This is a genomic window from Streptomyces sp. NPDC058001, assembly GCF_042886315.1.
GTDB lineage: Bacteria > Actinomycetota > Actinomycetes > Streptomycetales > Streptomycetaceae > Streptomyces.
This window is the reverse complement of the sequence record NZ_JBHVQT010000022.1, coordinates 55,992-111,791: the sequence shown is the minus strand read 5'-3', so window position 1 is coordinate 111,791 and position 55,800 is coordinate 55,992. Positions and strand designations below refer to the sequence as shown.

Genomic DNA, 55,800 nt, shown 5'->3' with positions numbered 1-55,800 from the left:
CGTCGGTGCCCATGGAGGGGCTGTCCTTCACCAGGGACCGGTCGTAGTTGACCTTGACGTAGCCGGGTCCGACGGTCGCCGCGTTCAGCGGTACGAAGACCAGGCGGTAGCGGGTCGGAAGCCCGGTACGGACGGTGGCCATGGCCGGTTCGTCGGTACGGGTGTCCACGTACACCCCTTCGAGGGTGCCGATCTTGTGTCCGTCGCGGTCGTCGACGGCGTAACCGCGCCACTCTCGGATGTCGCTCACCTCGATCATCGCGGATCCCTTCGCGAGGCCCCTACCGGTTTTCTCAGTGTGCCTCCGCCCGCCCCGCCGAGCTACCGGACATCCACCGCGTCCGCCGCTCGGTCAGCCAGTACAGGAAGGCGAGGACCGGCAGGGCGGCGCCCAGGAGGGTGACGGCGGTCCAGCCGGCCGCGTGGTACGCCATCGAGCCGAATTCGGAGCCGAGGGCGCCGCCGATGAAGAAGGTGGCGATGAAGGCGCTGTTCAGCCGGGCGCGGGCGCCGGCGTCGAGTTCGTAGATGGTGTGCTGGCCCAGGATCAGCGTGGTCTGCACGGCCATGTCGAGGAGGATCGCGGCGAGCCCGATCAGCACGATGTTGTGCTGCCCGAAGCCCGCGAGCGCGAACGCCACCGCCGCGACCACGAAGGCGACACCCGTCACGGGACGCACCAGGCCGCGGTCGGCCCAGCGGCCCGCGAACGGCGCGATGGCCGCGCCCCCCGCGCCGACCAGCGCGAAGAGGCCGACGCCGATGGCGGAGTAGTGGAATCCGGGACCCGTGAGGACGTACGAGATCGTCGTCCAGAAGGCGCTGAACGCGCCGAACATGGCCGCCTGGTACAGCCCACGGCGCAGCAGCACGGGGTGAGTGCGGGCGAGGCGGACCGTGGAGCGCAGCACCTGGGCGTACGGCACGTCGGTCGTCGGCTCCTGCCGGGGCAGGGCAAGGCGCAGCGCCACGGCGAGGAGCGCCATCAGGACCGCCGAGCCGAGGAACACCACACGCCAGCCGGCCACGTCGGAGACCAGGCTGCTGACCGTGCGGGAGAGCAGGATGCCGGTGAGCAGGCCGCTCATCACCCGGCCGACGATGCGGCCCCGGATCTCGTCGGGGGCGAGGCTCGCGGCGAAGGGCACCAGGATCTGGGCGACGACGGAGGTGGCTCCGGCGACGAGCGCGGCGATCAGCAGCATCGGGAAGCTGGTCGCGACACCGGCCACGGCGAGGGCGACGGTGGTGATCACCAGCAGCACGGTGACCAGGTGCCGTTTCTCGAAGCGGTCGCCGAGCGGGACCAGGAAGAGCATGCCGACCACGTAGCCGACCTGGGTGAGCGTGATCAGTCCGCCGGCCGCCGTCGTACTGAGGTGGAAGACGTCGCGCAGCTCGGACAGCAGGGGCTGGGCGTAGTAGAGGTTCGCGACGGTCATGCCGCAGGCGACGGCGAGCAGGGCGACCAGCCACCCGGGTATGCCACCGGTGGGCGCATCGGCGGGAGTCTCCGTGGGGGTCTCGGCACGGGTCTCGGCACGGGTCTCGCCGCGGGTGGGGACGTGGGGTGAGGGTTGCTGATCCATGTTCCGTTCAGCGCCTGTACGACTCCCTCGCTTCCCCTGTCGGCGCGATAGTTCGAGATAGTGGTTATCTCAGACTGAGATGGCCGCCCTCCTGAGATGACCGCCTGCCTGGTGCCCTCAGCTCATATGGCCGAGCAGCGCCGCCACCGCGGGCGGCGGGTCCCCGTGCGGCCGGACCACCATGACCGTCCAGCGCGGCGCGTGCCGTTCGAAGCGGTACGTCCGCAGGTCGGGGAAGCGGGCGGCGACGGAGACGGGCATGACGCAGCCGCCGAGGTCGTTCCGGACGAGTTCGGACGCGGCGACGATGTCGTTGACCTCGAACGTGGTCTCGCGCTCGACGGACGCGGCGCGGAACGCCTGGTCGGCGGCGAGCCGGATGGCCCAGCCGGGCGTGAAGTCGACCAGGGGCAGCCGGGCGGCTTCGGCGAGCGTGACCTTGCCGCCGGTGAGCCGGACGGCACGCTCGGGCGCCGTCACCAGGACCATCTCCTCGCGGGCCAGCAGCCGCGTCACCAGACCGCGCTGCTGCCGTCGGTCCAGGGCGACCACGGCCAGGTCCACGGTGCCGTCGCGCAGCGCCTGCCGGATGTCGGTCACCGCGGCCTGCCGCAGCCGGACCACGACGCCGGGGTGCTCGGCGCGCAGGGCGGCGAGCGGGCGGTGCAGATCGGCCCAGACGCCCTGCATGGTGCCGACCGTCACCCGTCCCCGTAGCTGCCCCCGGACGGTGTCGACGGCGGCCCGCGCCTGTTCCGCGGCGCGCAGCGCGTTGCGGGCGGCCGGTACGAAGACCTCGCCGGCCGGGGTGAGCGAGACGCGGTGTGTGGTGCGGTCGAAGAGGGGGGTGCCCAACTCCCGTTCCAGGGTGCGTACGGTGCTCGACACGGCGGACTGGACGACGCCCAGCCGCTGCGCCGCCGCGGTGAAGCCACCCTCCTCGGCCACCGCGACGACGACCTCCATCTGCCGCAGATCCATCCACGCTCCCGATTCCGACCACCACCGCGATCCCACGGCGTGTACGGCAACGGTCCCGCATGAGGTGGCCCGGTTACGCCCAGCGCGCCGCGGCGACGCCCGCCGAATGGCGTAAGCGTGCCGTCAGGGATTGGCGTACGCGTGCCGTCAAGCAGCCGACCGCGACCACCGCACCCCCACCCACGCCTGCCGCAACTGCCGTCCCCACGCGCAGCGTTCCGTGTCCGAGCGGCAGCCGACGCACACGTCGTAGTGGGCCATCAGACAACGGAACGCCTCGCCTGCCGACTCGTCCGCCACATGAGCGGCGGCCTGCGCGAGGGCGTTGTGGAGTCTGACCGGGTCGGTGAGCGCGCAGCCCCGGGTGGGCGGCACCCGCCAGTGCGGGCCCGACGTGCGCTGCGGCCCGGGGACCGCGACATGCGCGGCATCGCCGAGTACGACGATCCGGGCCCCGTCCGGCATCCGCCACTGGGCCGCCTGCCCGGGGGGCACGAGCCAGTACAGAATCCCGCCGTCCGGATCATCGATGACGGCACCCGTGTCCCCGCCGAGGCGACCGAGCGCTTCCAGTCCGGTGGCGCGCGGCACCCGCACCGCGTCCCACCATTTGCCGGCCGGGCGCAGCGACACGGTGCGGCCGGCGGGCATCCATTCCATCGTGGGGGTCTTCACCATGCGGTCAGCCAAGCGTGACGGGCGGTGAACAAGCGATCCCCCGCCGGTAATCTCACCGTGGGATTACTTCCCATCTCGTTTGTGGAAACCGGGAGTTGCGCCATGGCGGTGGTCGGAGCGATCGAGCTGCCCGACTGGGCGTGGGAGCGGGCCGAAGTCCGCCAGGCCCTGCGCGGACGCGACATCGGCGCGGTCTTCCGGCACGTACAGCAGTACTCGGGCGTCAGTCAGGGCCGTATCGCGTCGGCGGTCGGCATGGCGCAGGGCCGGGTGAACGAGATCATCAACGGCCGTCGCGAGGTGTCCCGCCTCGATGTGTACGAGCGGATCGCGGATGGGCTGCGCATGCCCGACGACGCCCGGCACCTCCTCGGCCTCGCGGCAGGGCGCGAGAAACGCTCCACCGGCGCGGCGTTCGATCTCACCGCGTTCCCCGAGGTGGTACGCGTGTACGCGGCGCAGAACTCCGCCGCCGACGAGATCCAGCAGCAGGCCCGCGCGGCACAGGAGTTGGACGTGCTCGCGGTGCGTGGACTCGGGCTGATCGGACTGAACGACTCACTCCTACGCGCCTGCCTGCCCCGCGAGTTGGGCGGTACGGGGCTCCGGGTCCGGATCCTTCTCCTCGACCCGGAAAGTGACGCGCTGGCCCAACGCGCCGCCGAGATAGGAGAGTCGGCCGAGTCGCTGGCCGGCGGGGTACGGCTGGCCGAGGCACGGCTACGCGCGCTGGCGGACACCTGCGACATCCAGGTGTACCGGTACGGCACCCTGCCCACCTGGCGGCTCATCCGTACGGACTCCACGATGTTCGTCGGCGCCTTCGACACCGGATGGGAGGGGCACGAGTCGGCGACGTACAAGGTGATATCGACGCCGCACGGGCCGCTGTTCCGGGGGTTCCGCCGGATGTTCGAGGCGGTTGTCGACGGCGCGATCCGCACGGTGTGACCAGGAGGATTCGTACGTGATCGAGGCTGAGCTGAAGGCACGGGTCCGCTCACCCGAGACGGTCGAACGGCATCTCGCCGCACGGGCCGAGGCCCGCGTCGAGGTGTACGAGGACACGTACTACGACCGTCCCGACACCGCCCTTGAGCGGGCAGACCAGGAGCTGCGCCTGCGTACCGTGCACGGCCCCGACGGCACCCGGCGCACCCTCCTGACCTTCAAGGGCGCCTCGGTCGACGCGGAGTCCGGCTCCAAACCCGAGTACGAGACCCCGGTCGCGGACGCACCGGCCGCGCACGCCATCCTGCGCGGCCTCGGGTACGTCGAGTTGATCGCCTTCGAGAAGCGGTGCCGCAGTTACGCCTTCGAGGCACACGGCCGCCGGATGCTCGCGACGCTGGTCCGTGTCCCCGAGCTTGACGGCACCTTCCTGGAACTCGAAACCCTCGTCCCGGAAGCGGAAGCGGAAGCGGAAGCGGAAGCGGAAGCGGAAACGGAGGCGGAGGCGGAGGCGGACCTGACCGCCGCGCTCGCCGACATCCGTACGGTGCTGGGCGAGTTGGGCATCGCACCGGAGGACCTGACCCGCGACACGTACACGGACGCCGTACGCGCCCGGCGTGCGGCCGGCACCCGTGAGGCCGGTCAGTGGACGCAGAGGTGAGGGGCCGCGGCGCCCTCGGCCGAGGGCTGGCTCGCGGCGGCTGCGCGTGCCACGTCGGCCAGCAGGCGCAGGCGTTCCGCGCGGTCGAGATAGCGCCCCGCGACCAGGACGGAGTCGATGCGTTGCGTGTGACGGATGTCGGTGCGCGGGTCCGCGTCCAGGACCAGGAGGTCGGCGCGGTCGGCGGGCAGGCCGAGCATGCGGGCGGGCTCGGTGGTCGCGGCGCGCAGGACGTCCCGGGTGGGCAGTCCGGCCTCGGCGAGCAGTTCCAGTTCGTGGTGGAGGGAGAATCCGGGGACCGCGTAGCCCGTGCCGGTGTCGGTGCCCGCGAGCAACGGCACCCCGGCCCGGTGGAGTTCGCCGACGAGACGCAGCCGGTGCTCGTAGATCTGGCGGATCCGGGCCGTGTCCCGCGCGGTACGCCCTGCGGTCAGGCCGGACCAGATGGTGGGCCAGTACTCGGTCATCCACGCGGGCAGGTACTTGAACTCCGGTGAATCAGTGGGGAGTTGGTCGGTGCGCTCCAGGGAGTGGTGGACCGTGAGGGTCGGTACGACACGGGTGCCGTTGGCGGCGAGCCGGTCGAAGAGGGCGCGGGTGCGGCCGACGTCGTACGTCCGTACCGCCTCCCACTCCACGGCGTGCACCTGCCGGAACCAGCTCGCGTAGCGCTCGAAGCTGGAGCCGAGGGCCGGGTCGATACGGACCTTCGCCAGGGCCCGCCTGATCTCGGACTCGCGGCCCGAGGTGGCGAGGAGCAGGGCGTGCAGGTGCTCGATCGACTGCTGCCCGGCGTCGCTCGCGCGGGCTATGGGCAGGGTGTCGGGGCAGTGGCCCGCATGGCGCAGGCCCTGGCGGCGTGACTCGTCGGCGATCGCCTCGTACGCCTCGGGTGTGAGCCGTGAGTACACCTTGACGAAGTCGGCGCCGCCCGCCTTCGCCTCGCGCACGGCGCGGCGGGCGGACCGGGCGTCGGCGACCTCGATGACGCGCTGGCCGGTGTCGTTGGCCCAAATGGAGGGGCGCCCATCAAGGATGGAACTGGCGATCACCCAGCGGGGACCGAGGAGTTGACCCGTACGAACCCTGTCGCGCCACTCGTGGTGGAGGGGTGCGCCCCACATCTCGCGGACCGTGGTCACACCGTTGAGCGGGTAGAGGGGCGGCACCACATCCTCGGGCCCGTCGTTGTGCACATGGGACTCGACAAGGCCGCCCTGAACGATGAACTTGCCGGTCAGGTCGTATGTGGTCGCTCCGCGGGGGATGGGGACCTGGGCGGAGGGGCCGGTGCGGGTGATGTGGCCGTCGGTGATGAGGACGGTGTGGTCGGAGCCGGTGCCGGTGCCTTTGGCTGTGCCTGTGCCTCCGGCGAGGAGGGTGGCGTGGGTGAGGGCAATGGTGCGGTCCGGGGCGGCCTTGCGGGGTACGGCCGCGGTGGCGGGTGCGGCGGACAGGAGGGCGCCGCCGGTCACGGCGGCCGAGGCGGCGAGGGCTTCACGTCGAGTGGGCATGGCACCACTGTGGTCGGGGCCCGGGGCTCGATCACTGGCTCCAGACGGTGAGTTGGGGGTGGTGATGACACCACCACGGGGAAAGCACCCACGGAAGTCGCACCGGCACGGAAGGGGCATCTCACCAGCACGGAAGGGGCATCTCGCGGCCCGGACCAATCCTTGGACCGTTCGGGATCGGATTACGTCCGAGATGTCCCGACCGCGGAGGACGTAGTGAAAGAAGCGGTGGCGGCATGCGATCCGCCGGTCTGCTGGACCCTGACCGCGGCGACCAGGCCGTTCTGATGCGGGGCGCATTGGGCGGGGCCTCGGGTACGGGAGTCACGGTCGAACCCGCGGGGGGCTCGCGGGAGCCCACGTCCGCTCCGGTCGCGTTGATGAAGTTCCCTGTCTGACTCGCGCCGGCCGTCGATTTCGCTTGTGTACGGGGGCTTGTGTACGGGGGCTTGTGTACGGGGCGTTTGCGTGGGGGCACTTGTGTACGGAGCCCTTATATCCGGAGCCGAATGGGGTGCGGATTGGTCGGTGAGAGAACTTCATCCGATCGGGCGATCGACCAATCCGCCGGGCTTTCGGGGTCGAATTCCCCACGTGACCGACGACGAGAAGGAAACGCGACAGCACCTCGGTTGGACGCGCCTGACGCTGGGCGCGTTCAGCGGTGTGCTGGCCGGCTTCGCCTCACTCGCCGTAGCTGAACTGGTGTCGGCGGCGGTGCGTCCGCAGGCGAGTCCGGTCGTGGCGGTGGGGGGCGCGGCGATCGACCGCACACCGGCCGCCGTGAAGGACTGGGCGATCCGGAATTTCGGCACCCAGGACAAGCTGGTTCTTCAGCTCGGAATTCTCGCGGTACTGGTGCTTTTCGCGCTGGTACTCGGAATTGCCGCACTGCGATTCAGGCGTACCGGTGCGACGGGTGTTCTCCTGTTCGGAGCCGTTGGGGCGGCGGCGGCCGTCACGCGGCCGGATTCGACCGGCCTTTCGGACGCGTTGCCTTCGGTGGTGGGCGCGATGGCGGGAGCCGTGGCGCTCTACGTCCTCGTGGGCCGCCTCGCACCCCAGGATCCGGCTGCCGAACCGCCCGTCGAACCGCCCGTCGAACCGGCGGAAGTCCCGCCGTCCGGCGGCGGTTGGGACCGTCGTGGCTTCGTGATCGCGGCGAGTGCGGCTGCCGTCTCGTCCGCCGGGCTCGGCGTGCTGGGCCGGACACTGAACAGTTCGAGCGGCCGGAACGCGGTGGCCTCACGGAACCGCCTCGTCCTTCCCCGGCCGGACTCCACCGCCCCCGGTATTCCCAAGGGCGCGCGGCTGCGAATCCCCGGGATCAGCCCGTTCACCACCCCGAACGACGAGTTCTACCGGGTCGACACCGCCCTCGTCGTCCCCAAGGTGGACGCGACGACCTGGCGTCTACGGATCCACGGCGAGGGCGTACGCCGACCGGTCACTCTCTCCTTCGACGATCTGCTGCGGCGCGAGTTGATCGAGCGGAACATCACGCTCACCTGTGTGTCGAACGAGGTCGGCGGCCCGTACGTCGGCAACGCCCGCTGGGTCGGCGTACGCCTGGCCGACCTGCTGGCCGAGTGCGGGGTGAGGCCGCCCTCCGAGGGCGGCCCGGCGGACCAGTTGGTGGCCCGCTCGGTGGACGGCATGACCATCGGCAGCCCGGTCGAGGACGTCATGGACGGCCGGGACACCCTGCTCGCCGTCGGCATGAACGGCGAACCGCTGCCCTTCGCCCACGGCTTCCCCGTCCGCATGGTCGTTCCCGGTCTGTACGGGTTCGTGTCCGCCTCCAAGTGGATCGAGGACATCGAACTCACCACGTTCGACGCGTACGACCCCTACTGGGTCAAGCGCGGCTGGGCCCGCGAAGCGCCCGTCAAGACCGCGTCGCGCATCGACACACCCAAGCCGTTCGCCCGCCCCGAGGCCGGCACGGTCATGGTCGGCGGGGTCGCCTGGGCCCAGCACCGCGGCATCGACAAGGTCGAGGTGCGCGTGGACAACGGCCCTTGGCGGGAGGCCCGGTTGGCGGCCGAGGACACCCGTGACACCTGGCGCCAGTGGTCCTTCGCGTGGCAGGCCGCGAAGGGCGGTCACACCCTCACCGTCCGCGCCACCGACCGCACCGGCGAAACGCAGACCGAGAAACGAACCCGCACCGTCCCCGACGGCGCCAGCGGATGGCACGCGGTGGTCGTGACGGTCGACTGACACCCGTAGCCCCTATCCACGCAACCGCAGCCGAGGCTGCACCACCAACCCACAGGAGAATCACCATGAACACCCGTGTGCGTCGTATCGCCGTGACCGTGGCTGCCGCGGCCGTCCTGCCGTTGGCCCTGAGTGCCTGCTCCGACAAGGGCGGCGACTCCGCCAAGTCCGACTCCCCGTCGAAGAAGTCGGCGCCGACGCCGACCGACGACGGTATGGCCGGCTCCGCCTCGACGGACCAGCCGTTCGGTTCCGCCTGTGCGTCGGTGCCCAAGAGCGGCGCCGGGTCCTTCGACGGTATGGCCCAGGACCCCGTGGCGACCGCGGCCTCCAACAACCCGGCCCTGTCCACGCTGGTGTCCGCGGTAAAGAAGGCTGGCCTGGTCGACACCCTCAACAACTCCCAGAACATCACCGTGTTCGCGCCGACCGACGACGCCTTCGCGAAGATCCCGAAGGCCACCCTGGACAAGGTCCTGGCCGACAAGGCCCAGCTGACCAAGATCCTCACGTACCACGTGGTGGGTCAGCAACTGACTCCCAAGGACCTGGAGAACGGCACCTTCGACACCCTGGAGAAGTCAAAGGTCACGACCTCCGGCTCGGCCGAGTCGTACACGGTGAACGACTCCGCGAAGGTGGTCTGCGGCAACGTCAAAACCGCCAACGCCAACGTGTACATCATCGACACCTTGCTGATGCCCAGCAGTTGACGGTGCCGGGGGCCGGCCGGCGAATCGGCGCCGAGGGTCCCTAGGCCGAACTGTGCCGGGCGGTTCCGCACGATGACCCACTGTCCGGAATCGCCTGAGCACGGCACTCTGTTCTGACGCGAGATCAGCGCGGGAACGTACCGGGCTACCCACTGCGCTCACCCGAACTGCCGCTCGGAACGGCGCGCTTGACGGGGCGGCCCTCCAAATGGGGCCTGGCCGACTGGCGGGCGCGCGATCCGGCAGCCCCCGACTGCGGGGAACGATTCCACCCGCACCGATGCGGTATCCCCGTGACGGGGACTTCACAGCATGCCTCTGACACGATGGAGACGTGCGCACGAGCTTGGGTCAACCAATGGCAAAGCCCCTCTAACACCGCAGCTCAGTAAGGGTGTTCCCCGCGCAAGCGGCGGGTGTTCCCGTAGGGGCGCGGGGATTTCTCCTCGGTCTGCTCCTGGGGCAGCGCCTCCGCCACGTCGCACTCCCCTGCCGATGAGGCCAGCACCTCGGCCCAGATCCGGCCTGCCACGGCTCCATCGCGACAGCTACCGAACCCAACTCCCGGCGGGCACAGGCAGACCCGGTCTCCAGCGCGACGCCCGCCGCATGCGGGACCAGATCCACCGTGCGCTCCGGTTCTCGCAAGGCGGGCGTGGCGACAGCGCGCCGGCCCGATCCGCCGTCGGACATCTCCCACGCCGCGAACGGCGCGGCTTCGGAGTCGGCGGAAGCCAGGCGTACCGTGAGGTGTACAGCCTTCTGGCGGGGGTGACTTGTGAGTGCTTTCGAGTCCGGTATGGGTGAGCGCATCGCGGAGTTGCGTCTGCGCAGAGGGATGACGCAGGAGGGGCTGGCAGAGTGGGCCGGGCTGTCCGTGGACACCGTGCGGAAGTTGGAACAGGGGCGGAGGACGACGGCCAGGCTGGCCACGCTCAATGCCCTCGCCAAAGCCCTTGACACCGAGCCCAGTTATCTCGTCGGCCAACCGAGTACCTTCGAGGCGCCGGCCGCGCCGGACGACGGTCTCCCCTCGGTACTGGCGCTGCGAGAGGCCGTGTCCCCCGTGGCCGACCTGCTGGGCGGTGACGCCGAACCGGAGGACCCTCCCACCATCGCGGCTCTGCGGGCTTCCCTTCGCTCGACGGAGATCATCCGCCGCGAGGGACGCCTGGGCGAAATCGGCGCGCTCCTGCCCCAGCTCATCAGGGACGCCCGCGCCACCGCCCACGCCGCTACCGGTGCCGAGGCCGCCGCCGCGCACTCGGTCCTCGCCGTGGCCTACGAGGTCGCCGCGACCACACTCACCGCCCTCGGCAAGGAAGACGCCGCGTACACAGCGATGGAGCGCTCCCTCGCCTCGATCCAGCGATGCGACGACCCCCACCTCGAAACCCTCGCCGTCTCCACCCTGTCCTGGGTGTTCACGAAGCAGGGTCGTCTCGCGGACGCGGAGCGGATCGCCGTCGCCCGTGCCGAGAACATCGAGCCGGGGTTCCGGTCCCCGCCGCGCGACCTCGCCCTGTGGGGCATCCTGCTGCTCCGCGCCGCCACCGCCGCCGTACGCCAGGAGAAGAACGACACCGTGACGGATCTGCTGCGGCGGGCCCAGGGCGCCGCCGAGACCATGGGCGAGGACATCTCCGTGTACGCCACCCCGTTCGGGCCCACCAACGCGGGCGTCGCACGGGTCAACTTCCTGGTGGAGATGGAACAACCCGACAGCGCGGTCCTCGCGTTCCGCTCGATCCCGGATCTCGGTTCGCTGCCGCCGACCTGGCGGGCCAGGGTGCAGGTCGACCGGGCCCAGGCAACACCGACCTCGGCAAGGACGACGCCGCCGCGCAAGCCCTGCTGCGCGCCGAGGCGGACGCCCCCGAGTGGATGCGGTATCACTCCACATCCCGGCGCCTCGTCAACGCGTTGCGCGAGCGAGCACCCCGCCGTGACGCCCCGGTGGTGGGCCTGTCCGACCGGCTCGGCATGTTGGGGTAGGGCACTGTGCCCTACCTGATCCGCAAACTGGGACAGCCCGCCCCTGGGCTGTAACCGGACGCCTCCGTAGCGTGCCCGCATCAGGACGGAACCGACCCCCAACTCCCCTGGTCAGAGGGGGCCGGTGCCGCACCCAGCGGACCCCGGAGCAGCCGTACATGACCCCCGCCGATGGCACCGCCACACCGACCGACAACAGCGAGGCCGCCGCCCCACTGCTGAGTGACCTCCTCACGCAGTGGGCACATGACCGCGACCCCGGAGAGCGGGCCGCCGTCACCGCGCTCATCGAGGAAGACGACTTGCTCGCCCGCGAGGGCGTCCGCCACCTCCTGGTCACCGAACACGACGGCACGATGTCCTGCGATTGGCTGGCGTTCGAGGCTCGGTACGCACGGGCACCTGGGCTGACTCCGGAGGACAAGGCATTCCTTGCCCTGGTCGTCGCGGTCCGCTTTCCCCGCACTGTCACGCTGTGGAAGCTGGAACTCCTGGACGACCGGCGCCTGTGCATCGTGCTGCGTGCCATGGCGAAGCTGGCCGGGTCCGACACGGTCGCCGTGGGGACGCGGGTATGACCGGGCCTCAGCTCACCTACGTCACCGATGACGGCCGCGTCGAGTTCTTCCCGGAGACCGCCATCGCGTATGAGGCCCTGATCGAGCACACCGTGACGTGTGCGCAATGCAACGCCGACCAGTCGAAGTGCGTACCCGGTACGGCTCTCCGTCGTGCACTGAGGGCGGCGCGCCGGTGAGCGCCGCCGAGGACCAGGTCCTCACCGAACTCTCGCTGTTCGAGATCCCGGGCATGCGCCAGCTCACCGCCCAGCAGAACACCGGTACCGCCTGCGTGTGGTGCGCCGATCCCCTCGTACAAGGCACGCGTGTCGACCTCCGTGCGGGCATCGGCTGGGAGCCGCACTCCTGCCGGACCTGCTATCCGATCCGGGTCGCCGTCGTCACCACGTACCGGAACCTCTACACCCACTGGACCACATGCGAGCAGTGCGAGACCGCCGCCCTCGTCGGGGACCGACTCTGCGCCGACGCCACCACACAACAGACCGCCCTACTCCGGGCCCGCACGGCGGCCGGCAAGGGCCGACCCATCTGCGTCTCCTGCCACGAACTCATCACCGAACAGGAACTGAACGACGGCACCTTCGCCCCCCTCGTCTGGATGGGATACAGCGCACCCCACCGAGGCTTCATCCACACCGGCGCCTGCCTATGGCACGGCAGCACACTGTGATGACGGGCACGCACGTTGGGGTGACCGGGTTGGTCAAGCGCCCAGAGGGCGGGGTGGCCGCTCGTAGACTGTCGGCGCCCCTACGAGAGGACCACCAATGCGACCCGACGTCTTCCGGGACTACCTCATCGACGTGGCGAAGAACGCGCCCGGTGTGCAGCGCGTGCAGCCGCTCCAGGAGGTGGGCGAGGAGCGGTATCCCTACGGGGTGGCCGTCACGGCGGCCGGCCGCGAGACCAGGTGGCAGATCACCGGACAGCTCGCGGACGGCGAGAAGTCCGAGAACCCCGCGACAGACGTCGAAGGGCAGCCCGCCGCGTACACGGCGGGAGAGTCCGGAACGTCGGACGCGTGGCTGGCCGGAGTCATCGGGGCCGCCGAGTCCCCCCAGATCGCCAAGCTCGACGTCTGGTCGCAACGCGAGGGGAACCGCACCGACCACATCGGCTGCACCGTCTTCTTCCACAACACCGCGCGGGCCTTCGTCCGGAAGATCTGAGACCTCCCCGCGGGCCCCCGGCCGCGCGGTGGAGCGCACCACACCAAATCAGCACCACCCACCCCAAGGGAGAGTGATGATCATGTGTGTCAACCATCGCGGCGAGCGGTTCGACCCCGGCGTTTGCCGTGGAGCCTGCCCGGCCTGCGGAGCCTGGACCGGTGCCAATCCCGGCGAGCCGACCACCGCCCACCAGGCCCCGGGCAGCCGCGACATGTGCCCTGGTAGCGGCCAGCCCGCCGCCTGACGACATGTCGTGCGAACTTTCGCTGTCCGAGATCCCGGGCATGCGCCGCCACGATCAGCTCGCCCGCAGCTCCGGGCACTACACCCGTTCAACAACGTAAGGAGAAGACAGTGACGACCCTTCTGGAACCCCCCACCACACTGCGGTTCCTGGCTTTGGAGATCACCGCGCGGTGTCAGCTCACCTGCCCCTCCCGTGTCGCGGCACTTGCCGTGTCCCACGCAGGTCGTGTCGCTTTACGGGCGGGCTGAGCCTCGACTCCGTGTTGCGTTGGTGCGAGCCATCGCGTCCCTTTCTCGACTGCCGAATTCTGATCATCCAGGCGGCGCCGGGATTCGGCTGGTCAGCGCGAGGCTGGGTGGGGTGGAGCGCGGTGTACTGGAAGATCCCGAGGCTGCGGCAGTCTTCGCACAGGGACTGCATACGCATCGGCGCCGGAGCCACAATCGGACTGGGCACCAGAGCGGTGCCACAGAGAAGAGCCGACGGGTGGCGCCGCCGGAGCAGAGGAGTCCTCGAATGACGAAGTACCTGATCTCGTTCCCCGGTGAGGCCATGGTGTTCCCCAAGGAGGACTTCGAGGCGGTGGTCGAAGCCTCGCATGCCGTCATCGAAGAGGCCAAGGCGGCGGGCGTGTACGTCTTCGGCGGCGGGATCGATGAGGAGGTGGACCCGGTGCTCGTGGCCGGTGACGGCACCGTCACCGAGGGCACGTACCCAGGCCACAAGGTGCCCAACGGCGGCTACACCGTTCTAGAACTGCCCTCGCGGGAGGCGGCACTCAAGTGGGCCGCGAAGATCGCCGTAGCCTGCCGCTGCTCGCAAGAGGTCCGGCAGTTCCAGTACGACCCGGCCAGCTGACGAGGGCAACCTCAGCCAGAGTCGGTCGTGCGTCGCGCGCCCACGACGAAAGGCATGCAGCAGCGCATAGGGCGGGTGACCTCAACCGACGGCACCTCGCCGGCCAACTCCCCGTGTACGGAGCGAAGGTTCTCCAGGGCGTGATCGTCTGCATCTCGGTCGAGCGTTGGCTGAGCTAACGATCTTCAAGGCCCTGAAACTGCTTCGGCCCCAGGTCGCATAGCTTCTGACCTGGGGCCGGGCGGTAGGCCGTGTGGGACTCGAACCCACAACCAATGGATTTTTAGAAGTCCCGGTTGAGCCGTGCCAGTCGGTTCCGCACGATCGTCCGCTGTCCAGAACCGCCTGATCACACCACTTCAGCTGACGCGCGACCAAGCAGACGCCCGCTTCAGCGCCGACAGCGGGGGAGCACCATTCTCCCCGCACCGATGCGTTCTCCCGTGACGGGGACTTCACCGCATGCCTCTGACACCATGGAGATGTGCGCACGAGCTTCGGTCAACCAATGGCAAAGCTCTTCTAACGCCGCAGCTCAGAAAGGGTGGTCCCCGCGCAGGCGGGGGTGGTCCGCCCCCTCCGGCGGCGTAGTTTCTCGAATCGCAGCGCTCGCAGGAGGGATGCACCGTGCACTCGATCACCAAGTACGGCAACATGATCGCCGTCGTAGGCGGTGGGATCGTCTTGGCCGCCGCGCAGCCCGCGTTGGTCGTTTCACACGTTGCCGAACGACCTCGTCCGCCTTCGCAGTGCCCGTGATGGCCGGCGAGGTGCGCAGGCCCATGGCGGCGGGGTGGATCGCACTCCCACCGCGGGCCGGGCGAGTGTCGGCCTCCGTGCCAGGTGGCGGCGACCGGGCTAGGGTTTGACCAGGGGCGAATCGCCATACCGGGAATGTCATGTACCGACACCGCAAAGCGTCGAACAGCACCCAGGAACTCCTTCTTACCCTTGGGCGCCTTGTCGATCAGGCACTGGAGAACATCAGACTCCAGCAGGCCCGGGCGGAGCTCGGCATGGCGCTGCAGCGGCACATGCTCCCTTCCGAACTGCCCCATTTTCCCGGCCTCCGAATGGCAGCCCGGTACTCGCCCTCGCAGGACGATCTGGCTGTAGGTGGTGACTTCTACGACGCCTTCCCGATGAGAGACGGGGTGGCGGGGATCGCCATCGGTGATGTGCAGGGCCACGGAGTCGAGGCCGCCGCCTTCATGGGAGAAGCTCGTGCCAGCCTTCGGGCCCTCGCCAGTGTCACAGGTGACCCCGGGCAGGTGTTGGCCAGTGCCAATGACTTGCTGATCTCGCTCGGCTGGAACCTCTTCACTACCTGCTGCCTGCTGAGCTTCGTACCGCGAAGCGGCGATCTCGGTATCGCCCGGGCCGGCCACGTCCCGATGGTGTGGGGCACCGACACGGGCGAATCGGCTGTGTGCCTGGACCCTGGCGGGGTTCCTCTGGGGATTCTGCCCGGCCAGAGCTACCCAGTGGTTCATCGACGCCTGACGCAGCCCGGTTACCTCGTCCTGCTGACGGACGGCGTAGTGGAAGGACCGGCCTACCCGATCGAGGAGGGCCTGGCGGAGGTGGCCAGACTGGTGGGCGCCGGACGTGGCATCGCCCCCGACATTCTGGCGTCGCAAGTGATCCGGGTCGCGGACCGCACCGGAAGCAATGACGATGCCGCCGTTCTCGTCGTCCGCCACGACGGTCGGCCGTACGCGCAGTAGCGAAGGCGTTACAGCTGCCGGCAGTACCGTGCTGTCGGCGCGTCCGTCCGGCCCGAACCATGCGATGTGTTGTCTGATGCTTATGTGGTGGACAGCTCACAACTCGGGCGGCACAAAGCCACTGCCTTGACGATTCTGGCGGTCGCAGCCCTCTACTACGCGACCGCCCGCCTGGGGCTGCTCCAGGAGCTGGTGCGCGGCCAGGTCACGCCCCTGTGGCCTCCGACCGGTATCTCGGTCGCCGCCCTGCTCCTGTTCGGAGCACGGGTCTGGCCCGGCATCGCCATCGGCGCCCTCGCGGTCAACATCCCAATCGGTCCCACGCTCCCCTCCGTGCTGGCGATCGTCGTCGGCAACACCCTCGCCCCGATCTGCTCCTACCTGCTGCTGAGCCGTGCCGGTTTCCACAACGACCTCGACCGCCTGAAAGACGCACTGGCCCTGGTCTTCCTCGGCGCCCTGGGTCCCATGCTGATCAGTGCGACCATCGGCAGCAGCGCGCTCGTCCTGTCAGGGGCACTGCCGGCCAGCGGCTTCTGGCCGACATGGTCCGTGTGGTGGACAGGCGACGCCATGGGCGTGCTGATCGTCACCCCCTTCCTGCTCGTGGTCCGATGGGCACGGTGGCCACCCGCCGTCGGTCTCCTGATCTGGGTCGAGGCGGCAGCACTGGCGACGTGCACCGTGACCGTGACCGTCCTGGCGACCAGCACCGGCAGCTCTTCCCTGCTCTTCCTCGTTTTCCCTTTCCTGATCTGGGCCTCGTTCCGCTTCGAACGTGCGGGTGCCGCACCATGTGCCCTGGGCGTCTCCACGATCGCGATCCTCGCCGCCGGCCGGATGACCGGCCCCTTCGCCCACCACGGTCTCCTCACCAACATGGTCACCCTCCAGGCGTTCAACGGCACCGTCTCCCTCACCGCCCTGCTCCTCACGGCGGTCGTCACCGAACGGAACCGCACCCACGAAGAGATCGGGCGCTTGTGCGCGCAGCTCTCCGACGCGGTCACGCACCTGGACACGGGATCTCACCGTGCTCCCCCCGATGCCTGAGGGGGCCCCTCGTGCCAGACATAAGGGCTCACCGAACATCCGGAGCCGTCTCCCGCATCGCCTTCAGCAGAAAGGCCCCGCCACCTGCGGTGACGGAGCCTCGATCGTTCGACTTCCAGCTACAGGTCCTCAAGGCACAGGGCTGTCGGCCGCGGCCTCCGGCTTCCGCGCCCGCGGCACGGCCACCGCCGCCCGCTCCGTCAACCCGTCCTCGTGCTCCTCGAACAGTTCCACCGCCGCCTTGACCGGTGTCGCGGCGCTGGGCCTGACCGTGTACGAGATCGCCGGACGCTGAACTCAGCCCCGTCGCCATCGGGCGGAGTCAACCTCCGTGCAATCATCGGCTGGGCACCGCACTCCTGCCCGTCCTGCTACCTGATCCGAGTCACGGTCGGCGGGCGCGGATCCCGCTGTCGGAGGTGCGCTGTACGGTCCGCTCCATGGCTGAGAGACCGACGACGAGTTGGCGTAGCGACTACATCGACCAGGCCCTCACCGAGCACGGCATCGACGTCGTAGCGCTGACCGACCGGCACGGTCTCGGCCGGTATCAGGTCACGGACAAGTGGCGGAAGTGGTAAGCCAAGCATCACCTCGTGGGGTCTGTCAGCACAAGAACGACTGAGTGCAGGATCTCCGCCTTGGTGGGACTGTGGATCCGTTGGGTGATACGCCGAGCGCGGTCCGGGTCGGTCACGGCGACTGACCTGGCGACAGCGGCGCGTACCCTCACCACGGAATACTCGTCGGTGAGAGTGTTCGCGATGCGTTCGGCTCGGTCGGGGTCAGTGGCGGCCACCGCCTTCCCCAAGGCCATCAGCACAGTCCCTTTGACGGACTTGTCGGAAATCGCGTAGGCGATGCGTTCGGCTTGGTCGGGAGAAAAGGCGTCCGCCGCGGTGACCACCGCGATCAGCGCCTCCGTCCGGCTGGGAAGCCTGACCCTGGTCGCGGTCCGTTCCGCCTGGTCGATCAGACTGCCGGCACGTTCTGGATCTCCGGTGGCCACCACTGAGGCCAAGGCGGTCAGCACCGTCGCTTGTACGTACTTGTCGATGAGGATGTTGGCGATGCGTTCGGCCCGGTCGGGATCAGCGGCGCCCACCGCCTTTGCCACCGTGGCCAGTACGCCTTCGCGCGAGGGCTTGTGCGTGAGGGTGTTGGCAATGCGTTCGGCCCGGTCGGGATCAGCGGCGGCCACCGCCTTTGCCACCGTGGCCAGTACGTCATCGCGCGAGGGCTTGTGGGGTATCGCGTGCGCGAGGCGTTCGGCCCGGTCGGGCTCCTCAGCAGCCAGCGCGGCCACCACCGTGCTGAGCACCGTGGCCAGGTCCGAGGCCGCCAGCGTCTCCACGGAGAGGAACGCCGACCACCTGTTATAGCTGCGGATCATGTCGTTGGCGATGCGCTCGGCCCGGTCGGGGTCCGTGGCGGCCGTCGTCGCGGCCACGGCGCTCAGCGCCAACCATCTGTAGTGCTTGTCCGTGATCGTGTTGGCGATGTGCTCGGCCTGATCGGGGTCAGTGGCGGCCGTCACCGTGGCCACCGTACTGAGCGCTTTCAGCCTGGAGTGCTTCCGGGTGATGTCGTTGGCGACGCGTTCGGCTCGGTCGGGATTGGCGGGGGCCATCGCCGCAGCTACGGCGCTGAGCGCCGGCGACCTGTAGTCCTCGTCTGTGATGGTGTTCGCGAGGCGTTCGGCTCGGTCGGGGTCGGTGGCGGCCGTCGCCGCGGCCACGGCGCTCAGCGCCAGCCATCTTTGGCGCTGGTCGGGGATGGTGCTCGCGATGTGCTCGGCTCGGCCGGGATCAGTGGCGACCACCGCTGTGACCAAAGCGGCCAGGACGTAGCTCTTGGTGGCCGTGTCGGCCGCCGTGTTGGCGATGCGTTCGGCTCGGTCGGGATCGAAAGTGGCCGCAGCCGTGGCCACGGCGGTCAGCGCCTTCGCCGGAGTCTGACCGACCGTGCTCGCGGCCTGCTCCGCCTGGTCGATCAGGCGTCCCGTGCGCTCGGGATCGAAGGTATCGGCTCCCGCGAGCGCCACCCGTGCCAGCGCCCGCGCTCTCCACAGTCCATCGCTGATGGTGTTGGCGATGCCTTCGGCGTGCGTAAGACGCTCGGCCATGTTTGTGCCACGGGCGGACGCGCCTTCAGGCCCCGTGGTGTCGGCCGCCGCTGGTGCGTCGCCTGACACAGGTACGGAGTGAACGTTGCCTACCAGGTCGACGTCGCGTACCAAGTGGACGTTGCGCACCAACCCGAGCAGGTCGGCGTTGTTCACGCCGCGTCGTTGCGGCACCGGCAGGCCCTCGGCGCGCAGTTGGGTGTGCAGAAGCCGGTAGATGTCTCCGAGGCTGATCATCGCCCCGGCCGCTGGACTGCCGCCGCTCAGCAGGGCCAGCAGTCGCTCGGTGAACGCGGTGTGCCGCTCTCCGGGTAAGACCAACGCGGTTCGATTCGCCGGTGACGACGTCAGTGTGTAAGTCCCGGAGACCTCGATCTCGCCGAGCACCGCCTCGTCGAATGACGCAAGCGTCTCGATCGCTCGCCCGCTGAAGCAACTGTCGAGGATCACCACCCGATTCGTGGCCTTACTGTCCAGACAGGCATCGCGTACCGCCTCGAACGGCAGCGCGGTGAATCCCAGCTGGTCGGACCGGGTCGCCGCGAGACTCAGATACAGCTCCCGGCGCCTCGGGCCCAGCAGCCCGTGTCCGCTGTAGTAGAACAGCAGCAGGTCCTCGGCCTCGTCGGCCGCACGCACCAGCACGTCGCCCACCTGTGCCACGCCGGCCGCTGGAGGAACCGGGAGGCAGTGGAAGGGACTGAAGCCGCCGAGCCTGTCGTCGGTGAGTACCTGGGTCAGATCGCTGATGTTGTTGGCGATCACCGGTACGTCCAGCAGACGAGGGTCGTCGTAGTAGGCGGGCCCGACCAACACGATCCTTGAGCGGGCGGGATCTACCGCTCGCTCACTCATTCGTCCTGCCCGAGTGCCTCTCGCAGCAGCGCCTCGACATCACGCACGCGCTTGGCGTCGATTTCCACCGTCCGCCCGTCCGGTCTGCCGTCGACCTTGATCCGCACGTCTGAGCGGCGTGGCAGAGCGAGGAACACCTTGAGCGACGCGGCCAGCACGCTCAACGCTCCGCCGCTGCCCACCGCGACCACCAGAGCGTTGGCCAGCGCTCCGAGTTCGCCCGGCTCCGGCGTGCTGTTCCCACTGACCAGACCTGCCAGCTCAGGCTCCTGAGCGAGCCAGTCGGACAGCTCCGCAAGCCCTTCGACCGGGTCGTCGGACTCGACCACCAACCACATGGCAGGCATCGTCCCTCCCCCCACATTGACGTGTGATCAGTATGGCGTCGCCGTTGGCCTTTTATCCGGGCTCCGTCGAAGAGGGTGACGACGACGGAAACGCGACGCTCTCGCCGGTGGGACGATCGCCGACGATCGCGGATGGACCCCTTGGCATCCTCGCGACGACTGATCGCTCCCGCACGGGGCCGAGAAGACCGAAGCGCCCCGGCCCGCGAATCGGGGCCGAGGCGCAAAGTGGCTGGTCAGATGGGGTTTCCCCGTCCTTGAACCAGTAGGCCGTGTGGGACTCGAACCCACAACCAATGGATTAAAAGTCCACTGCTCTGCCAATTGAGCTAACGGCCCGCATCCCGCAGCATAGCGGGGCCGCGGTGGCGGTCGTGGACCCGTCCCCGGCGAGGAGCAGGGCATACACCCGGAAGCACCCCGAAGGCACCCAGAGGTACCCACCCGGTACCCCGACGGCACGTCCCCGTGGCCATCGTCGCACCCCCGCCCCACTCCCCGCCCCTGAGTTTCCCCCGGCTACGACTCCCGGTCCGGGTTCAGGAACCAGCGTCGCGCTGACGCGAACCACCACGTCGCCGCGAAGCCCAGGACGACCAGGACCGCTATCGGGGCGTAATTGAAGGTCTCCCAGGTGACCGGTGAGACCTGCGGGAGCATGAACAGGACCGTGATCACGCCGACCCAGGCGACGGCCACCACGCCGATGGGGCGGGACCAGCGGCCGAGGTGCCAGGGGCCCCGTTCGAAGTCGTCGCCCTTGCGGAGCCGCAGCAGTGTCGGGATCACGTACGCGATGTACAGGCCGATGACGGCGATCGAGGTCACGGCCGCGTACGCGGTGACGTTGATCAGGTACGGGAGTCCGAGGACGAGGGCGCCGAGTGCCGCGAGCCATACCGCCGCGACCGGTGTACGGGTCCGGGGGCTCACGGTGTGCCACACCCGTGAGAACGGCAGCGCGCCGTCCCTCGAAAAGGCGTAGATCATCCGGCTGTTGGCGGTGACGGACGCCATCCCGCAGAAGAGCTGCGCGCCGACCACGACGAGCAGCAGCAGCTTGCCCGCGGTGGCGCCGAGCGCGTCGAGCAGGATCTGCGCGGGCGGCGCCCCGGTCGGCGACGCGAGGGCCTTGTCGTACGACTGGATGGCGAAGGTGAAGCCGAGGAGGAGGACGAATCCGGCGATCCAGGACGTCCAGATGGAGCGGACGATGCCCTTCGGGCCCGCCGTGGACGCGTCGTGCGTCTCCTCGGTCATGTGCGCCGACGCGTCGTACCCCGTGAAGGTGTACTGGGCCATCAGCAGGCCGATCAGGACGACGTACAGTCCGCTGCCCCAGCCCGTGTTGTTGACGAAGTGCGTGAAGACGAACGACGCCGACTGGTGATGGTCGGGCGCGAACGCCAGGGCGCCGACGATGACCGCGACGCCCAGGACGTGCCACCACACGCTGACGCTGTTCAGCAGCCCGACGATCCGTACGCCGAAGGTGTTCAGCAGGCCGTGCAGGACGAGGATTCCCGCGAAGAGCAGGATCGTGCGGCCGGGGGTCACCTCGAAGCCGAACTGAAGGTTCAGATACGCGCCGAGGAACGACGCCGCGCCGAAGTCGATGCCGGCGGTCACGGCGACCTGTCCGAGGACGTTGAACCAGCCCGTGAACCACGCCCACGCGGCGGCCGACCGGGGCGGCGCCAGGCGGTGCGCCCAGAAGTACAGGCCCGCCGACGTGGGATACGCCGAACAGATCTCCGCCATCGCCAGGCCCACGAACAGGGTCATCAGGCCGACACCGACCCAGCCCCAGGTGATCAGCGCGGGGCCGCCGGTGTTCATACCGAACAGGTACAGGGTGAGACAGCCCGACAGGACCGAGATGATCGTGAAGGAGACCGCGTAGTTGGAGAACGCCGACATGCGGCGCGCGAGGACCTGTGTGTAGCCGAGTTCGGCGAGGCGTTCCTCGTCCGTGAGCGGCTGTTCCGCCGCCGTCGCGTCGCTTGTCATGCCCCCAGCAATTCCCTTCCTGAGGGCAGGGCATGCGCCACGAACGCCCGTAGCGTGGCTGAAAGTTACCCCTCTCAATGACGTGAGCGGGCTCCTCCGTCTGGAGGAGCCCGCTCTCAGTCAGTCAATCGGTGACCCGATCAGGCGTCAGCCGTTGCGCTTCCAGCGCGGCTTCTCGTCCCGGCGGCCGTAGCCCGTACCCGAGCCGGAGCCCGAACCGGTACCCGTACCGCTGCCGGTACCCGTGCCACGGTGCTCGTCGCGGCGGCCGTACGGGCGGTCGTGGCCGCCGGTGCGGTGACCGGTCGCCGGACGGTCGTCGCGACGGTCGCGGTTGAACGGGCGGTCGCTGCCCCGGTGGCCGGTCGACGGACGGTCGTCGCGACGGAATCCGCCACGGTCGCCACCACGGTCACGGTCGCGGTTGTCCCGGTTGAAACCGCCACGGTCGTTGTCCCGACGGTCGTCCCTCCGGAACCCACCACGGTCGTTGTCCCGACGGTCGTCGCGACGGAAGCCACCACGGTCGCCGCCGCCGTCACGCCGCTCGAACGAACGCCCGCCACGGTCACCGTCGCGCCGGTCGTCACGGCGGTCATCGCGGCGGTCGTCGCGACGGAATCCGCCACGGTCGTTGCCACGGTCACGGTCACGGTTGTCGCGGTTGAACCCGCCACGGTCGCCACCGCCGTCACGCCGCTCGAACGAACGCCCACCGCGGTCACCGTCACGCCGGTCGTCACGGCGGTCGTCGCGACGGAACCCGCCACGGTCGTTGCCACGGTCACGGTCACGGTTGAAACCGCCACGGTCGTTGTCCCGGCGGAAGCCGCCCCGGTCGCCGTCACGCCGCTCGTACGAGGACGAGGACTGCGCATTCGAAGACGAACGGTCGTACGCCGGACGCTCGTCGCGCACCGGAGCCGAAGCCGAAGCCGGAACCGAAGCCTCGGCGGAAACCGCGCCCTCCGCGTCACCGGCACCAACACCAGCCGTGGCGACGGACTCCTCGGTCACCGCAGCCCCCGGCTCCTCGCCCCGCTCCCGCGCCGCCCGCGTCACCAACCGGTCGGCCTCCTCACGGAGTTCGGTGGCGCGGCGCTGCGCCCGCTCCAGGCTCTTGGCGAGGTCCTGGACCTCACGCTCGGCCTGCTTCGCGGCGTTGTCCGCGGAGTCGGCCTGGACCTCGGTCATCGACCGTGCACCGGTGATCTCGGCGACCTCGGGCTCGAACACACCGCCGCCGCCGACGATGTGACGCGCGGCGTCCACGCCCGCGTCCTCCATCAGCCGGAAGATCTGCCGGCGCTGGTGCGGCAGCGCGAGCGAGACGACGGTGCCGGAGCGGCCCGCGCGGGCGGTACGGCCCGAACGGTGCAGGTAGTCCTTGTGGTCGCCCGCCGGGTCGACGTTCAGAACGAGGTCGATGCCGTCGACGTGGATACCGCGCGCGGCGACGTCGGTGGCGACGAGCGCGTTGACGTACCCGTCCTTGAAGTCGGCCAGCGTGCGGGTACGCGCGCCCTGGGTCATGCCGCCGTGCAGCGCGTCGGCGCGTACGCCCGCGTCCCGGAGCTGCTCGGCGACACGGTCGGCGCCGAGCTGGGTGCGGACGAAGATGATGGTGCGGCCCTTGCGGGCGGCGATGGCGGCGGTGACCGGGGCCTTGTCGCGCGGCTTCACGACCAGGATGTGGTGCGTCATGGTGGTGACCGCGCCGGCCGACGGGTCGACCTCGTGGGTCACGGGGTTCTTCAGGTACCGCTTGACGAGCGAGTCGATCTCGTTCTCCAGGGTGGCCGAGAACAGCATGCGCTGGCCGCCCGCCGGAACCTGGTCGAGCAGCTCGGTGACCTCGGGCAGGAAGCCCAGGTCGGCCATCTGGTCGGCCTCGTCGAGTACGGCGATCTGCACGCTGTCGAGCGAGCAGGCACCGCGGTTGATGATGTCGCGCAGCCGGCCGGGCGTGGCGACGAGGATGTCGACGCCGCGCTCCAGGGCGTAGATCTGGTTGCTCATCGAGGTGCCGCCGCAGACGACCTTCATCTTGAGGCCGAGGACGTCACCGTAGGGCTGGAGGGCGTCGGCGACCTGCATCGCCAGCTCGCGGGTCGGGGTGAGGATGACGCCCCGGGGGCGCTTCTTCGCGGTGTGGCCGCCGCTCAGCGTGGCGAGCAGCGGGAGGCCGAAGGCCAGGGTCTTGCCGGAGCCGGTGCGGCCACGGCCGAGGATGTCCTTGCCGGCCAGGGCGTCCGGGATGGTCGCGGCCTGGATCGGGAAGGGGGTGGTCACGCCGTTCTGCGCGAGCTTGCGGACGATGCCGTCGGGGAGTCCGAGATCACCGAAGTCGGGCCCCGCGGGGGCCTCTTCGACGTCCGTGGCCTCGGTGGAGTCACTGTCCTTGGCCTCGGTCGCGTCGGACTCGATGACCTCGACGGTCTCGACCACGTCGACGACCTGGATGACCTCGCCGGCCTCGGTGTCCGAGCCGTTCTCGGGCACGACGACGTGATCAGTACTGGAAACAGACATGCGAAATGCGAACCTTCCGGAGTTCACGGCACGCGCCCAAACTCCGTGAAGTCGCAATCGACCGCCTCAATGCGGTCCGGCCACGGCAAGGGAGAGTACGCGCCACACGCGGCGCGCTTCTGTCCTCGCTCTGTGAGGAGTGCGCCGGGCAAATGGGATCAAACGATCTACCACCATACGCACCCCTCAGCCCCCAAGGCAAACCGGTTCCCCGTGACACCGATCACGACTCGAACACGGCCGGCCCATGGGCGCCGATCACACCGGCTCACCGGCCTCCGGTGACGGCTCCATCCGCATGAAGCGGGCCGCCTGGTCGCCCGACGGACCGTCCTCGTGCGCCGACGACGACGGCTCGGGGGTCGTCGGGTCCGGGCTCGAAGGCTCGGGGTCCGGCTTCGTCGGCGTGGGGTCCGGGGTGTTGCGAGGCGGTGTGGGGTCGGGGTGCGTCGGGGTCGGTACGTCGGGCTTGTTCGGGACATCGGGTTTGGCGTCTCCCGGGGGTTTGCCCGGCGCCGATGCCGTGGGCGACTCCGTACCGGAGAGCGAGGCGGAGGGGGACGCTCCGTCGGCGCCGGGGCGGCTGTCCGCCTTGGCGCCGTGCTCGTCGTGGTGTCCGGTGCCGCCGCCCGTGGCACCCGTACCGCCGTCGGGCGCCGCCGCACCGCCCCGGGGCCCGGCGGAGTGCGAGGGGCCCGGCCGCCCGGCGTCGTCGCCGACGCTCATGCAGCCGGCGGTCGCCGCGACGGCCGCCGCCACGACGGCCAGTCGGACGGGAACGTACAAGGAGCGCACGGGCAGCCACCTCCGGGACACGGGGCATGGACTCGTACTGCCCAACTCCCGTCACCCACAAGAAGACACGCCCAAGCACGACCGAGCACGACTCCGCCGTCCCGCTCCCGACCCGGCCCCCGCCCCCGGAGCCTCGGGGAGCCCGGCCCCCGACACCCCCGGACCTCCTCCCACCGCGACAATGCCGCCGAACACCCACCGCCGTGGCGGAGCACCGCTGCGGCGGACAGAAATCCGGGCAGGGTACCGGGCACAGGGCGCGGGACTCCGCCCCTGGCGGAACCCGAGACCGCCATCACCGACCCACCGCGATGCCGCCGAACACCCACCGCCGTAGCGAATCGCCGCCGCGGCGGAAAGGCCGAGGGAACGCCGTCCGCAGGGCAAGTCCGATCAGCCGTAACCCAAGGCGTGCAGGCGTTCGTCGTCGATTCCGAAGTGGTGGGCGATTTCGTGGACGACGGTGACCTCCGTCTCCGCGACGACCTCCTCGTGGGACGCGCACATCCGCAGGGTCGGGCCCCGGTAGATGGTGATGCGGTCGGGCAGTACGCCCGCGTACCACTCGCCCCGATCCGTCAGCGGCGTCCCCTCGTAGAGCCCGAGCAGCTCGGGATCGTCGGCGGGCGGTTCGTCCTCGACGAACACCGCCACGTTGTCCATGAGCCGCGTCAGCTCCGGCGGGATCCGGTCCAGGGCCTCGGCGACCAGTTCCTCGAACTCCTCGCGCGTCATCTCCAGCACAGGCCCATTGTCGACCACCGCGCCGCATACCCCACCCCGCCCTTGGGCATACGGGACCAATGCCCCGCGACCGCGCAGCCGCAGCACTGTCAGCACTCCGCCGGGTACGCCTCCCGCGAGGGACCCGCCCCCTGCCGGAACTGGGCCGCGACCCGCACCCGTACCGCCGCGCCCTCGGTCTGGTGGCCGTCGTGCTGGTCGGGGCATGGCTCGGGCTGCTGATCGTCGGGAGCGTACGGGTGCCCGTCGGCCCGATGGACACCCGGATGACGCTACGGGCCTCCTTCTCCGGCGGTACGAAGATCAACGTGTCGCCGCTGGGCGCCCTCGAACTGAACACGCACACCGCGCCGATCCGCCTGGACGTGGACGTCGACCAGCTCGACCCGGTACGCGCCGAGGCCCTCGTCCAGCACCCCGAACGGATCTCGGGGCTCCAGGACGAGGTCGCCCGGGACGTCGGACAGGGCACGCTCGACCTGGCGGTACGGTCCTGCGTCGCCGTCGTCGCCGGGGCCACCGCGCTGGGCCTGGTCGTCTACCGGCGCCCGCGCCGCGCCCTCGCCGCCGGCGGGCTCGCGCTCACCCTGCTCGCCGCGTCCGGGGCCACCGCCTTCGCGACCTGGAACCCGAACTCGGTCCTGGAGCCGAAGTTCTCCGGACTGCTCAGCAGCGCGCCGTCCGTCGTCGGCAACGCCCGCAGCATCGTCAGCGAATTCGACGTCTACCAGAAGGAGTTGGCGCGCCTGGTCACCAATGTGACCAAGCTGTACGACGTCACGTCGACGCTGCCCGCGTACCAGCCGGACCCGTCCACGATCCGGGTCCTGCACGTGTCCGACATCCACCTCAACCCGGCGAGCTGGAAAATCGTCTCCTCGCTGGTCGAGCAGTACAAGATCGACGTGATCGTGGACTCCGGGGACACGATGGACCACGGCAGCGCCGCCGAGAACGGCTTCCTCGACCCGATCCCCGACCTCGGCGCCCCCTACGTCTGGGTACGCGGCAACCACGACTCGCGGACCACGCAGAAGTACTTGGAACGCATGAAGAACGTGCACGTCCTGGACGAGGGCCGGGCCGTGACGGTCGCCGGCGTCCGGTTCGCCGGAACCGGGGACCCGCAGTTCACCCCGGACCGCTCGACGCCCGCCGGGGGCGACGCGGCCAACCGGCTCGCCGGGATCCGCCTCGCGTCGGCGCTGCGGGACCAGACGACGGCCGGTACGCCGGTGGACATGGCGGTGGTCCATGAGCCAGTGGCCGCGCGCGAGACGGACGGGACCGTACCGATCGTGCTGTCCGGGCATCTGCACCGCCGCGACATGGAGGTCCTGCCGCTGGGGACCCGGCTGCGGGTCGAGGGGTCGACGGGCGGCAGCGGGCTGCGCGCCGTCGAGGGGAAGTACCCGGATCCGATCGAGGCGTCGATCCTCTACCTGGACCGGGGGACGCGGCGGCTCCAGGCGTGGGACGAGATCAAACTCGGCGGTCTCGGCCTGTCCACGGCCGAGGTGAGCCGCCACCTCCCGAAGGAGAACCAGCCGGGCGCGACCCCGAGCCCGGTACCACCGGGCACGAACGCGCCGGGCACGAACGCACCCGCCACGACCACACCCGCCACGACCGCTCCGGGCCGCCGGTAAACCGTTTTGCCGATACCTCCCGCCATCCCATATGCTTCTCACGTCCCCGACGCGCTGAGAAGCGCCCAGGCGGGCCGATAGCCCTCATCGTCTAGCGGCCTAGGACGCCGCCCTTTCAAGGCGGTAGCACGGGTTCGAATCCCGTTGGGGGCACGCGTGTCGATATGCAACACTGTGTCGGCACACACACCAGGTCCTGTGGAGCAGTTTGGAGTGCTCGCCACCCTGTCAAGGTGGAGGCCGCGGGTTCAAATCCCGTCAGGACCGCTGCAGCCGTTGAGGTTGCGTGGCTGGGTAGCTCAGTTGGTACGAGCGATCGCCTGAAAAGCGATAGGTCGCCGGTTCGATCCCGGCCCCAGCCACCATCGCCCTGTCAGGGCAATCACCCCCACCGAAAATTTTCGGCGGGGGTGTTCTCATGCCGGCCGCGAGAGGGACCATGAAGCTGTACCTCGCCCTAGCCCTCGTACTGTTCGCGTCGCTCGTCTTCGCCTCGGGCGTGGCAGCGGTGACCCGTGGCTGGGTGCTCCCCGTGAACCGCCGGACGATCCACCGCCCCCGCCTCCACGGCTGGGGTCAGCTACTGATCGCCTTCGCCCTGTGCTGCCAGGCGGTCTTCGGACTGATGATCAGCGACATCCCCACCCGCCAATGGGGAACCCTGACAGGCAGCGCCCTCCTCCTGACCGGCCTACTGATCATGGGCCTGAGCCAGCGCGCCCCCCGCCCCTGAATCCGACCCCAGGCCCCTGAAAGGGGCGCGGGACTGTGACATATGCGGCTCCGCCGCGTGGACGCGACCTCAACCACAGCGCCCCTATAAGGGGCGCGGGGAACTGCGCACCCCCCGCCAACCCAGCGGCGCGTAACGTTCTGTACAGCGACACAGATCACCGCGTCGCTAACTACAGCGCGGCGAAATAAGTCGGTAGTCTCGAACGAACCACATAAGTTACCGCTTAGTATTCCGCTCGCGCAGGTTCGAGGAGCCTTCATGCAACTCGCCGCGATCATTGTGTCGTTGGTGCTCGCCGTGGTCGGTGTGGCCCTGTTCGGCCGGGCCATCGCACAGATCTACCGCTATGTGCGGCTCGGCCAGGCCGTCCCCGCGGGCACCCGCACGGACGACCCGAAGCAGCGCACCCTCACCGTGGTCAAGGAGTTCCTCGGCCACACCAGGATGAACCGCTGGGGCATCGTCGGCGTGGCGCACTGGTTCGTCGCGGTCGGCTTCTTCACCCTCGTCCTCACCCTGGTCAACGCCTTCGGTCAGCTCTTCCAGGCCGACTGGGCCCTGCCCGTCATCGGCACCTGGCCCCCGTACGAGGTGTTCACCGAACTCATCGGGCTGCTGACCACGCTCGGCATCCTCACCCTCATCGTGATCCGCCAGCTCTCGCTGCCGAGCCGCGCGGGCCGCAAGTCCCGGTTCGCGGGATCCAACTTCGGCCAGGCGTACTTCGTCGAGGCCGTCATCCTGCTCATCGGCCTGTGCATCCTGACGCTGCGCGGTCTGGAGGGCGTACTGCACCACGTCGACGGCTACGACATCTCGTACCTCGTGTCGTATCCGCTGGTCGCCGCCTTCAAGGGGCTGAGCGTCTCCACGGTGCAGAACCTGGTCTATCTCGTCGCGATGATCAAGATCTCCACCTCCTTCATCTGGATGATCACGGTCGCGCTGAAGACCGACATGGGCGTCGCCTGGCACCGTTTCCTCGCCTTCCCGAACATCTGGTTCAAGCGTGAGCGTGACGGCGGTACGGCGCTCGGCGCGCTGCTGCCGATGGCCTCCGGCGGCAAGCCGATCGACTTCGAGGACCCGGGCGAGGACGACGTCTACGGCGTCAGCCAGGTCGAGCACTTCTCCTGGAAGGGTCTCCTCGACTTCTCCACCTGCACCGAGTGCGGTCGCTGCCAGTCGCAGTGCCCCGCCTGGAACACCGGCAAGCCGCTCTCCCCGAAGCTGCTGATCATGTCGCTGCGCGACCACGCGCACGCCAAGGCCCCGTATCTGCTCGCCGGTGGCGGCAAGAGCATGGAGGGCGAGGAGAAGGCCACCGCCGAGCAACTGGCCGACGTGCCCGCCGCCGCGCTCGCCGAGGCCGAGCGGCCCCTCATCGGCACCCTGGAGGAGAACGGGGTCATCGACCCCGATGTGCTCTGGTCCTGCACCACCTGCGGCGCCTGCGTCGAGCAGTGCCCCGTCGACATCGAGCACGTCGACCACATCGTGGACATGCGCCGCTACCAGGTCATGATCGAGTCCGCCTTCCCCAGCGAGGCCGGCACGATGCTCAAGAACCTGGAGAAGAAGGGCAACCCCTGGGGTCTGGCCAAGAAGCAGCGCCTTGAGTGGACGAAGGAGGTCGACTTCGAGGTTCCGGTCGTCGGCCGCGATGTCGAGGACCTGTCCGAGGTCGACTACCTCTACTGGGTCGGGTGTGCCGGCGCCCTGGAGGACCGCGCCAAGAAGACCACCAAGGCGTTCGCCGAGCTGTTGCACATCGCGGGCGTCAAGTTCGCGATCATGGGCGGCGACGAGAAGTGCACCGGCGACTCCGCCCGCCGTCTCGGCAACGAGCCGCTGTTCCAGCAGCTCGGCCAGGAGAACGTGGCCATGCTCAACATGGCCTGGGGCGAGGACGAAGAGGACCCGGCGACCCGTAGGCCCAAGACCGCCAAGAAGATCGTCGCGACCTGCCCCCACTGCTTCAACACCATCGCCAACGAATACCCGCAGCTCGGCGGCGAGTTCGAGGTCATCCACCACACCCAGCTGCTCCAACACCTCATCGACGACGGCAAGTTGATCCCCGTCACGCCGGTCGAGGGTCTGATCACCTACCACGACCCCTGCTACCTCGGCCGCCACAACAAGGTCTACACACCGCCGCGCGAGATCATCGCCAAGGTGCCGGGCCTGCGGAACGAGGAGATGCACCGGCACAAGGAGCGGGGCTTCTGCTGCGGCGCCGGTGGTGCCCGGATGTGGATGGAGGAGCGCATCGGCAAGCGGATCAACACCGAGCGCGTGGACGAGGCGCTGTCCCTCAACCCCGACATCATCTCCACCGCCTGCCCGTTCTGCCTGGTGATGCTCACCGACTCGGTCAACGGCAAGAAGAACGACGGCCAGGCGAAGGAGTCGCTCCAGGTCGTGGACGTGGCGCAGCTGCTCCTCGACTCGGTACGCACCCCCGCCGACGGTGAACCGCCCACCGGCGAGGCCGAGTCAGCGGACGCGCCGGAACCCGAGCCCGTGAAGTAAGCCGCGCGAAAGGGTAGTTGAGGCCGGGGTCACCTCACGGGACCCCGGCTTCCGTATGCCCGTCCGGTCCGCGCCCCCGCACACCCCCGTACAACCCTTCCGCCCCACCCCGTGTCGAACAGGGCGCCGGACAAGGAACGGGCCCTTGCCGGAACCCCCCGCGCTGCCCGGCCATCCTTCTTCACGGGAGCCGCAGATGCGCAAGAACCGTTCGACCGCCCTCGCGGCGGCCACCTTCCTCCTGGTGTCCGGCGCGGGTATGGCCCTCGCCCTCGCACCCGCCGCCCACGCCGGAACCCCCGGCGGTACGCACGCGAGCGACCGCAACAGCGACTTCAACGGCGACGGGTACGAGGACGTGCTGGTCGGTGCGCCCGGCGCCACCGTCAGCGGACAGAAGGGCGCCGGACTCGTCACCGTGCAGTACGGGTCGCCGAAGGGCATCGGCACCAAGAACGTGGCGCGGTTCAGCCAGTCCACCGCCGGAGTCCCCGGCGCCGCAGAGGCGGGCGACCACTTCGGGCAGGCCGTCGCCACCGGTGACCTGGACGGCGACGGCTACGACGACGCGCTCGTCGGCATCCCCGGCGAGGACCTGTACGAAGCCAAGGACGCGGGCGGCGTCGCGGTTCTGTGGGGCTCCAAGGCGGGTCTCACGGGCGCGGCGAGCGACTGGATCCAGGCCGTGGAGCCCACCGAGGGCGCGCAGTTCGGCCTCGCGGTCGCCGCCGCCCACTTCACCGCGTACAACCCGGACGACCAGATCGCCGTCCTCGACAAGGACCGGCTCCACACGTTCGCGTACGCGCCCGAACTCCGGGCCGCCAAGGGCGCCGCCGACGACCGGTCACCGCTGAAGAAGCGGAAGACCCAGCGCATCGCCGGACTCGCGGCCGACCGGGACATCGCCCCGAAGTCACTCACCACCGGCGACTACGACGACAACGGCTACGCCGACCTCGTCGTCTCCGGCGTCACCACCGGCGACGAACCCGGGCACGGCTGGTCCGCGTACTTCTCGGGCAGCGAAGGCTTCCTCACGTACGAGCGCGAGCTGCGCGGCGGGCCCGCGGCGGCCTCCGGGGACATCGACAACGACGGGTACGACGACCTGGTGACCGGTGAGCCGCACTCCCCCGACGACGGCGGCGAGTCCCTGACCGGCGGTCTGGTGGGCGTGCGGTACGGCGGTCCCGACGGGCCCGCCGACGAGGTCCAGTGGTGGACGCAGGACACCGCCGGGGTACCCGGGGTCGCCGAGCGCGGGGACGGCTGGGGCGCGGACCTGTCCGTCGCGGACACCAACGGCGACGGCTACGCGGACGTGGCGATCGGCGCGCCCGGCGAGGACATCGGCACCGTCGCCGACGCGGGCGCGGTGTGGATCCTGCGCGGCACCGCCGGCGGGCTGACCGCGACCGGCGCGAAGTCGTGGGACCAGAACAGCGCGAACGTGCCCGGCACCGCCGAGAAGGGCGACAAGTGGGGCGCCCAGGTCCGGTTGACCGACCCGAACAGGGACGGCCGGTTCGGGCTGCTGGCGGCGGCACCGGGCGAGAACACGAACGACGGCGTGGTCTGGGTCCTGTCGGCGGGCTCGGGCGGGGTCACGGCGGCCGGTTCGTGGACGTACGGAGCCGGGTCGCTGGGGGCTCCGGCGGCGGACGCGTTGTTCGGGGCGGCGATCGACGAGTAGCCCGGGGCGAGCAGACCGAGACGAGTCACCCCCGCCCCCTATGAACGACAGGCCGGGCCCGCACCCCCTCCGGCGGGACCGGCCTGTTGCGTACCTGCCCAACGGGCGCATGATGGGCGCGGCGTTTTCGGAGTTGGCGGAGTTGCCAGAGTTGGCGGACGGACGGGTGGGGCGGATGGTGCGCGCAGGACGTGACGGGGTGGGGCGCCCGGGGGGCGTGACCGGCGGCGCGAGTCGTACGGGGGCGACTGCCCTCCGCGTCTGCGCGCTGCTCCTCGCCACCGCTCTCACCACCGCCCTCGCCGCCTGCGGCTCCTCCGGCGACGGCGACGGGCAGTCGGCCAAGGCCAGCCGGCCCGTGGGCGTCGAGGCGGGTGAAGGTCCGGCGCCGCTGCCGGTGCCCCAGGGCAAGGGCGTCAAGGGTGTCAAGAACGTCAAGAACAGCGCGGCCCGGCCCGACTTCAACGGCGACGGCTACCCCGACCTCGTCATCAACGACCTGGTGAAGGGCCCCGACGACAGCCACGGCGACGACGCGGGCATCGGCATCGTCTACGGCTCCCGTACCGGACTGCGGCCCGCGACACGGCAGTTGCTGAACCCGGCCCGGCTCGCCGCGCCCACCAAGGGCCAGGTGCCCGCCACCTTCGACGCCGAGGCGTTCTGCGATCTGGACGGCGACGGGTTCACCGACCTCGTCGTCTCCACCGATCCGCCGTACGACGGCCAGGGCGCACCCCCCGTACCGCTCCAGATCCTGTTCGGCTCGCCCGGCGGGCTGACCGGCAAGGCCGTCAAGGTGCGCATCCCCGACCGGGCCCGGATCGGCAACGACTGGCCCGACCAGCCGGTCTGCGGCGACTTCGACGGGGACGGCGCGATGGATCTCGTCGTGCACGCGAGCAACAGTTCGCTGAGCTTCCTGCGCGGCCCGTTCTCGCGTACCGGAGCACCGCGCGCGGCGGGCGCGCCGCTGCCCGCGCCCGGCAACGTACCGGCCGGACCCGCGGTCGACGTCAACGGCGACGGCTACGACGACCTCGTCGTGCGGACGCAGAGCGGCGCGTCGAAGTCGGCCGTCGTGTTCGGCGGGCCGGACGGGCCCGCCGAGACGGGCGTCCTGCTGCCGTCCGGGCTCGACGTGGCCTTCGGACGGTTCGGCAAGGGCAAGGGCATGGACGCGGCGATCGGCTCCCAGAGCGGCACGGCCCTGCGGTACGAGATCCCGGGCACCGCGCGCGCCACGCTCGCCGTGCCCGGCACCGTCCTCGACTCCGGCGACTTCGACGGCGACGGCCGGGACGACCTGGTGTCCAGCGGCTCCCGGCTACGGATCTTCCCGGGCACGGCGTCGGGCCTGTCGACGGCGGGCGAGGTCGTCGTACGGCCGAAGGCGACCGGGACGACACGGGTGTTGGCGGTTGCCGACTTCGACGGGGACAAGCGCGCCGACCTGGTGGTCCGTACCGCACGTGACGAGACCCGGGACACGGTCGCGGTGTACCCGGGCGCGACCGAGGGTCTGATCGCCCGCGCGCCGAAGGTGACGTTCTCGACGGCGATGTTCCTGGGTATGAAGTAACGGCATGAAGTAGCCGTGCGGGTCATGGAGTTGAGGTCGGCGGAAGTTCTCTCCCGTCCCGTACAACCCCCGAACCCCATGGGGAGTCTCCTGTGAGCCGAACACTCCGTAAAGCTGAGGCAACACCCCGGCAAACGTGAGTAAAGGCTCCCATTCGACTGCGGATGCCCGCCAGGCATCCCCACCGCAGGAGACCCGCATGCATCAGCGCATCAGACTCGCCCTCGCCACGGCCGCCTCGGTGGCCCTGACGGGCGGGCTGCTCACTCTCACGGCGGGCCCGGCCCAGGCGGCCCCCGCCGTGCCGCTCGCCGCGTCCGACGCCGACTTCAACGGCGACGGATACGCGGACGTGGCCGTCTCCGCCGGTGGCGCGACGGTCGCCGGCCGCTCGGGCGCGGGCGCGGTCACGGTGATCTACGGCGGCGCCACCGGCAACCGGTACGCCTCGCACAGCCAGAACAGCGCCGGCGTGCCCGGCTCCGCCGAGAAGAACGACTACTTCGGCTCGGACACCGCGTACGGCGACTTCGACAACGACGGGTACGACGACCTCGCGGTCGGCGCCCGTGGCGAGGACGTCGGCAGTGACACGGACGGCGGAACCGCCGTGATCCTGTGGGGCTCGGCCTCCGGCCTCAAGGGCGGCTCGACCATCCAGGACCCGCGTCCCACCCAGCACGACGGATTCGGTCGGGCACTGGAGGCCGGCGACTTCACCGGCGACGGCAAGGACGACCTCGCCATCGCCTCCGGCACGTACGTGACGATCGACGTGCTGCGCGGCGGCTTCAAGCGCACCGGCGCCCCGGCGGCCCGCTCCACCGTCGCCCCGAACATCTACGGCGGCGACAAGGCGGGCGTCTGGAACCTGCACTCCGGCGACCTGAACGGCGACAAGCGCGAGGACCTGATCGTCAACGGTTACTCGAAGGAGGACGACTTCAACTCCAACTACTGGCTGCCCGGCACGTCGTCCGGCGTGACGACCAACGGCGCCCAGAAGCTGCCGACCGGCACGATCACCGACGTCGGTGACACGGACGGCGACGGCTACGGGGACATCGTCTTCGGCATCGACTGGGACTCCGGGATCCCCGAGTCCCAGAAGGGCGGCAAGGTCCTCATCGCGAAGGGCACGGCGAGCGGGCCCGCGTACGGGGAACGGCAGTCGTTCTCGCAGAGCACCCCGGGCGTCCCCGGTACCAGCGAGACGGAGGACTTCTTCGGCACCGAGATCGACCTCGGCGACATCAACGGCGACGGTCACCTCGACCTCGCCATCGGCGTCCCCGGCGAGGACCTGACCGGCGGCCGGGAACAGGGCGCGGTCACCATCCTGTACGGCGCCGCCGACGGCTCCGGCATCTCCGCCGAGGGCTCGGTCGCCTTCAACCAGGACACTCCCGGCGTCCCCAACACGAGTGAGACCGGGGACTACTTCGGCCTCGACATCCATGTGGACGACCTCAACGGCGACGGCCGCGGCGATGTCGTCGTCGGCGCGTACGGCGAGAACGACTTCAACGGGGCCGTGTACCCGCTGCGTTCCCAGGCCAACGGCACCTTCACGGCGTCCGGCGGGGTCTACCCGTCCGCGGTCGGCGTCTCGACGGCGGGCCGGCCGGGCTTCGGCCACAACATGTCGGACTGAGACACCGGGGGTTTCCTCCGGGCCCCCTCCGGGTCCCCCTAGGGGATGTCACAGGTCGGCCGCAATGCCCTGTGGTTTGCCTCGGTGCCGACCCGTCACTCTCCGGGACCAGGTACGTTCGATGACGTGGCTGGATTCAGGATCGGACGCGGCCGGGACAACCGCGCACCGCAAGGGCGACCGCAGAACCCGCAGCAGAACCCGCGGCGGCAGCCGTACGGACAGCAGGCCCCCCAGGGCGGCCAGGCCCCGTACGGCGGCCCCGCGGCGCCCCCGCCGTACACACAGGCACCGCACCAGCAGCCGTACGGGCAGCCGCAGGGTCAGTACGGGCAGCCGTCGCAGTACGGGCAGCAGGGGCAGTGGCCGGCCGCCGGCGGGGGGCACGGTGAGCCGGAGTACTTCGGCGCCGGACACCCGCAGGCGGCGCCGGACCCGTACGCGGCGAACAACGCGGGTCACACCCAGGCGTTCTCGATCGACGACCCGTACAACCACGGCGAGACCTATCGCGCGGGCCAGGCGTCCGCGCCGCCGGTCGGACCCCGGCTGGGCTGGAAGGACCTGCTGAGCGGCATCGTGCTGCGCCCCGGCCGGACCTTCCTCCAGATGCGCGACTACACGATGTGGGGCCCCGCCCTCATCGTGACCTTCATCTACGGCCTGCTGGCGATCTTCGGCTTCGACGGCGCCCGCGAGGACGCGATCAACGCGACCCTGTCGTCGGCGATCCCCTACGTCCTGACGACGGGTATCGCGCTCGTCCTCAGCGCCTTCGTGCTGGGTGTCGTCACCCACACGCTCGCCCGCCAGCTCGGCGGTGACGGAGCGTGGCAGCCGACCGTGGGCCTGTCCATGCTGATCATGTCGATCACGGACGCGCCACGGCTGCTCTTCGCGATGTTCCTGGGCGGCGACGCGTCACTCGTCCAGCTCATCGGCTGGGCGACCTGGATCGCGGCGGGCGCGCTGTTCACGGTGATGATCAGCAAGTCCCACGATCTGCCGTGGCCGAAGGCGCTGGGGGCGTCGGCGATCCAGCTGATCTCACTGCTGTCGATCATCAAGCTGGGCACGTTCTGAGCGAATCCTCGGGGGACCCGGGTCAGGCGTCGAGGACCTGCCCGGAGCGGCGGACGACGGGCGGGTCGACGCTCCACGGGAAATTGATCCAGGCGTCGGTGCGCTTCCAGACGTACTCGCATTTCACGAGCGACTGCGACTTCTCGAATATGACGGCGGAGCGTACTTCGGCGACTGCGTCGAGACAGAAGTCGTAGACGAGCTTCAGGGTCTTCCCGGTATCGGCGACGTCATCGGCGATGAGCACCTTTTTATTGGTGAAGTCGATGAGGTTGGGCACGGGCGCCAACATGACAGGCATCTGAAGCGTGGTCCCGACACCCGTATAGAAATGAACATTCACGAGGTGGATGTTCTTGCAGTCCAGGGCGTAGGCGAGACCGCCGGCGACGAAGACACCGCCGCGGGCGATGGAGAGCACGACATCGGGTTCGAATCCGTCGTCGGCGACGGCGTGGGCGAGTTCGCGCACGGCGACACCGAAGCCCTCGTAGCTCAGATTCTCACGAGCGGGATCAACGTCCTCGGGACTCATGGAACTCACACCTGCGTCCGGTGGAAATTGAGGAAGGACCGGGAGGCGGTGGGGCCGCGTTGCCCCTGGTAACGGGACCCGTACCGCTGAGCCCCGTAGGGGAATTCGGCGGGTGAGGTGAGCCGGAACATACAGAGCTGGCCGATCTTCATGCCGGGCCAGAGCTTGATCGGAAGCGTCGCGAGATTCGACAGTTCCAGGGTGACGTGCCCCGAGAATCCGGGGTCGATGAATCCGGCGGTCGAATGCGTCACGAGCCCGAGGCGCCCGAGGCTGGACTTTCCCTCCAGGCGGCTGGCGAGATCATCGGGCAGCGAGACGACCTCGTACGTCGACGCGAGCACGAATTCGCCCGGGTGCAGGATGAACGGCTCGTCACCCTCCGGTTCGACGAGTCGCGTCAGATCGGCCTGCTCGACGGAGGGGTCGATATGCGGATACCGGTGATTCTCGAACACCCGGAAGTAGCGGTCCAGCCGCACATCGATGCTCGACGGCTGCACCATCGATTCGTCGTACGGGTCGACGCGTACGCGTCCCGCGTCGATCTCGGCCCGGATGTCCTTGTCTGAGAGCAGCACGCACCGAGGATACGCAGAGTAGGCGGCCCCGCCGCAACGTGGGCCGCCCACTCACCCCCGCGCTAGCGCGGAGCGGGCTCCACAGGTCCCGGAACGGGAGCCGGAACCGGGACGGGCACCGGAACGGCGTGGCGCAGTCGGGCACACCGTGGGCAGCGGATGAGCCGGGCGGGACCGAGCCGGTCGGCCTGCTGCATCGGGAACCTGGTGGTGCGGAACACGTGCCCTTCGGCACAACGGACCACGGTGCGCTCGATCAAGTCCTCTGACAAGAAGTCCTCTGACAAGTCCTCTGAGTCCCTTCCCCAAGAGCCGCGTACGGCCGGTCGCCGTGGCCGGTGAGGAGCCCCCCGGCCGACGCCCGCCCGACTGACGAGGAGGCCACATTACGGGACGAATAGGACGGGCTCGTGGGCGGCACTCCGCACCTGGGCCACGGGCGACACGGTACGCCCCAACTCCCGCCGACCGCAGCCGCGTCCACGGCTCGAACGGCACCGTTCGGGCGGTGGGGGTGGGGCATGGGGTAGAGTGTGCAACGGTACGAAACCGGTTCTTCCGGGTCGTCGCGCGGGTGTAGTTTAGTGGTAGAACATCAGCTTCCCAAGCTGAGAGTGCGAGTTCGATTCTCGTCACCCGCTCCATATGAAAACCCCAGGCCAATGGCTTGGGGTTTATTTGTTATGTAACCAATTCGGGGCGATGCGCGCTTCGATTCGTGTCGTGCTCCAGTACGAACCCCCCGGGTCAAAGACCTGGGGGTTGTTTGTCGCTTCCGATTTTCCGGGTCGCTCAGTGGGTGAAGCCCCAGTTGAGTAGCTTCGTGGCTTCTTCGAAGCGGGTCTTGTCGGTGGCTAGGATCGCGCCGAGCAGGGTGCGGTTGTCACGCTGGGCGGCGAAGACGAGGGCGTAGCCGGCCTCCGGGCCGCTGCCGGTCTTGATGCCCAGGGCGCCGTCGTAGCTGCTCAACAGCTCGTTGGTGGAGTTCCAGGTGTAGTACCGGGTGCGGCCGTTGGCCGCCGGGGCCTCGGTCTTGTACTGCTCCATCTTCACGATGTCCGCGAACACCGGCTTCAGCATCGCGCGCTGGGCGAGCTTGGTCATGTCGCGTGCGGTGCTGCGGTTGTCGCCGTGCGAGATGCCGTCGAAGGAGTCGAAGTGCGTGCCGGTCAGGTTCAGTTCCTGGGCCGTGGCGTTCATCTGGTCCACGAAGTCGGCGACCCGCGCGTCCTGGGTGTCCCCGGAGCCGAAGTTGTCCACCAGGGCCAGCGCGGCGTCCGTCCCGGACGGGAGCAGCATGGCGTGCAGCAACTGCCGGACGGTCAACGTGTCGCCGGTCTGGAGGTCGGCCGTACTGGCACCGGCGTGGGAGACGTAGTCGCGGTACTCCTGCTTCACCACGATCCTCCGGTCCAGCCACTCCGGGTGCTTGAGCACCACCAAGGCGGTCATGATCTTGGTGGTACTGGCCATCGACACGCTCTCGTCGGCCTCGGCCCCGGCCCACATCTCCCGCTCCTGGCTGCCGTCGCGGGCGTCCAGCAGGAAGGCGTGCTCGGCTTTGATGTCCGGGACGGTCTGGACCTTCGAATCCAGGGTCAGCGTGCCCTGGGTCCGGTCGGCGGGGGTGGTGGCCTCGCTGGTCTGCGGGGCCTCACCGCTCTGGTCGTCCACGGAGTGTGTCGTACCGGGGGTGGCTGCCTGGGCGAGGCCACCGGCGGTGATCGGCAGGACCGCGCCGACCAGTGCGACCGTCGCGATCCGGGCTCCCGTCCGGTGTATGCGGCCGGGTCGGGCGTGGGCACCCATGGGCGTCCCTTCTCCCGGCGCGGGGACGCCGGTTTGCAGAGGTAACTCGGTTCACACCGAACCTACTTGGGCGCCGAGAACCACTGTCAAGATCACTCGCGCACCGTGCCCGGCCGGCTCCGCTGAGCAGCGGCGCCCCGCCAGTGTCCGTCGATTCAGATCGGCTCTGGTTGCCGCTCTGATTGCGATTGCGGTTCCGGTTGTCTCGCTGGTGTGGCGCCCGGTTCCCTCGCCGCCGTGGTCCGTACGTAGCCGTAGACCACTGACGTCATCGCCAGAATGAGTAGTGGTCCGGACACCCACGGATACTCGGCCATCTTCAACGGCAGGAAGCGGTAGGACACCAACAGCACGGCGAAGACCGTCGCTCCGTAAGCGGCCAGCCGGATCCGTGATCGATGCCAGCCGTGGTCGAACGACCGTAGAGCTACCTCGACCGTGAGCGCGAACACCACCCCGGCAATGAGATCCACGCCGTAGTGGTAGCCGAATCCCAGCGTCGCGGTAAGCGTGGCGATCAGCCAGAACGAGCCCGCGTACCGCAGAACGCGTGGGCCTTTGCGGGTGTGGATGAAAATCGCGACAGCCCACGCCGTGTGCAGGCTGGGCATGCAGTTCCGCGGGGTGATCTGGTCGAACGGTATGGAGTGCGGGGTAGTGAGGGGCGGCGGTGTCTGTGGCCACAGGTCCGCCACCGCCCAGTGCGCGCTGGACGGAATGTCCGCCGCCCACAGGCTGACCGGCGCCCAGTACTCGGTGCCGGAGCCGTAGGCGAAGAGCGGGCCGACCACCGGGTACATCATGTAGAAGGCGGGCCCGAGAAGGCCGATCACCAGAAAGGTGCGCACCAGGTGATGGCTCGGGAAGCGGCGCTCGACCGCCACGCGGCGCAGTTGATACACCGCGACGACGACCGCGGCCAGCCCGAGTTGACCGTAGACGAAGTCGAGGAAATTGAAGCCGATGGGGCCGGTGGCCGAGACAAGCCGGCCTACCAGCCACGAAGGATTGCCCAGCGCGTGATCGGCTGTCGCCACGTACGGGTCGAGCACCGCCGGGCGGGTCTTCGCGGTGATGAGCAGCCATGTGTCGCCGGTCTTGCGGCCCGCCACCAGCAGGAGGCCGAGCCCGACGCCCTTCAGCAGCAGGACACGTTCCGGGCCGGTGCGGCGGGTGACCGCGATGACCCCGTAGCCCAGAATCACCCAGAACGCACCATTTCCGAAGAAGTGGCCGGCCGTGTCGACGTCCATCGCCCACCGGACCAGCGAGAAGGCGATGTCGATACCGATCGCCGCACCCACCGCGATGAACCGTTGCCGCCAGGTGAGGACCAGCGTCATCAACGCCATGGCGGCGTACAACAGGCTGCCCGACTTGGGGGCGACCACCGCCTCTCGCAGCTGGCTGGTGATCGGCCCCGGCAGGCCGTAGCGACGCGCGGCGAACTCCAGCGCGACGAGGAATCCGAGGGCCACGACACCCGCTACGGCCCAGAGTCCCGCCGGTATTCGGGGCGGGTCCTGCCGAGGTATGTGCGGGGGCGGAGCGGTCACTTCGCTCGCCATCCCGATGCGTCTCTTGGCCGACGTCCTGAAACCCCGCGACACCCGTCACGCCCCCTTGGTCCGCCCCTGCACGCCAACCGTGCCCTTGGTGTGCCCTTCAGAGCGGACAGCCACAGTCAGTAGCGGCGGTGCCCCAGGCCATCAGGGGAGGGAAGCACAGTGGATCAGCGCAGGTCAATAGCCATGTAGGCGCACAAACGCCTTCGTCTCCCCAGTCGACGGAGCGCGGTGCTGCCCGCCGCTCGCCCGGTTGTCCGGGAACCACCCCGGGATTGTCCTCGATCCGTAACGGACGCATCCGGTGGCCGCCGATCCTCGTCCTGCCAATTGGTCGCGAGGTGACCGAGGGTTCGGCGAGTAACTGCGGGAAAGCGGGGCGGACATGGCACGGCACGGCGGCGGGCGGGGTTGGTACGGCAAGGTGCTCGGCGCGGCGCTCGGGGTGACGTTGTTCGCCACCGGTGCCTCGATGTGGACCGCGCAGGCCGGTGCCGTGGGCGGCTCGTCGCCGAAGCCGTCCGCGTCGGCGACGCCGGGCAGTGACATCAAGCCGGTCGCGAAGACCATCGTGCACGCCTCGGACAAGGGCGCGCGCGGCATCAACCTCACCATCGACGACGGCCCCGACCCCGTGTGGACGCCCCAAGTACTCGACGTACTGCGGGAGTACGGGGTGAAGGCCACGTTCTGCATGACGGGGACGCAGGCGCAGGCCCACCCGGACCTCGTGAAGAAGGTCGTCGCGGCCGGGCACCGGCTGTGCGACCACTCGGTGTCGCACGACACCGCCATGGACAAGAAGTCCCGGGCCTACCAGTCGAAGGAGATCCTCGACGCCGAACGCATGATCACCGAGGCGTCCGGTGGCGTACGACCGATGTACTACCGGGCGCCCGGCGGGGCGTTCACCCCGTACAGCCGTACGCTCGCCGCCTCCCGTGGCATGCGCCCGCTGGGCTGGAACGTGGACACCAAGGACTTCGAGCGGCCGGGCACGGACGCCATCGTCGCCACCGTCGAGCGGGAACTGTCCAACGGTCCGACGCTCCTCTTCCACGACGCGGGAGGCGACCGCTCCCAGAGCGTCGAGGCCCTGCGCCGACTCCTCCCCCGGCTCAAGGAGCAGGGTTACGCCTTCGGCTTCCCGGTGCGCTGAGGCTTGGGCCGGAGCCTGCGCTCAGTGACCTTAAGGTTCCTGTCATGGATGAGATCGTCTTGATGTCGGACCCGAAGGTCGCCGCCGTACCCGTCGTGGAATGCGGTGAGCGGCTCGTGGATGTCCGGCGCGGCGGCTCGTTGCTGGTCGACGTACGCAAGCAGGACCCGGCGGACGCCTTCGCGTATCTGCGGGAAGGTGTGTTGGAGCGGTTGTTCAAGGCCCAGGCGATGCTTCCGCCGGGCCTGCGACTGCTGTTCGTCGAGGGATACCGGCCGCCCTCACTCCAGCGCGAGTACTTCGAGGAATACGCCGCACAGCTCCGCGCCGACCACCCCGAGTGGACCGGCGAGCAGATCCACTCGGCCGCCAGCCGCTACGTCTCCCCACCCGACATCGCCCCGCACAGCGCCGGCGCCGCCGTCGACCTCACCCTCGCCGACACCGACGGGCACGAACTGGACCTGGGCACACGGATGAACGCCGACCCGGAGGAGAGCGAGGGGGCTTGCTATACCCACGCCCCCGGCATCAGCGAGGAAGCCCGCGCCCACCGCGAGCTGCTGAGTTCCGTACTCACCCCTGCGGGTCTGGTCAACTACCCCACGGAATGGTGGCATTGGTCCTACGGCGACCGGTACTGGGCCCTGACCACCGGGGAACCCACGGCCCTCTACGGCCCGAAAGAACTCACGCCTCGGATCCTGTCGAGTGCGGACAGGTGAGAGGCCCCGGAGAGAGAGATCCGGGGCCTCTGGGGTTGTTCGTGGGTTACTTCAGGATGTTGAGGGAGTTGGTGGCGTCGTCCACGAAGTAGACGGCGTCACGGTCCAGGTCCACCGCGAGACCGAACAGGGCGCCCGCGCCGGGCGGGTCGCCGCTCTTGTCGAGTTGCCGGTAGGCCACTTGGCGACCCCTTGGCGTGGTCTCGACGATGTTGCCGTCGCCGCCGTTGACGGTCAGGATGTGGCCGTTGGGTGCGATGGCGAGGCCGAGGGGGCCGTTGAGCCGGCCGCCGCTGGTGACGACCCGGCCGGTGCCGGCGCTGTATTCCCGTGACAGCGCGTGCGGGATGACGTTGATCCGGTTCTTGACCGTGTCAGCGACGTAGAGCGAGCCGTTCTTGGAAAGGCCGACGCCTGTCGGGCCGATCACCAGGGCGGTGGGGTCGGTCTTCTGGGCGAAGCCCGAGCCGATCGTGGTGGTCTTCACCCGCTGCGGCGGCTTCTTGTCATGGTGCTTGAGGGTGATGCGCAGGACGGTGCCCCGGTCCACTTCGTCACCGCCGCCCGCCACCGTGCCGTTGAGCACGTTGGTGACGAACAGGTCGGTACGGTCGCCGTGGCTCGCGGCGGTCATGTCCCACGGTCCGTTGATGCCGCCGCCGGCGATCGTCTCGCGGACCTTGCCGTGGCTGTCCAGCACCAGCAGGCAGCCCGCGCGAGCGGTGGAGGCCGTACCGTCGGTGGTCGGCAGGCTGCCGACGACCACCCACCCGCCGGGCAGGATGCTCAGGGCGGTGGTGAGCCCCACACCGCCGGGGCAGGGGCCGGGCAGGCGTGCCGGGTCGATCCGGGCGAACAGCTTGGCCTTTCCGCGCGGGCTGATCTGCACCAGCGTGGTGCCCGTGCCCTGGAGGTTCTGGCTGTTGTTGAAGTTACTGACCAGGACATTGCCTCGGCGGAGCTTCCCGGCGTCGTGCGCGACCACGGCCGTGCCGTACGGGTTCATGTCGCCGTTCTTGGGGACCGTGGAGGCCACCTCACGCACGGTGTGCAGACGGCCGAGGAATGTCCCATCGGCCGAGGCGGAGCCTGCCGCGGCCGTTACCGAGATGGCCACGGCGGCTGTCAGCGCCGACAGCCCTCGCGCCAACGGTGACAGAAAGTTAGTTCTCATGTGCGTCACGTTAAAAGTGATGGTGGGATCAGGTGTGCGCGGACACGCTCCGCCCTCGGGTATTTCGCTCCGCTGGTGGCCCGAAGCGCCCAAGTGTGCGGGGCGCCGCGCGATCAGCCGTGGCAGTCGGAGTAAGGCTTCGTAGCAGTCGAGGCGCCCCCTCACGTCCGGGGCTCCCGTAACCCTTCGTGATCATGTCACCAGCCGGTGACAGCGTTGTCCTGGAACGAAGGCGCCGGGATCCGTTCGGCTCGCAGGCCCCTCATAGTGATCGAGCAAGCACCGGGAAGCCGACACCGCTTCGGCCTCAACCACCGATTACCCAAGGGGATTTCATGTCCGGCACCCGTCGCACCCATCGCACCCTCAGCCCCCTCCACACCCGTCGCAAGACTCTCCTCGTCTCCGCAGCCCTCGTGGGCGGCGCCATGCTGATGACCGCGTGCCAGGACACGGACACCGCCAAGGACACCGGCGCCGCGAACGGTTCCTCGACCGCCACCCCGGCCGCCCCGGCCGGCTCGTCGGCGGCCGACAGTGACCAGAGCGCCGACAAGGGTGCCGACAAGGGCTCCAGCGCGAAGGGCGAGGGATCCGAGGACGCGGCCGGCTCCGGCGCGGACACCGGCAACGGCGGGCGGGAGCAGGTCGGGCAAACCTGCGGCGCCAACGACATCTCCTGGAGCACCCGGTCCGAGTCCCAGGCCGGCGGATACATCCTGATCACGGCGAAGGCGAAGTCGGGGATCACCTGCTACCTGCCCGCCGCGCTGCCGACCGTGGCGTTCGGGTCCGACGGTACCGAGGCGGGTCCCGCGGAGCAGTCCGTCGGCCAGCAGATCAAGCTGAGCGGGAACACCACCGCCTACGCCGGGGTGAACCCGAAGACCACCAATGAAGACGGCGGCAAGGAGCTGGACTTCATCATCGTCGGCATCGGTGACGAGGACCCGAACCCGGAGTCCCTGCCGGTCGACACCATCACTGTCGACAGCCCGATCGTCACCAACTGGCACACCACCCCGGCAGACGCCGTTCCCTTCGACTGAGACGCCCGGAACTCCGCTCCATCCGGATCCACCTCGATCGGCTCCTCACCGAGCGCGGCATGACCCAACCCCCAACCCCCAACCCCCAACCCCCAACAGGGCGTCCTACCGACCGACACCGACACCGTGACCGTCCGAGTGTGTCGTAGGTCACGGGAAGTCGGTACGTGGTGCCGGACAGCTCATTGGGGTGAGCACTCATATGCGTACCCGGATACGAGCCGGGGATCCGAGCGCGTTCGCTGAGCTGTTCGACAGCTACGCACGCGCGGTCTACAACCATGCCTTCCGGCTGACCGCCGACTGGGCGACGGCCGAGGACGTCATGGCCGCGACGTTCATGGAGGCGTGGCGGCTGCGCGACAGAGTCGATGCCGAGGGTGGCTCGCTGCGTCCCTGGCTGTTGGGTATCGCCACCAACACGGCGCGCAACCAGTTCCGGTCGAACCGCCGTTACCGGGCCGCGGCGAACGCCGCCGCGGCGGCGGAGCTGTCGATGCCCGACCACGCCGACCAGGTGGCCGACCGGATCGACGACCGCCGGCGTCTCGCGACCGTCCTCGCCTCCCTCGCCGCGCTGCGCAGACCGGAGCGGGAGGTCATCGCGCTCTGCCTGGGAGAGGGCCTGGACTACGAGGCCGCGGCGGAAGCGCTCGGCATCCCCGTCGGAACCGTCGCCTCCCGGCTGTCCCGGGCCCGTAAGAAGCTACGCGCGCTGGCCGAGGCCGAGTTGGCCCGCCCCCTCACCGCGACGCCCCGCCCGACGACCGAACTGCCGCGCCCCGCCACACAGACGGCCACTACACAGACGACCGCCACACAGACGACCTCCGCACGGACAGCCTCCGCACAGACGACAACCGCGCAGACGGCCCGTAAAAAAGTTCGCGGTAAACGGGAAGTCGTTCGCCCCGTCCGACAGACAAGAGGCGATCACGACAACGCGATCCGGCCCGCACAGGAAGGAAATCGATGAACGCGAACCCGATGAACGCGAACCCGTCCCGGCAGCACCCTGCCGAGGGGGACGAGAGCGCGCGGCTCTTGTCCGGGACCGCGCGCGACCTGCCGCCGGGCCGTCACCAGTTCCACAAGGAGCGTCTGATGGCCCAGATCCACGACACGCAGCGCGAAGAGCGTGCGGCGACGGCCGCACCCGGCACGAAGACCCGGCGGTTCCGGCTGCCGCGGCCCGCGATCGCGCTGCCCGCGATGGTCGCCGTCCTGGCGGGGGCGGTCGTGGTCGTGACGGCGACGACCGGCGGGTCCGGGGTCCGGGACGGTGGCGTCGCCACCGGGCCTGCCCTGACCACGACGATCGGCGACGCGAGCACCGAGGGCCTGCCGCAGTTGCTCGACGAGATCTCGCTGGCCGCCGCCGCCGACACGTCCCGTCCGACCGTCAAGCCCGGCCAGTACATCTACATCGAGTCCAAGACGGCCGACACCTTCATCAAGACCGTGGACGACAAGAGCAGCCTGGCCAGCTACGCGCTGCACAAGCGCCAGGTGTGGATGTCCCCGGACGGCACCAAGGGCTGGCTGATCGATCCCTCGGTCAACGACGGCCCCGAGGGCGAGACCCTGAGCCTGCCGGACGAGCAGGGCAACATCCGGGAGGCGTCCCTCAACGGCCCGTCGTACGACTACCTGACCAAGCTGACCACCGACCCCGACCAGCTCCTCGCGAAGATCTACAAGGAGACCAAGGGCCAGGGCAACTCACCGGACCAGCAGGCGTTCAGCACCATCGGGGACCTGCTCGGCGAGAGCTACCCGCCCGCCGAGCTGTACTCGGCGCTGTTCAAGACGGCCGCGAAGATCCCCGGGGTCGTCGTCGTGAACGACGCGGTGGACGCGGTCGGCCGGCCCGGTGTCGCGGTGGCCCGCCTGGACGAGACCAGTGGCGCGCGCGAGGAGTGGATCTTCGACAAGAAGACCCATGTCTTCCTCGGCGAGCGCAGCGTCCAGGTGAAGCAGCTCAGCGGCGAGGACGCCCTGGTCAAGCCCGGCACGGTCAACCACACCAGCGCCATCATCACGCGTGCCGTCGTCAACGGCATGAAGCAGACGCCGCCCTCGTCATAGCCATAGGCATAGCCATAGCCGTGTCGTCGTCCTGACGCGCGGTCGGCCTCCGGTCATGTGGGCGGTCGGAGGCCGGCTCAGTACAGGCCCTTGTAGCTCTGCCAGCCGGTGGCGATCTTCACGCGCGCCGCGAAGGTGCCGTTGCCCTTGCCGGTCAGCCGGCACGTTGCCCCTTCGGCGCGTATCTCGGTCACACCCCTCTTGTGCCTTCCCGTGAGGCGCACATCCAGACCGTCCGGGGTACGTTCCCGCCGTCTCGTTGGTACGGCTGCACGAGAACGGCTCGCCCCCCTGTCATGGACGGGGGAAGCGGGCCGCTCCTCGTATCAGGCCGGTTCAGAGCAGGTCGAACTCGTTGCTCCCTGCGGCCACGACGAAGCTGTTGAACGCCTCGGAGGTGAACAGCAGGGCTGGGCCTTCAGGGTTCTTCGAGTCGCGGACGGCGATGCCGGGGTGCGGCCGAGTCACGTCGGCGCACTCGAAGCACTGCGCTTCGCTGCCTCCGCTGTAGGTGGACTTCTTCCAGACGGCGCCCTCAAACTCAGGAGCCACGTAGGCGCGTCCGTGCTTCGTGGTCACTGGTGCGGTCCTTCCAGGTACCGAGCAGTACCTACTTCAGGTGGCTCCCTTTGTTTGAGGGGAGACGGTCAGTGGTCGATGTCGCCGGACCTCACGAGGCCGACGAACGAATGCCATGTGGCGGCCGACACCACGAGCGCGGGACCGGACTTGTCCTTGGAGTCGCGGATGCCGACCTGGTCGACAAGATCCGCGATCTCGACGCAGGCTCCGCCCGTGTCGTTGCTGTACGACGACTTGAACCAGGCGGACTCGGGGGCCACTTCGAGGGCCGTGATGTGGGTGTTGATGGCTAATTCCCCTCCCGTGCTAGTTGTCGCCTGACCTCACGAGACCGACGAACGAAGACCAGGCGACGGCCGGCACCACGAGCGCAGGACCGGACTTGTCCTTGGAATCGCGGATGCCCACTCGGGCGCTCAGATCAGCGACTTCTACACAACTGCCGCCCGTGTCATTGCTGTACGACGACTTGAACCATGCGCACTCGGGGGCCACTTCGAGGGCCGTGATGTTGGTGTTGATGGCTACGTCCACTCTCGTGTTAGTTGTTGCAGGAACCCGGGCGTTCGAGCCGGGGGCAGGGCGCTGTCGCGCATGGCATCGAAGCGGCGGACGTTCCGTTGGACCTCCAGCCGCTCGTCAGTGACGCTGATCGTGTTGGGCATGTCGACCTGCACGACAGGGCTGAGGGTTTCGGAGAAGTCGAGGATCGTGAAGTTGCTTTCCGTGCGATACGTCACGACGTCGTGGGGCAGGATCTGGACGGTCACGTTGTCCAGCTCGCCCAGCATCACGATCTCCTCGTACTGAGTGCGCATCACCTCGGGGCCACCAACCATCCGTCGGACAGCCGCCTCGTCCATGATGACGCGCAGTTCCAACGGGTCCTCCGAGCGAGTGATCAGCTCCTTCCGCTCTAGTCGAAGTCGAACGTTCTGCTCGACATACTCGGTCGTCGTCTCGTCGACCGGCTTGGCGATCAGGTACAGCGCTTTCGTGTAGCCCTCGGTCTGGAGCAGGCCGTACACGAAAGCGGGCTGCCAGACGCGCATCACCGTGGCGTCCTGTTCCAACCCGCGGTAGGTCGGCATTCTCGACGGCATGTGTGCCTTGTACGGCGTCCATGGCTCCTTGCTCAGCGACTCCCGGTGCAGTTGGAGCAGGGTTTCCAGGTCCTCCTTCGGGAGGTCCGGGTCGAGATGGTCGATGAGTGCTTCGAGGTCGCTCACGCGTGGCAAGTCGTTCGCGCCGATCTCCACGCGCGCGAGTTTCGTGTGCGAGAAGCCCAACACATTCGCCACGTCCAAAAGCGTCTCGCCCTTCTTCTCTCGGAGCTTGCGTAACTCCTTGCCCAGTTCCCTGCGTCGGAAGGTCGCTCCGCGCTTCGCTGCCATTGCGTAACCCTTTCCCCAGATCTGTCGGTGCTCAACGTGGTTCGTGTCCGGTGTCTTTGCGGGTCGTACTCCTCTTCGCGACACCCCCTGTGTGCTCTCGCTCACCCCGTGCCCATGGTCGGGCATGTGCCACTTTGGTCGACGTCCCCATTTCCCTTGCACAGTAAATCGCCCATACAGCACGGTAGTTGAGCGAGCAGCTCGTGTGCACATTTCACGAAAACTCATGAGAGTGCACCCTCGAATTCGTGTGCGGTCCTGTCCTCCAGCAGGAGGCAACCCAGGAAGCTCCGGAGACCAGGGCCGCGCGCACGCCCCTCCGTACTCCGCCCACCTGGGAGTCCCCGATGAGCCCTGCCCCAGCCGTCGTTCCGCTGGTTGCTCAGCCGACGACACCGACCTCGCGCTGCTTCGCGGTAGCCATGACACCGGACCGGGTTCGCGTCGCCCGGATACGGCGCATCGCCGTCGCGCACCTGCGGCTGTGGGCCGTACCCGACGCGCTGACGGAAGATGTGCGGCTTGTCGTCTCGGAGTTGGTCACGAACTCCGTGGAACACGGCCACGGGACCGTCGTCCTGCGGATGCGGCACACCGGCAGCCGGCTCCGTATCGAAGTCACCGACGAGAACCCGGCCCCCGCCCAGTTACAGGACGCCGACGACGAGGGCGTGTGCGGCCGGGGACTGTTCCTCGTCGCCTCGCTCGCCGACGCATGGGGAGTCAGTGACGACGGCCGTACCACCTGGGCGGCCTTCACCCTGGCCGGGGAGACGTGATGACCGCCCTCACGCACGAGACCCCACGGGTGACCGACAACTTCTCCTACGACGACGCGACAGCCGACAGGCTCCTCTACGGCCTGCGGCGCTCCCTCGCCGCCGAAGCGATCACCGATGACCTGGAATCCGTACTCGGCGAATACGCCGTACACCCATCCCCCGCCGAAGGCACGGCCATCGCCGACCGGCTGAGACAGACGGCCACCCAGCTCGGGGACGTAATCCCGTACCTCATCAGGCCATACCCCGTGGACCAACAGCGCCGCGCAATAGACCAGTTGGGCGCCGTGATCAACCTGAGCGCCGAACAGCCCGAACCGGAAAACTCCCACGGTCACCTCGTGCGCCTCGCAAGCTCCCTCCTCACCCTCCTCGACCAGATGGGAGACGTCGCCTCATGACGCACCGCCCCAACAACCCCGGCAACCCGGAAAGCCGAGTACCGATGTCCCACTTCCGGACCACCCATCGCAAGGACTACGAACCCCACACCGACCTCACCACGCTCAAAGCACTCCGCCGCAAACACCCCGTACTGATCCACGTACTCGGCACCTGCCTCAGCGTCACCTCGTTACTCGCCGCCGTCATCGCCGCCCACACAACCCGGGGCCGGTGACGCAGCGGTGGACGATCCCGTGAAGCCCGACACAGGAACACTCCGGCACACGCTCCACGATCCGGCCTATGTGACAACCCTGCTCACGCGCCTCTTCGGAGCCGGAGACACCACCCTGCCCTGCGCCCGCGAGGACTACCACCTCACCCCAGACCAGACCGCAGCCGTACTCGCCATCGACGGCGGATCCAACGCCGACGACGACATCACCCCCGACACCTGGTGCCCCCTACACCCCCACCACCCCGGCCCCCACTACTCCCTCCTCCGCTACCTCAGCAACGACACAGTCGTATGGATCAAATGGCTCGGCCGCCTGAGTGAACTGGTCACCCTCACCGAATGCACCCTCACCACCACCGACCACGACACCTGCCCCCTGTTCACCGGCCACACCGGACCCTGCCCACCCCCAAGAACCGACTGACGACACCCCGCACCCGAAACGCTGCCGCAGTACCCGCTTCATACGCCGGGTGCAGCATGGAGGGATGTCCCAGACGCCTCAGTCCCGTACCGCCGGCGACCCCGAGACGGTCCCCGGCCCCCGTACCGTCGTCGTGGCCGGAGCCGGTCCCACCGGGCTGCTGCTCGCCGGAGACCTCGCGGCGGCCGGTGTGGACGTCGTGGTGGTCGAGAAGCGCCCGGAGGGCATCAGCAATCTGAGCCGCGCCTTCGGTGTGCACGCCCGGACCCTCGAACTCCTCGACGCCCGCGACCTCGCCGACGACCTCATCGCGACCGGCCAAACCATCAGCGAGTTACGGCTGTTCGGAGCGATCCCGTTCGACATCGGCGCGCTGCCCTCACGTTTCCCCTTCCTCCTGGTCACTCCGCAGTACGAGGTGGAGAAGCTGCTGCTGGGCCGGGCCCTGAAGAACGGCGCGGTCATCCGTTACGGGACCGAGGTCGTCGGTCTGGAGCAGGACGGCGAGGGTGTCACCGTGTCGGTGCGCGGCACGGAGGGCGACACGGACCGGCGAACGACCCTGCGGGCCGGCTATCTGGTCGGCGCGGACGGAACGCGCAGCGCGGTGCGCGAAGCACTCGGGCTGCCCTTCCCCGGCAAGGTGGTGATCCGTTCGGTGGCACTCGCCGACGTGAGGTTCGCCGAGCAACCCACCCTCGTCGTACGGGTGCACGGCACGGGCGACGCCTTCGGCTTCATCGCCCCCTTCGGCGACGGCTACTGGCGGGTCGGCGGCTGGACCCGGGCCCAGCGCGACGAACCCGACGATTCCCCGGTCGAGTTCGAGGAACTGCGCGCCATCATCGAGCAAGCCTTCGGCTCCGACTTCGGTATGCACGACCCGCGTTGGATCTCCCGCTTCCACAGCGACGAGCGCCAAGTGCCCGAGTACCGCGTGGGCCGTGTGCTGTTGGCCGGCGATTCCGCCCACCAGCACTCGCCGGCCGGCGGGCAGGGGATGAACACCGGTCTTCAGGACGCCGCCAACCTCGGCTGGAAGCTGGCGGCGGTGCTCGACGGCTGGGCACCCGACGCCCTCCTGGACACCTACCACAGCGAGCGCCACCCGGTCGGCAAGGCGGTGCTGCGCAGCAGCGGCCTCAACCTGCGCCTCGCCATGGCGCACAACCCGCTGGAGAAGGCGGTGCGCACGGTGCGGAAGCTGGTGGTCAGCCATGTCCGGCCCGTGATGCGGCAGGCGGTGGGGGAGATCACCGGAGTCGGCTACGCGTACCCCGCCGCGCGCGGGGCGCACCGGCTGGTGGGGAAGCGGGCACCGGATCTGGAGCTGGACCTCGGGCGGCTCTACGAGGTGCTGCGGAAGGGACGGTTCGTTCTGGTCCTGCCGTCGGACGGTAGGCCGGATGGGCTCACTGGACTCGACACCGCCGACCGCCGGGGGCGGCTGATCGTCGCCCGCCGCACGGGGAACCAGGACCGCGCCGGGACCGATGCGGTCCTGGTGCGGCCTGACGGCTACTACGCCTGGGCCGGCGCGGCGGAAGGGCCCGCGATCGAGGCCGGCATCACTCCGTGGGTGGGGTGACCGGCCCGTTCGGTGAGCGCGGCGGCAGCGGTGAGAGCGTGGGGAGATGCGCGAGGAAGCCGCCGTCCACGGACAGGACCTGTCCGGTGATGAAAGAGGCGGCCGGGGACGCGAGGAAGGTCACCAGTTCGCTCACGTCTTCCGGTGTGCCAAGGCGTGGAATGAGGTTCGCGCTCTGGAACATCTGCTGCACCGGTACGGGCATGTCCGCCTCCAGGGCCGGGGTGCGGACCAGTCCGGGCGCGACGGCGTTGCAGCGTATGCCGTCCGGGCCGTATGCGGCGGCCACGAAGCGGGTCAGCGCGATCAGCCCGCCCTTGGAACTGCCGTAGGCGACCATCACACGGTCGCCGGACAGGCCCTGGCCGCTGGTGATGTTGATGATCGACCCGCCGCCGCGCTCGATCATCACCGGCACGGTGTGCTTGCAGAGCAGCATGGGGCCGCGCAGATTGACCGCGAGTACCTGGTCCCACAGTTCCACGGACATCGACACCACGTCCCGGTCCTGCCGGATCGCGGAGGTCAGCGCCGCGTTGTTGTCGAGTACGTCGATGCCGCCGAAGGTGTCCACGGCGAAGTCCACGAGGCGTTTGACGCTGTCCTCCGAGGCGATGTCGACACCGCGTCCGACCACCGACAGGCCCTTCGCGGCCAGCTTCGCGGCGGCGGCCTGGGCGGGCGCTTCGGCGACGTCCGCGAGGACGACCCGCGCGCCGGCGGTCGCCAGCGACTCCACCGTGGCGGCGCCGATCCCTCCCGCACCGCCGGTGACCACAGCCACTTTGCCCACGAGGGAACGCGTTCCGTCAGCCATCGCTCAACGACCTCTCGTCCGGGACGGGTAGTCGCCCCCGATCCTGACGCACGTACGTGAAGGCAGTGCTGCGAGAGCATTTCGTCACCGACCGGACCTGACGATGAACCTCAGCGGGTGTCCGGGCCGTGACTGTTCTCCTGCTTCGGTCTCGTCGGCCCAAGGCTCAAGGGAACGTCAGGAAGCGCGGGCGATGCGGGCCGTGATCTGGGCGATGCGCTGGGCGGACTGCTCCGGTGAGGAGCCGGGTTGGACCATGTGGCTGACCGTGAGCCGTACGACCGTCTCCACCGCGAGACCGCGTGACTCGGCGTCGATCTCGGGCCAGGCGTCCACCGCGTACGCGTCGAGCATCGCCGTGGCGATGTCGAAGACCGGTTCGGGCCGGGTGGTCAGATAAGCGAGCAACTCGTCGTCGCCTCCGCGCGCGGCGGTGAGGATGGCCTTGGTCAGTATGTTGTCGGCGGCGTGCCGGAGCGTGAACCCGACGCCCGCGGCGACCGCCGCCTCCAGGTCGTCCCGGTGGGTGTCCAACTCCTGCTGGATACCGAGGAGAAAACGTTCGGTCTCGCGCTCGACGAGGGCCTGTCCGATGGCCTCCTTCGAACCGAACTCGTTGTAGAGGGTCTGCCGGCTGATGCCCGCGGCGCGGGCGATCGCGGCGAGCCGCAGCTTGCCCCAGCCGTCGGCGGCGACGAGGTCGAACGCCGCGTCCAGAACCTGCTGCCGGAGCAAGGATCGAACATTCTCGCGAAATCGTGTCATCGTGCCCCCACTGTAGCGACCGAAGTTGTCGAATGCGTTGACACTTCACGTGTCGACTGTCTAAATGTTGGGCGCTGGACAGTGCTTGTGTAAACACGTGAGTGCGACACGTACGAGACGTACGAGACGTACGAGACGGAGGAGGCGGCACATGGCAGCGACAGCCGACGCCCGGGGATCCGAGGCCCACATCACCTGGCGGGACCCCAAGCGCCATCTCTGGCTCATCGGCCTGACGGTCCCCCTGTTCCCGTTCATGGGCTGGGGCCTGTCCAACGCCACCGGGCTCGGCGTCTTCTGGTGGACCCCGCTGTTCATCCTGTACGTGGTCTTCCCGGTGGTGGACCAACTGATCGGCAAGGACGCGGTGAACCCGCCCGCGGAGGCGCTGGCCCGGCTGGAACAGGACCGCTACTACCGCTGGTGCACCTACCTCTTCCTGCCCCTCCAGTACGCCGGCCTCGTCATCGGCTGCGCGCTGCTGTCCGGCGGCGGAATGTCGCTCACGGACAAGCTGGGACTGACCCTCTCGCTCGGCGCCGTGGCGGGCATCGGCATCAACACCGCGCACGAACTGGGGCACAAGAAGGAGTCGGTGGAACGCTGGCTGTCCAAGATCGCCCTGGCCCAGACCTGGTACGGGCACTTCTTCATCGAGCACAACCGGGGCCACCATGTGCGGGTGGCCACCCCGGAGGACCCGGCCAGTGCCCGGCTCGGCGAGAGTTTCTGGCGGTTTCTGCCGCGTACCGTCCTCGGCAGTCTGCGTTCCGGCTGGCGGCTGGAGAAGAGGCGCCTGGGCCGGCGCGGCAAGAGCGCCTGGACCCTCCGTAACGACGTACTCAACGC

At 69.2% G+C, this 55,800-nt stretch carries 56 protein-coding genes and 5 tRNA genes (2 of these 61 running past the window's edge); 36 read left to right on the top strand and 25 right to left on the bottom strand.

Going from position 1 to position 55,800, the window contains the following annotated elements; all coding sequences use genetic code 11:
• The 4 genes from ACFVT5_RS40335 to ACFVT5_RS40320 all read right to left on the bottom strand — a co-directional run.
• Positions 1–259, bottom strand: partial view of a PRC-barrel domain-containing protein gene (locus ACFVT5_RS40335; protein WP_389898899.1) — the 5' portion only. The gene continues 98 nt to the left of window position 1, outside the view; only the first 259 of its 357 coding nucleotides appear in the window; its start codon is at positions 257–259; the stop codon falls past the left edge of the window.
• A 34-nt stretch (positions 260–293) separates the two neighbouring features.
• Positions 294–1,484, bottom strand: a complete 1,191-nt coding sequence (locus tag ACFVT5_RS40330) for an MFS transporter (protein WP_389898944.1) — start codon at positions 1,482–1,484, stop codon at positions 294–296.
• Positions 1,485–1,706: 222 nt separating this feature from the next.
• Complete coding sequence (locus tag ACFVT5_RS40325; RefSeq protein ID WP_389898897.1) at positions 1,707–2,570, bottom strand: LysR family transcriptional regulator; 864 nt, start codon at positions 2,568–2,570, stop codon at positions 1,707–1,709.
• A gap of 147 nt (positions 2,571–2,717) precedes the next feature.
• Positions 2,718–3,248, bottom strand: coding sequence for a hypothetical protein (locus ACFVT5_RS40320; RefSeq protein WP_389898894.1), 531 nt, complete (start codon positions 3,246–3,248; stop codon positions 2,718–2,720).
• 102 nt (positions 3,249–3,350) lie between these two features.
• Between ACFVT5_RS40320 and ACFVT5_RS40315 the strand changes: the two genes are divergently transcribed.
• Both ACFVT5_RS40315 and ACFVT5_RS40310 read left to right on the top strand, forming a co-directional pair.
• The gene (locus ACFVT5_RS40315) at positions 3,351–4,199 is read left to right on the top strand and encodes a helix-turn-helix domain-containing protein (RefSeq protein WP_389898891.1); all 849 of its coding nucleotides are present in this window, start codon (positions 3,351–3,353) and stop codon (positions 4,197–4,199) included.
• Between the two features lie 16 nt (positions 4,200–4,215).
• On the top strand, positions 4,216–4,863 hold the full coding sequence (locus ACFVT5_RS40310; protein WP_389898888.1) for a class IV adenylate cyclase: 648 nt from the start codon (positions 4,216–4,218) through the stop codon (positions 4,861–4,863).
• Here the strand turns inward: ACFVT5_RS40310 and ACFVT5_RS40305 are convergent.
• Positions 4,845–6,377 carry a hypothetical protein gene (locus ACFVT5_RS40305; protein WP_389898886.1) on the bottom strand — a complete coding sequence of 511 codons (1,533 nt, stop codon included), beginning with the start codon at positions 6,375–6,377 and terminating at the stop codon, positions 4,845–4,847. The two genes, ACFVT5_RS40310 and ACFVT5_RS40305, sit on opposite strands and share 19 nt — an antisense overlap.
• Before the next feature lie 236 nt (positions 6,378–6,613).
• Between ACFVT5_RS40305 and ACFVT5_RS40300 the strand changes: the two genes are divergently transcribed.
• The 3 genes from ACFVT5_RS40300 (at position 6,614) to ACFVT5_RS40290 (ending at position 9,313) form a co-directional block, all read left to right on the top strand.
• On the top strand, positions 6,614–6,775 hold the full coding sequence (locus ACFVT5_RS40300; RefSeq protein WP_389898884.1) for an anti-sigma factor domain-containing protein: 162 nt from the start codon (positions 6,614–6,616) through the stop codon (positions 6,773–6,775).
• A gap of 196 nt (positions 6,776–6,971) precedes the next feature.
• Positions 6,972–8,600 carry a molybdopterin-dependent oxidoreductase gene (locus ACFVT5_RS40295; protein WP_389898882.1) on the top strand — a complete coding sequence of 543 codons (1,629 nt, stop codon included), beginning with the start codon at positions 6,972–6,974 and terminating at the stop codon, positions 8,598–8,600.
• 65 nt (positions 8,601–8,665) lie between these two features.
• Positions 8,666–9,313 carry a fasciclin domain-containing protein gene (locus ACFVT5_RS40290; RefSeq protein ID WP_389898880.1) on the top strand — a complete coding sequence of 216 codons (648 nt, stop codon included), beginning with the start codon at positions 8,666–8,668 and terminating at the stop codon, positions 9,311–9,313.
• A gap of 385 nt (positions 9,314–9,698) precedes the next feature.
• Here ACFVT5_RS40290 and ACFVT5_RS40285 read toward each other — a convergent pair whose 3' ends face one another.
• Entirely contained in the window at positions 9,699–9,845 is a 147-nt protein-coding gene (locus ACFVT5_RS40285) for a hypothetical protein (RefSeq protein WP_389898877.1), read from the bottom strand.
• A 246-nt stretch (positions 9,846–10,091) separates the two neighbouring features.
• Here ACFVT5_RS40285 and ACFVT5_RS40280 point away from each other — a divergent pair, with 246 nt between their 5' ends.
• From ACFVT5_RS40280 to ACFVT5_RS40240, 9 genes are all read left to right on the top strand, one after another.
• On the top strand, positions 10,092–11,327 hold the full coding sequence (locus ACFVT5_RS40280; RefSeq protein ID WP_389898874.1) for a helix-turn-helix domain-containing protein: 1,236 nt from the start codon (positions 10,092–10,094) through the stop codon (positions 11,325–11,327).
• 139 nt (positions 11,328–11,466) lie between these two features.
• A complete protein-coding gene (locus ACFVT5_RS40275; RefSeq protein ID WP_389898871.1) occupies positions 11,467–11,886 on the top strand; it encodes a hypothetical protein in 420 nt (139 codons plus the stop codon).
• On the top strand, positions 11,883–12,065 hold the full coding sequence (locus ACFVT5_RS40270) for a hypothetical protein (protein WP_389898868.1): 183 nt from the start codon (positions 11,883–11,885) through the stop codon (positions 12,063–12,065). Before ACFVT5_RS40275 ends, ACFVT5_RS40270 begins: the two co-directional genes overlap by 4 nt.
• Positions 12,062–12,562 (top strand): hypothetical protein, encoded by a 501-nt coding sequence (locus tag ACFVT5_RS40265; RefSeq protein WP_389898865.1) that lies wholly within the window; start codon positions 12,062–12,064, stop codon positions 12,560–12,562. Before ACFVT5_RS40270 ends, ACFVT5_RS40265 begins: the two co-directional genes overlap by 4 nt.
• A gap of 97 nt (positions 12,563–12,659) precedes the next feature.
• The gene (locus ACFVT5_RS40260) at positions 12,660–13,061 is read left to right on the top strand and encodes a hypothetical protein (RefSeq protein WP_389898863.1); all 402 of its coding nucleotides are present in this window, start codon (positions 12,660–12,662) and stop codon (positions 13,059–13,061) included.
• Positions 13,062–13,827: 766 nt separating this feature from the next.
• Entirely contained in the window at positions 13,828–14,169 is a 342-nt protein-coding gene (locus tag ACFVT5_RS40255) for a YciI family protein (protein ID WP_389898861.1), read from the top strand.
• An 899-nt stretch (positions 14,170–15,068) separates the two neighbouring features.
• Complete coding sequence (locus ACFVT5_RS40250; protein WP_389898859.1) at positions 15,069–15,896, top strand: PP2C family protein-serine/threonine phosphatase; 828 nt, start codon at positions 15,069–15,071, stop codon at positions 15,894–15,896.
• Positions 15,897–16,022: 126 nt separating this feature from the next.
• Positions 16,023–16,949: an MASE1 domain-containing protein gene (locus tag ACFVT5_RS40245; protein ID WP_389898857.1), complete on the top strand. Its 927-nt coding sequence runs from the start codon at positions 16,023–16,025 to the stop codon at positions 16,947–16,949.
• 440 nt (positions 16,950–17,389) lie between these two features.
• On the top strand, positions 17,390–17,530 hold the full coding sequence (locus tag ACFVT5_RS40240) for a hypothetical protein (RefSeq protein ID WP_389898855.1): 141 nt from the start codon (positions 17,390–17,392) through the stop codon (positions 17,528–17,530).
• 8 nt (positions 17,531–17,538) lie between these two features.
• On the opposite strand, the gene ACFVT5_RS40235 is transcribed toward ACFVT5_RS40240, so the two are convergent.
• The 7 genes from ACFVT5_RS40235 to ACFVT5_RS40205 form a co-directional block, all read right to left on the bottom strand.
• The gene (locus ACFVT5_RS40235) at positions 17,539–19,887 is read right to left on the bottom strand and encodes a caspase domain-containing protein (protein ID WP_389898853.1); all 2,349 of its coding nucleotides are present in this window, start codon (positions 19,885–19,887) and stop codon (positions 17,539–17,541) included.
• A gap of 38 nt (positions 19,888–19,925) precedes the next feature.
• Entirely contained in the window at positions 19,926–20,276 is a 351-nt protein-coding gene (locus ACFVT5_RS40230) for a hypothetical protein (protein WP_389898851.1), read from the bottom strand.
• Between the two features lie 266 nt (positions 20,277–20,542).
• A tRNA-Lys gene (locus ACFVT5_RS40225) sits at positions 20,543–20,615 on the bottom strand.
• A 180-nt stretch (positions 20,616–20,795) separates the two neighbouring features.
• Entirely contained in the window at positions 20,796–22,286 is a 1,491-nt protein-coding gene (locus ACFVT5_RS40220; RefSeq protein ID WP_389898848.1) for an amino acid permease, read from the bottom strand.
• Positions 22,287–22,433: 147 nt separating this feature from the next.
• A complete protein-coding gene (locus ACFVT5_RS40215; RefSeq protein ID WP_389898846.1) occupies positions 22,434–24,818 on the bottom strand; it encodes a DEAD/DEAH box helicase in 2,385 nt (794 codons plus the stop codon).
• Between the two features lie 258 nt (positions 24,819–25,076).
• Positions 25,077–25,613 (bottom strand): hypothetical protein, encoded by a 537-nt coding sequence (locus ACFVT5_RS40210; protein ID WP_389898843.1) that lies wholly within the window; start codon positions 25,611–25,613, stop codon positions 25,077–25,079.
• 393 nt (positions 25,614–26,006) lie between these two features.
• The gene (locus tag ACFVT5_RS40205) at positions 26,007–26,357 is read right to left on the bottom strand and encodes a metallopeptidase family protein (protein ID WP_389898840.1); all 351 of its coding nucleotides are present in this window, start codon (positions 26,355–26,357) and stop codon (positions 26,007–26,009) included.
• A gap of 59 nt (positions 26,358–26,416) precedes the next feature.
• Between ACFVT5_RS40205 and ACFVT5_RS40200 the strand changes: the two genes are divergently transcribed.
• From ACFVT5_RS40200 to ACFVT5_RS40155, 10 genes are all read left to right on the top strand, one after another.
• Positions 26,417–28,006 carry a metallophosphoesterase gene (locus tag ACFVT5_RS40200; RefSeq protein ID WP_389898838.1) on the top strand — a complete coding sequence of 530 codons (1,590 nt, stop codon included), beginning with the start codon at positions 26,417–26,419 and terminating at the stop codon, positions 28,004–28,006.
• Between the two features lie 80 nt (positions 28,007–28,086).
• Positions 28,087–28,159, top strand: a tRNA-Glu gene (locus tag ACFVT5_RS40195).
• A 39-nt stretch (positions 28,160–28,198) separates the two neighbouring features.
• A tRNA-Asp gene (locus ACFVT5_RS40190) sits at positions 28,199–28,273 on the top strand.
• A gap of 21 nt (positions 28,274–28,294) precedes the next feature.
• A tRNA-Phe gene (locus tag ACFVT5_RS40185) sits at positions 28,295–28,371 on the top strand.
• Between the two features lie 53 nt (positions 28,372–28,424).
• Positions 28,425–28,739, top strand: coding sequence for a hypothetical protein (locus ACFVT5_RS40180; protein WP_389898835.1), 315 nt, complete (start codon positions 28,425–28,427; stop codon positions 28,737–28,739).
• 261 nt (positions 28,740–29,000) lie between these two features.
• Positions 29,001–31,277, top strand: coding sequence for a (Fe-S)-binding protein (locus tag ACFVT5_RS40175; RefSeq protein WP_389898834.1), 2,277 nt, complete (start codon positions 29,001–29,003; stop codon positions 31,275–31,277).
• Positions 31,278–31,473: 196 nt separating this feature from the next.
• On the top strand, positions 31,474–32,973 hold the full coding sequence (locus ACFVT5_RS40170; RefSeq protein ID WP_389898831.1) for an esterase: 1,500 nt from the start codon (positions 31,474–31,476) through the stop codon (positions 32,971–32,973).
• Positions 32,974–33,139: 166 nt separating this feature from the next.
• A complete protein-coding gene (locus ACFVT5_RS40165; protein ID WP_389898941.1) occupies positions 33,140–34,555 on the top strand; it encodes an FG-GAP repeat domain-containing protein in 1,416 nt (471 codons plus the stop codon).
• Between the two features lie 199 nt (positions 34,556–34,754).
• Positions 34,755–36,209, top strand: coding sequence for an FG-GAP-like repeat-containing protein (locus ACFVT5_RS40160; RefSeq protein ID WP_389898829.1), 1,455 nt, complete (start codon positions 34,755–34,757; stop codon positions 36,207–36,209).
• A 45-nt stretch (positions 36,210–36,254) separates the two neighbouring features.
• Complete coding sequence (locus ACFVT5_RS40155; protein WP_389898826.1) at positions 36,255–37,292, top strand: Yip1 family protein; 1,038 nt, start codon at positions 36,255–36,257, stop codon at positions 37,290–37,292.
• 22 nt (positions 37,293–37,314) lie between these two features.
• On the opposite strand, the gene ACFVT5_RS40150 is transcribed toward ACFVT5_RS40155, so the two are convergent.
• From ACFVT5_RS40150 to ACFVT5_RS40140, 3 genes are all read right to left on the bottom strand, one after another.
• Complete coding sequence (locus ACFVT5_RS40150; RefSeq protein ID WP_389898824.1) at positions 37,315–37,827, bottom strand: phosphoribosyltransferase; 513 nt, start codon at positions 37,825–37,827, stop codon at positions 37,315–37,317.
• A gap of 5 nt (positions 37,828–37,832) precedes the next feature.
• Positions 37,833–38,408: a dCTP deaminase gene (dcd, locus tag ACFVT5_RS40145; protein ID WP_389898822.1), complete on the bottom strand. Its 576-nt coding sequence runs from the start codon at positions 38,406–38,408 to the stop codon at positions 37,833–37,835.
• A gap of 62 nt (positions 38,409–38,470) precedes the next feature.
• Positions 38,471–38,665, bottom strand: a complete 195-nt coding sequence (locus ACFVT5_RS40140) for a hypothetical protein (protein ID WP_389898938.1) — start codon at positions 38,663–38,665, stop codon at positions 38,471–38,473.
• 313 nt (positions 38,666–38,978) lie between these two features.
• Between ACFVT5_RS40140 and ACFVT5_RS40135 the strand changes: the two genes are divergently transcribed.
• A tRNA-Gly gene (locus ACFVT5_RS40135) sits at positions 38,979–39,052 on the top strand.
• Positions 39,053–39,200: 148 nt separating this feature from the next.
• Here ACFVT5_RS40135 and ACFVT5_RS40130 read toward each other — a convergent pair.
• Positions 39,201–40,217 carry a D-alanyl-D-alanine carboxypeptidase family protein gene (locus tag ACFVT5_RS40130; protein WP_389898819.1) on the bottom strand — a complete coding sequence of 339 codons (1,017 nt, stop codon included), beginning with the start codon at positions 40,215–40,217 and terminating at the stop codon, positions 39,201–39,203.
• Between the two features lie 155 nt (positions 40,218–40,372).
• Positions 40,373–41,785, bottom strand: a complete 1,413-nt coding sequence (locus tag ACFVT5_RS40125; protein WP_389898816.1) for a phosphatase PAP2 family protein — start codon at positions 41,783–41,785, stop codon at positions 40,373–40,375.
• Positions 41,786–42,167: 382 nt separating this feature from the next.
• On the opposite strand from ACFVT5_RS40125, the gene ACFVT5_RS40120 reads away from it, so the two are divergent.
• Both ACFVT5_RS40120 and ACFVT5_RS40115 read left to right on the top strand, forming a co-directional pair.
• Positions 42,168–42,941 (top strand): polysaccharide deacetylase family protein, encoded by a 774-nt coding sequence (locus tag ACFVT5_RS40120; protein WP_389898814.1) that lies wholly within the window; start codon positions 42,168–42,170, stop codon positions 42,939–42,941.
• Positions 42,942–42,985: 44 nt separating this feature from the next.
• The gene (locus tag ACFVT5_RS40115) at positions 42,986–43,666 is read left to right on the top strand and encodes a M15 family metallopeptidase (protein WP_389898812.1); all 681 of its coding nucleotides are present in this window, start codon (positions 42,986–42,988) and stop codon (positions 43,664–43,666) included.
• A 46-nt stretch (positions 43,667–43,712) separates the two neighbouring features.
• Here ACFVT5_RS40115 and ACFVT5_RS40110 read toward each other — a convergent pair whose 3' ends face one another.
• Positions 43,713–44,840 (bottom strand): hypothetical protein, encoded by a 1,128-nt coding sequence (locus ACFVT5_RS40110; protein WP_389898809.1) that lies wholly within the window; start codon positions 44,838–44,840, stop codon positions 43,713–43,715.
• 335 nt (positions 44,841–45,175) lie between these two features.
• Here ACFVT5_RS40110 and ACFVT5_RS40105 point away from each other — a divergent pair, with 335 nt between their 5' ends.
• The 3 genes from ACFVT5_RS40105 (at position 45,176) to ACFVT5_RS40095 (ending at position 47,977) form a co-directional block, all read left to right on the top strand.
• Positions 45,176–45,889, top strand: a complete 714-nt coding sequence (locus ACFVT5_RS40105; protein ID WP_389898807.1) for a DUF4232 domain-containing protein — start codon at positions 45,176–45,178, stop codon at positions 45,887–45,889.
• A 202-nt stretch (positions 45,890–46,091) separates the two neighbouring features.
• Positions 46,092–46,865, top strand: coding sequence for an RNA polymerase sigma factor (locus tag ACFVT5_RS40100; protein ID WP_389898805.1), 774 nt, complete (start codon positions 46,092–46,094; stop codon positions 46,863–46,865).
• A gap of 11 nt (positions 46,866–46,876) precedes the next feature.
• A complete protein-coding gene (locus tag ACFVT5_RS40095) occupies positions 46,877–47,977 on the top strand; it encodes a CU044_5270 family protein (RefSeq protein ID WP_389898936.1) in 1,101 nt (366 codons plus the stop codon).
• A 336-nt stretch (positions 47,978–48,313) separates the two neighbouring features.
• On the opposite strand, the gene ACFVT5_RS40090 is transcribed toward ACFVT5_RS40095, so the two are convergent.
• The 4 genes from ACFVT5_RS40090 to ACFVT5_RS40075 form a co-directional block, all read right to left on the bottom strand.
• On the bottom strand, positions 48,314–48,556 hold the full coding sequence (locus ACFVT5_RS40090; protein ID WP_389898802.1) for a DUF397 domain-containing protein: 243 nt from the start codon (positions 48,554–48,556) through the stop codon (positions 48,314–48,316).
• Between the two features lie 68 nt (positions 48,557–48,624).
• Positions 48,625–48,819, bottom strand: a complete 195-nt coding sequence (locus ACFVT5_RS40085) for a DUF397 domain-containing protein (RefSeq protein ID WP_389898799.1) — start codon at positions 48,817–48,819, stop codon at positions 48,625–48,627.
• Positions 48,820–48,865: 46 nt separating this feature from the next.
• A complete protein-coding gene (locus ACFVT5_RS40080; RefSeq protein WP_389898797.1) occupies positions 48,866–49,093 on the bottom strand; it encodes a DUF397 domain-containing protein in 228 nt (75 codons plus the stop codon).
• The gene (locus ACFVT5_RS40075) at positions 49,084–49,953 is read right to left on the bottom strand and encodes a helix-turn-helix domain-containing protein (protein WP_389898794.1); all 870 of its coding nucleotides are present in this window, start codon (positions 49,951–49,953) and stop codon (positions 49,084–49,086) included. The genes ACFVT5_RS40080 and ACFVT5_RS40075 overlap by 10 nt, the downstream gene beginning before the upstream one ends.
• 347 nt (positions 49,954–50,300) lie before the next feature.
• Here ACFVT5_RS40075 and ACFVT5_RS40070 point away from each other — a divergent pair, with 347 nt between their 5' ends.
• The 5 genes from ACFVT5_RS40070 (at position 50,301) to ACFVT5_RS40050 (ending at position 53,369) form a co-directional block, all read left to right on the top strand.
• A complete protein-coding gene (locus ACFVT5_RS40070; protein WP_389898791.1) occupies positions 50,301–50,732 on the top strand; it encodes an ATP-binding protein in 432 nt (143 codons plus the stop codon).
• Positions 50,732–51,136, top strand: coding sequence for a DUF6415 family natural product biosynthesis protein (locus tag ACFVT5_RS40065; protein WP_389898789.1), 405 nt, complete (start codon positions 50,732–50,734; stop codon positions 51,134–51,136). Before ACFVT5_RS40070 ends, ACFVT5_RS40065 begins: the two co-directional genes overlap by 1 nt.
• Positions 51,133–51,354: a hypothetical protein gene (locus ACFVT5_RS40060; protein ID WP_389898786.1), complete on the top strand. Its 222-nt coding sequence runs from the start codon at positions 51,133–51,135 to the stop codon at positions 51,352–51,354. Before ACFVT5_RS40065 ends, ACFVT5_RS40060 begins: the two co-directional genes overlap by 4 nt.
• Positions 51,355–51,373: 19 nt before the next feature.
• On the top strand, positions 51,374–51,781 hold the full coding sequence (locus tag ACFVT5_RS40055) for a hypothetical protein (protein WP_389898784.1): 408 nt from the start codon (positions 51,374–51,376) through the stop codon (positions 51,779–51,781).
• 64 nt (positions 51,782–51,845) lie between these two features.
• The gene (locus ACFVT5_RS40050) at positions 51,846–53,369 is read left to right on the top strand and encodes an FAD-dependent oxidoreductase (protein WP_389898782.1); all 1,524 of its coding nucleotides are present in this window, start codon (positions 51,846–51,848) and stop codon (positions 53,367–53,369) included.
• Here ACFVT5_RS40050 and ACFVT5_RS40045 read toward each other — a convergent pair.
• Both ACFVT5_RS40045 and ACFVT5_RS40040 read right to left on the bottom strand, forming a co-directional pair.
• Entirely contained in the window at positions 53,350–54,186 is an 837-nt protein-coding gene (locus ACFVT5_RS40045) for an SDR family NAD(P)-dependent oxidoreductase (RefSeq protein WP_389898779.1), read from the bottom strand. The genes ACFVT5_RS40050 and ACFVT5_RS40045 overlap by 20 nt on opposite strands.
• 177 nt (positions 54,187–54,363) lie before the next feature.
• Positions 54,364–54,951, bottom strand: coding sequence for a TetR family transcriptional regulator (locus tag ACFVT5_RS40040; RefSeq protein WP_389898777.1), 588 nt, complete (start codon positions 54,949–54,951; stop codon positions 54,364–54,366).
• Positions 54,952–55,102: 151 nt separating this feature from the next.
• Here ACFVT5_RS40040 and ACFVT5_RS40035 point away from each other — a divergent pair, with 151 nt between their 5' ends.
• On the top strand, positions 55,103–55,800 hold the 5' portion of the coding sequence (locus ACFVT5_RS40035) for an alkane 1-monooxygenase (protein WP_389898775.1). The gene runs 478 nt beyond the window's last position; the window shows 698 of its 1,176 coding nt (coding positions 1–698); its start codon is at positions 55,103–55,105; its stop codon lies beyond the right edge, outside the window.

Bases quoted from the DNA above. Each gene is read 5' to 3' on its own strand.
- ACFVT5_RS40175 (WP_389898834.1), top strand. From the start codon at position 29,001: ATGCAACTCGCCGCGATCATTGTGTCGTTGGTGCTCGCCGTGGTCGGT.
- ACFVT5_RS40075 (WP_389898794.1), bottom strand. From the start codon at position 49,953: ATGGCAGCGAAGCGCGGAGCGACCTTCCGACGCAGGGAACTGGGCAAG.
- ACFVT5_RS40215 (WP_389898846.1), bottom strand. From the start codon at position 24,818: ATGTCTGTTTCCAGTACTGATCACGTCGTCGTGCCCGAGAACGGCTCG.
- ACFVT5_RS40130 (WP_389898819.1), bottom strand. From the start codon at position 40,217: ATGGGTGCCCACGCCCGACCCGGCCGCATACACCGGACGGGAGCCCGG.
- ACFVT5_RS40170 (WP_389898831.1), top strand. From the start codon at position 31,474: ATGCGCAAGAACCGTTCGACCGCCCTCGCGGCGGCCACCTTCCTCCTG.
- ACFVT5_RS40040 (WP_389898777.1), bottom strand. From the start codon at position 54,951: ATGACACGATTTCGCGAGAATGTTCGATCCTTGCTCCGGCAGCAGGTT.
- ACFVT5_RS40325 (WP_389898897.1), bottom strand. From the start codon at position 2,570: ATGGATCTGCGGCAGATGGAGGTCGTCGTCGCGGTGGCCGAGGAGGGT.
- ACFVT5_RS40070 (WP_389898791.1), top strand. From the start codon at position 50,301: ATGAGCCCTGCCCCAGCCGTCGTTCCGCTGGTTGCTCAGCCGACGACA.
- ACFVT5_RS40260 (WP_389898863.1), top strand. From the start codon at position 12,660: ATGCGACCCGACGTCTTCCGGGACTACCTCATCGACGTGGCGAAGAAC.
- ACFVT5_RS40290 (WP_389898880.1), top strand. From the start codon at position 8,666: ATGAACACCCGTGTGCGTCGTATCGCCGTGACCGTGGCTGCCGCGGCC.
- ACFVT5_RS40115 (WP_389898812.1), top strand. From the start codon at position 42,986: ATGGATGAGATCGTCTTGATGTCGGACCCGAAGGTCGCCGCCGTACCC.
- ACFVT5_RS40220 (WP_389898848.1), bottom strand. From the start codon at position 22,286: ATGACAAGCGACGCGACGGCGGCGGAACAGCCGCTCACGGACGAGGAA.
- ACFVT5_RS40150 (WP_389898824.1), bottom strand. From the start codon at position 37,827: ATGAGTCCCGAGGACGTTGATCCCGCTCGTGAGAATCTGAGCTACGAG.
- ACFVT5_RS40110 (WP_389898809.1), bottom strand. From the start codon at position 44,840: ATGAGAACTAACTTTCTGTCACCGTTGGCGCGAGGGCTGTCGGCGCTG.
- ACFVT5_RS40160 (WP_389898829.1), top strand. From the start codon at position 34,755: ATGCATCAGCGCATCAGACTCGCCCTCGCCACGGCCGCCTCGGTGGCC.
- ACFVT5_RS40125 (WP_389898816.1), bottom strand. From the start codon at position 41,785: ATGGCGAGCGAAGTGACCGCTCCGCCCCCGCACATACCTCGGCAGGAC.
- ACFVT5_RS40305 (WP_389898886.1), bottom strand. From the start codon at position 6,377: ATGCCCACTCGACGTGAAGCCCTCGCCGCCTCGGCCGCCGTGACCGGC.
- ACFVT5_RS40250 (WP_389898859.1), top strand. From the start codon at position 15,069: ATGTACCGACACCGCAAAGCGTCGAACAGCACCCAGGAACTCCTTCTT.
- ACFVT5_RS40275 (WP_389898871.1), top strand. From the start codon at position 11,467: ATGACCCCCGCCGATGGCACCGCCACACCGACCGACAACAGCGAGGCC.
- ACFVT5_RS40105 (WP_389898807.1), top strand. From the start codon at position 45,176: ATGTCCGGCACCCGTCGCACCCATCGCACCCTCAGCCCCCTCCACACC.
- ACFVT5_RS40100 (WP_389898805.1), top strand. From the start codon at position 46,092: ATGCGTACCCGGATACGAGCCGGGGATCCGAGCGCGTTCGCTGAGCTG.
- ACFVT5_RS40270 (WP_389898868.1), top strand. From the start codon at position 11,883: ATGACCGGGCCTCAGCTCACCTACGTCACCGATGACGGCCGCGTCGAG.
- ACFVT5_RS40180 (WP_389898835.1), top strand. From the start codon at position 28,425: ATGCCGGCCGCGAGAGGGACCATGAAGCTGTACCTCGCCCTAGCCCTC.
- ACFVT5_RS40200 (WP_389898838.1), top strand. From the start codon at position 26,417: ATGCCCCGCGACCGCGCAGCCGCAGCACTGTCAGCACTCCGCCGGGTA.
- ACFVT5_RS40240 (WP_389898855.1), top strand. From the start codon at position 17,390: ATGGCTGAGAGACCGACGACGAGTTGGCGTAGCGACTACATCGACCAG.
- ACFVT5_RS40300 (WP_389898884.1), top strand. From the start codon at position 6,614: ATGCGATCCGCCGGTCTGCTGGACCCTGACCGCGGCGACCAGGCCGTT.
- ACFVT5_RS40095 (WP_389898936.1), top strand. From the start codon at position 46,877: ATGAACGCGAACCCGTCCCGGCAGCACCCTGCCGAGGGGGACGAGAGC.
- ACFVT5_RS40255 (WP_389898861.1), top strand. From the start codon at position 13,828: ATGACGAAGTACCTGATCTCGTTCCCCGGTGAGGCCATGGTGTTCCCC.
- ACFVT5_RS40065 (WP_389898789.1), top strand. From the start codon at position 50,732: ATGACCGCCCTCACGCACGAGACCCCACGGGTGACCGACAACTTCTCC.
- ACFVT5_RS40120 (WP_389898814.1), top strand. From the start codon at position 42,168: ATGGCACGGCACGGCGGCGGGCGGGGTTGGTACGGCAAGGTGCTCGGC.
- ACFVT5_RS40060 (WP_389898786.1), top strand. From the start codon at position 51,133: ATGACGCACCGCCCCAACAACCCCGGCAACCCGGAAAGCCGAGTACCG.
- ACFVT5_RS40230 (WP_389898851.1), bottom strand. From the start codon at position 20,276: ATGCCTGCCATGTGGTTGGTGGTCGAGTCCGACGACCCGGTCGAAGGG.
- ACFVT5_RS40320 (WP_389898894.1), bottom strand. From the start codon at position 3,248: ATGGTGAAGACCCCCACGATGGAATGGATGCCCGCCGGCCGCACCGTG.
- ACFVT5_RS40315 (WP_389898891.1), top strand. From the start codon at position 3,351: ATGGCGGTGGTCGGAGCGATCGAGCTGCCCGACTGGGCGTGGGAGCGG.
- ACFVT5_RS40045 (WP_389898779.1), bottom strand. From the start codon at position 54,186: ATGGCTGACGGAACGCGTTCCCTCGTGGGCAAAGTGGCTGTGGTCACC.
- ACFVT5_RS40050 (WP_389898782.1), top strand. From the start codon at position 51,846: ATGTCCCAGACGCCTCAGTCCCGTACCGCCGGCGACCCCGAGACGGTC.
- ACFVT5_RS40155 (WP_389898826.1), top strand. From the start codon at position 36,255: ATGTCACAGGTCGGCCGCAATGCCCTGTGGTTTGCCTCGGTGCCGACC.